The 57,113-nt window shown below is 60.0% G+C and carries 48 protein-coding genes, 1 tRNA gene, 2 rRNA genes and 4 pseudogenes (2 of these 55 only partly in view); 19 read left to right on the top strand and 36 right to left on the bottom strand.

Going from position 1 to position 57,113, the window contains the following annotated elements:
- The 7 genes from ACTG2B_RS02005 to ACTG2B_RS01975 form a co-directional block, all read right to left on the bottom strand.
- Positions 1 to 873, bottom strand: partial view of a tetratricopeptide repeat protein gene (locus ACTG2B_RS02005; protein ID WP_416245523.1) — the 5' portion only. The gene continues 222 nt to the left of window position 1, outside the view; the window shows 873 of its 1,095 coding nt (coding positions 1-873); the start codon lies at positions 871 to 873; the stop codon falls past the left edge of the window.
- Entirely contained in the window at positions 870 to 1,760 is an 891-nt protein-coding gene (gene mshM, locus ACTG2B_RS02000; RefSeq protein WP_120416286.1) for an MSHA fimbrial biogenesis protein MshM, read from the bottom strand. Before mshM ends, ACTG2B_RS02005 begins: the two co-directional genes overlap by 4 nt.
- A 92-nt stretch (positions 1,761 to 1,852) precedes the next feature.
- Positions 1,853 to 3,526, bottom strand: a complete 1,674-nt coding sequence (gene mshL, locus ACTG2B_RS01995) for a pilus (MSHA type) biogenesis protein MshL (RefSeq protein ID WP_110304182.1) — start codon at positions 3,524 to 3,526, stop codon at positions 1,853 to 1,855.
- Between the two features lie 70 nt (positions 3,527 to 3,596).
- Positions 3,597 to 3,926 carry a SctD/MshK family protein gene (locus ACTG2B_RS01990; protein ID WP_108540866.1) on the bottom strand — a complete coding sequence of 110 codons (330 nt, stop codon included), beginning with the start codon at positions 3,924 to 3,926 and terminating at the stop codon, positions 3,597 to 3,599.
- A complete protein-coding gene (locus tag ACTG2B_RS01985; RefSeq protein ID WP_111900321.1) occupies positions 3,919 to 4,566 on the bottom strand; it encodes an MSHA biogenesis protein MshJ in 648 nt (215 codons plus the stop codon). Before ACTG2B_RS01985 ends, ACTG2B_RS01990 begins: the two co-directional genes overlap by 8 nt.
- Complete coding sequence (locus ACTG2B_RS01980) at positions 4,566 to 5,159, bottom strand: PilN domain-containing protein (protein WP_069528443.1); 594 nt, start codon at positions 5,157 to 5,159, stop codon at positions 4,566 to 4,568. Before ACTG2B_RS01980 ends, ACTG2B_RS01985 begins: the two co-directional genes overlap by 1 nt.
- Positions 5,159 to 6,022, bottom strand: coding sequence for a hypothetical protein (locus tag ACTG2B_RS01975; protein ID WP_026035092.1), 864 nt, complete (start codon positions 6,020 to 6,022; stop codon positions 5,159 to 5,161). Before ACTG2B_RS01975 ends, ACTG2B_RS01980 begins: the two co-directional genes overlap by 1 nt.
- An 86-nt stretch (positions 6,023 to 6,108) precedes the next feature.
- On the opposite strand from ACTG2B_RS01975, the gene ACTG2B_RS01970 reads away from it, so the two are divergent.
- Positions 6,109 to 7,032 carry a 1-aminocyclopropane-1-carboxylate deaminase/D-cysteine desulfhydrase gene (locus tag ACTG2B_RS01970; protein ID WP_439996899.1) on the top strand — a complete coding sequence of 308 codons (924 nt, stop codon included), beginning with the start codon at positions 6,109 to 6,111 and terminating at the stop codon, positions 7,030 to 7,032.
- A 76-nt stretch (positions 7,033 to 7,108) separates the two neighbouring features.
- Here ACTG2B_RS01970 and ACTG2B_RS01965 read toward each other — a convergent pair whose 3' ends face one another.
- Positions 7,109 to 9,037 carry an EAL domain-containing protein gene (locus ACTG2B_RS01965; RefSeq protein ID WP_439995108.1) on the bottom strand — a complete coding sequence of 643 codons (1,929 nt, stop codon included), beginning with the start codon at positions 9,035 to 9,037 and terminating at the stop codon, positions 7,109 to 7,111.
- Between the two features lie 504 nt (positions 9,038 to 9,541).
- On the opposite strand from ACTG2B_RS01965, the gene ACTG2B_RS01960 reads away from it, so the two are divergent.
- A complete protein-coding gene (locus tag ACTG2B_RS01960; protein WP_439995107.1) occupies positions 9,542 to 11,068 on the top strand; it encodes an EAL domain-containing protein in 1,527 nt (508 codons plus the stop codon).
- 310 nt (positions 11,069 to 11,378) lie between these two features.
- On the top strand, positions 11,379 to 12,476 hold the full coding sequence (locus ACTG2B_RS01955; protein WP_005357691.1) for a calcium:proton antiporter: 1,098 nt from the start codon (positions 11,379 to 11,381) through the stop codon (positions 12,474 to 12,476).
- A 144-nt stretch (positions 12,477 to 12,620) separates the two neighbouring features.
- On the opposite strand, the gene hutH is transcribed toward ACTG2B_RS01955, so the two are convergent.
- The 10 genes and pseudogenes from hutH to ftsY all read right to left on the bottom strand — a co-directional run bounded on the left by hutH (position 12,621) and on the right by ftsY (position 24,605).
- Positions 12,621 to 14,153 carry a histidine ammonia-lyase gene (gene hutH, locus ACTG2B_RS01950; protein ID WP_439995106.1) on the bottom strand — a complete coding sequence of 511 codons (1,533 nt, stop codon included), beginning with the start codon at positions 14,151 to 14,153 and terminating at the stop codon, positions 12,621 to 12,623.
- A gap of 4 nt (positions 14,154 to 14,157) precedes the next feature.
- Entirely contained in the window at positions 14,158 to 15,867 is a 1,710-nt protein-coding gene (hutU, locus tag ACTG2B_RS01945) for a urocanate hydratase (protein ID WP_439995105.1), read from the bottom strand.
- 53 nt (positions 15,868 to 15,920) lie between these two features.
- Positions 15,921 to 16,865 carry a formimidoylglutamase gene (gene hutG, locus ACTG2B_RS01940; protein ID WP_439995104.1) on the bottom strand — a complete coding sequence of 315 codons (945 nt, stop codon included), beginning with the start codon at positions 16,863 to 16,865 and terminating at the stop codon, positions 15,921 to 15,923.
- Positions 16,858 to 18,092, bottom strand: a pseudogene (hutI, locus tag ACTG2B_RS01935) (imidazolonepropionase). The gene hutG and the pseudogene hutI overlap by 8 nt, the downstream one beginning before the upstream one ends.
- Positions 18,093 to 18,246: 154 nt before the next feature.
- Positions 18,247 to 18,951, bottom strand: coding sequence for a histidine utilization repressor (gene hutC, locus ACTG2B_RS01930; RefSeq protein ID WP_041202733.1), 705 nt, complete (start codon positions 18,949 to 18,951; stop codon positions 18,247 to 18,249).
- An 11-nt stretch (positions 18,952 to 18,962) separates the two neighbouring features.
- Entirely contained in the window at positions 18,963 to 19,622 is a 660-nt protein-coding gene (gene can, locus ACTG2B_RS01925) for a carbonate dehydratase (RefSeq protein WP_042076162.1), read from the bottom strand.
- Between the two features lie 125 nt (positions 19,623 to 19,747).
- Positions 19,748 to 20,602 (bottom strand): RNA polymerase sigma factor RpoH, encoded by an 855-nt coding sequence (rpoH, locus tag ACTG2B_RS01920; RefSeq protein ID WP_005339997.1) that lies wholly within the window; start codon positions 20,600 to 20,602, stop codon positions 19,748 to 19,750.
- A 451-nt stretch (positions 20,603 to 21,053) separates the two neighbouring features.
- On the bottom strand, positions 21,054 to 22,007 hold the full coding sequence (gene ftsX / locus ACTG2B_RS01915) for a permease-like cell division protein FtsX (RefSeq protein WP_005339996.1): 954 nt from the start codon (positions 22,005 to 22,007) through the stop codon (positions 21,054 to 21,056).
- A pseudogene (gene ftsE / locus ACTG2B_RS01910) lies at positions 22,007 to 22,674 on the bottom strand (cell division ATP-binding protein FtsE). The gene ftsX and the pseudogene ftsE overlap by 1 nt, the downstream one beginning before the upstream one ends.
- An 89-nt stretch (positions 22,675 to 22,763) precedes the next feature.
- The gene (ftsY, locus tag ACTG2B_RS01905; RefSeq protein ID WP_439995103.1) at positions 22,764 to 24,605 is read right to left on the bottom strand and encodes a signal recognition particle-docking protein FtsY; all 1,842 of its coding nucleotides are present in this window, start codon (positions 24,603 to 24,605) and stop codon (positions 22,764 to 22,766) included.
- A 110-nt stretch (positions 24,606 to 24,715) separates the two neighbouring features.
- On the opposite strand from ftsY, the gene rsmD reads away from it, so the two are divergent.
- Both rsmD and ACTG2B_RS01895 read left to right on the top strand, forming a co-directional pair.
- Positions 24,716 to 25,345: a 16S rRNA (guanine(966)-N(2))-methyltransferase RsmD gene (gene rsmD / locus ACTG2B_RS01900; RefSeq protein ID WP_115522214.1), complete on the top strand. Its 630-nt coding sequence runs from the start codon at positions 24,716 to 24,718 to the stop codon at positions 25,343 to 25,345.
- Between the two features lie 102 nt (positions 25,346 to 25,447).
- Positions 25,448 to 25,759 (top strand): DUF1145 domain-containing protein, encoded by a 312-nt coding sequence (locus tag ACTG2B_RS01895; protein WP_005342853.1) that lies wholly within the window; start codon positions 25,448 to 25,450, stop codon positions 25,757 to 25,759.
- A gap of 855 nt (positions 25,760 to 26,614) precedes the next feature.
- Here the strand turns inward: ACTG2B_RS01895 and ACTG2B_RS01890 are convergent.
- The 5 genes from ACTG2B_RS01890 to ACTG2B_RS01870 form a co-directional block, all read right to left on the bottom strand.
- Positions 26,615 to 27,601 carry a helix-turn-helix transcriptional regulator gene (locus tag ACTG2B_RS01890; RefSeq protein WP_005339987.1) on the bottom strand — a complete coding sequence of 329 codons (987 nt, stop codon included), beginning with the start codon at positions 27,599 to 27,601 and terminating at the stop codon, positions 26,615 to 26,617.
- 287 nt (positions 27,602 to 27,888) lie between these two features.
- The gene (locus ACTG2B_RS01885) at positions 27,889 to 28,275 is read right to left on the bottom strand and encodes a SirB2 family protein (RefSeq protein ID WP_042081419.1); all 387 of its coding nucleotides are present in this window, start codon (positions 28,273 to 28,275) and stop codon (positions 27,889 to 27,891) included.
- Positions 28,272 to 30,128 carry a monovalent cation:proton antiporter-2 (CPA2) family protein gene (locus ACTG2B_RS01880; RefSeq protein ID WP_005357666.1) on the bottom strand — a complete coding sequence of 619 codons (1,857 nt, stop codon included), beginning with the start codon at positions 30,126 to 30,128 and terminating at the stop codon, positions 28,272 to 28,274. The genes ACTG2B_RS01885 and ACTG2B_RS01880 overlap by 4 nt, the downstream gene beginning before the upstream one ends.
- Before the next feature lie 67 nt (positions 30,129 to 30,195).
- Positions 30,196 to 30,792, bottom strand: a complete 597-nt coding sequence (gene kefF, locus ACTG2B_RS01875) for a glutathione-regulated potassium-efflux system oxidoreductase KefF (protein ID WP_005339958.1) — start codon at positions 30,790 to 30,792, stop codon at positions 30,196 to 30,198.
- A 101-nt stretch (positions 30,793 to 30,893) separates the two neighbouring features.
- Positions 30,894 to 31,736, bottom strand: coding sequence for a LysR family transcriptional regulator (locus ACTG2B_RS01870; protein WP_439995102.1), 843 nt, complete (start codon positions 31,734 to 31,736; stop codon positions 30,894 to 30,896).
- Positions 31,737 to 31,878: 142 nt separating this feature from the next.
- On the opposite strand from ACTG2B_RS01870, the gene ACTG2B_RS01865 reads away from it, so the two are divergent.
- From ACTG2B_RS01865 to ACTG2B_RS01840, 6 genes are all read left to right on the top strand, one after another.
- The gene (locus tag ACTG2B_RS01865) at positions 31,879 to 32,601 is read left to right on the top strand and encodes an SDR family oxidoreductase (RefSeq protein ID WP_005348556.1); all 723 of its coding nucleotides are present in this window, start codon (positions 31,879 to 31,881) and stop codon (positions 32,599 to 32,601) included.
- Between the two features lie 88 nt (positions 32,602 to 32,689).
- Entirely contained in the window at positions 32,690 to 33,013 is a 324-nt protein-coding gene (locus ACTG2B_RS01860; RefSeq protein ID WP_439995101.1) for a hypothetical protein, read from the top strand.
- Positions 33,014 to 33,059: 46 nt separating this feature from the next.
- Entirely contained in the window at positions 33,060 to 33,491 is a 432-nt protein-coding gene (locus ACTG2B_RS01855; protein WP_005339953.1) for a DUF411 domain-containing protein, read from the top strand.
- 234 nt (positions 33,492 to 33,725) lie between these two features.
- Positions 33,726 to 35,879: a S9 family peptidase gene (locus tag ACTG2B_RS01850; RefSeq protein WP_439995100.1), complete on the top strand. Its 2,154-nt coding sequence runs from the start codon at positions 33,726 to 33,728 to the stop codon at positions 35,877 to 35,879.
- A gap of 413 nt (positions 35,880 to 36,292) precedes the next feature.
- Entirely contained in the window at positions 36,293 to 37,264 is a 972-nt protein-coding gene (locus tag ACTG2B_RS01845) for a TAXI family TRAP transporter solute-binding subunit (RefSeq protein ID WP_005339950.1), read from the top strand.
- A 103-nt stretch (positions 37,265 to 37,367) separates the two neighbouring features.
- On the top strand, positions 37,368 to 39,923 hold the full coding sequence (locus tag ACTG2B_RS01840; protein ID WP_150997948.1) for a TRAP transporter permease: 2,556 nt from the start codon (positions 37,368 to 37,370) through the stop codon (positions 39,921 to 39,923).
- A gap of 521 nt (positions 39,924 to 40,444) precedes the next feature.
- Here ACTG2B_RS01840 and ACTG2B_RS01835 read toward each other — a convergent pair.
- On the bottom strand, positions 40,445 to 41,698 hold the full coding sequence (locus tag ACTG2B_RS01835) for a phospholipase D-like domain-containing protein (protein ID WP_439995099.1): 1,254 nt from the start codon (positions 41,696 to 41,698) through the stop codon (positions 40,445 to 40,447).
- Positions 41,699 to 41,771: 73 nt separating this feature from the next.
- Here ACTG2B_RS01835 and ACTG2B_RS01830 point away from each other — a divergent pair, with 73 nt between their 5' ends.
- Positions 41,772 to 41,948 (top strand): hypothetical protein, encoded by a 177-nt coding sequence (locus ACTG2B_RS01830; RefSeq protein ID WP_005339947.1) that lies wholly within the window; start codon positions 41,772 to 41,774, stop codon positions 41,946 to 41,948.
- On the opposite strand, the pseudogene ACTG2B_RS01825 reads toward ACTG2B_RS01830, so the two are convergent.
- From ACTG2B_RS01825 to tatA, 3 genes and pseudogenes are all read right to left on the bottom strand, one after another.
- A pseudogene (locus ACTG2B_RS01825) lies at positions 41,926 to 43,346 on the bottom strand (transglycosylase SLT domain-containing protein). The gene ACTG2B_RS01830 and the pseudogene ACTG2B_RS01825 overlap by 23 nt on opposite strands.
- Before the next feature lie 229 nt (positions 43,347 to 43,575).
- Complete coding sequence (locus tag ACTG2B_RS01820; RefSeq protein ID WP_005339945.1) at positions 43,576 to 43,878, bottom strand: YfcZ/YiiS family protein; 303 nt, start codon at positions 43,876 to 43,878, stop codon at positions 43,576 to 43,578.
- Between the two features lie 16 nt (positions 43,879 to 43,894).
- On the bottom strand, positions 43,895 to 44,056 hold the full coding sequence (tatA, locus tag ACTG2B_RS01815) for a twin-arginine translocase TatA/TatE family subunit (protein WP_005339944.1): 162 nt from the start codon (positions 44,054 to 44,056) through the stop codon (positions 43,895 to 43,897).
- A gap of 276 nt (positions 44,057 to 44,332) precedes the next feature.
- On the opposite strand from tatA, the gene ACTG2B_RS01810 reads away from it, so the two are divergent.
- Positions 44,333 to 45,301: a LysR family transcriptional regulator gene (locus ACTG2B_RS01810; protein ID WP_005348538.1), complete on the top strand. Its 969-nt coding sequence runs from the start codon at positions 44,333 to 44,335 to the stop codon at positions 45,299 to 45,301.
- A gap of 77 nt (positions 45,302 to 45,378) precedes the next feature.
- Here ACTG2B_RS01810 and ACTG2B_RS01805 read toward each other — a convergent pair whose 3' ends face one another.
- Together ACTG2B_RS01805 and ACTG2B_RS01800 are read right to left on the bottom strand one after the other, a co-directional pair.
- Positions 45,379 to 45,978: a YhgN family NAAT transporter gene (locus tag ACTG2B_RS01805; RefSeq protein WP_040069536.1), complete on the bottom strand. Its 600-nt coding sequence runs from the start codon at positions 45,976 to 45,978 to the stop codon at positions 45,379 to 45,381.
- 99 nt (positions 45,979 to 46,077) lie between these two features.
- A complete protein-coding gene (locus ACTG2B_RS01800; RefSeq protein ID WP_005357633.1) occupies positions 46,078 to 46,323 on the bottom strand; it encodes a YecH family metal-binding protein in 246 nt (81 codons plus the stop codon).
- A gap of 209 nt (positions 46,324 to 46,532) precedes the next feature.
- On the opposite strand from ACTG2B_RS01800, the gene ACTG2B_RS01795 reads away from it, so the two are divergent.
- A complete protein-coding gene (locus tag ACTG2B_RS01795; protein ID WP_106844114.1) occupies positions 46,533 to 47,816 on the top strand; it encodes a dicarboxylate/amino acid:cation symporter in 1,284 nt (427 codons plus the stop codon).
- 11 nt (positions 47,817 to 47,827) lie between these two features.
- Here ACTG2B_RS01795 and ACTG2B_RS01790 read toward each other — a convergent pair whose 3' ends face one another.
- A complete protein-coding gene (locus tag ACTG2B_RS01790) occupies positions 47,828 to 48,142 on the bottom strand; it encodes a putative signal transducing protein (protein WP_005339933.1) in 315 nt (104 codons plus the stop codon).
- A 9-nt stretch (positions 48,143 to 48,151) separates the two neighbouring features.
- A complete protein-coding gene (locus ACTG2B_RS01785) occupies positions 48,152 to 49,054 on the bottom strand; it encodes a LysR family transcriptional regulator (RefSeq protein ID WP_019444678.1) in 903 nt (300 codons plus the stop codon).
- A 96-nt stretch (positions 49,055 to 49,150) separates the two neighbouring features.
- On the opposite strand from ACTG2B_RS01785, the pseudogene ACTG2B_RS01780 reads away from it, so the two are divergent.
- A pseudogene (locus ACTG2B_RS01780) lies at positions 49,151 to 50,202 on the top strand (HlyD family secretion protein).
- Entirely contained in the window at positions 50,202 to 51,755 is a 1,554-nt protein-coding gene (locus tag ACTG2B_RS01775) for a DHA2 family efflux MFS transporter permease subunit (RefSeq protein WP_429201902.1), read from the top strand. Before ACTG2B_RS01780 ends, ACTG2B_RS01775 begins: the two are co-directional and overlap by 1 nt.
- Positions 51,756 to 51,830: 75 nt before the next feature.
- On the opposite strand, the gene ACTG2B_RS01770 is transcribed toward ACTG2B_RS01775, so the two are convergent.
- Entirely contained in the window at positions 51,831 to 52,457 is a 627-nt protein-coding gene (locus ACTG2B_RS01770) for a lysoplasmalogenase (protein WP_005348507.1), read from the bottom strand.
- 175 nt (positions 52,458 to 52,632) lie between these two features.
- Here ACTG2B_RS01770 and ACTG2B_RS01765 point away from each other — a divergent pair, with 175 nt between their 5' ends.
- Positions 52,633 to 52,788, top strand: coding sequence for a hypothetical protein (locus ACTG2B_RS01765; protein WP_155397466.1), 156 nt, complete (start codon positions 52,633 to 52,635; stop codon positions 52,786 to 52,788).
- 210 nt (positions 52,789 to 52,998) lie between these two features.
- Here the strand turns inward: ACTG2B_RS01765 and ACTG2B_RS01760 are convergent, their stop codons facing one another.
- On the bottom strand, positions 52,999 to 54,117 hold the full coding sequence (locus ACTG2B_RS01760; protein ID WP_111900340.1) for a fatty acid desaturase: 1,119 nt from the start codon (positions 54,115 to 54,117) through the stop codon (positions 52,999 to 53,001).
- A 147-nt stretch (positions 54,118 to 54,264) separates the two neighbouring features.
- On the opposite strand from ACTG2B_RS01760, the gene fabR reads away from it, so the two are divergent.
- Positions 54,265 to 54,885 (top strand): HTH-type transcriptional repressor FabR, encoded by a 621-nt coding sequence (gene fabR / locus ACTG2B_RS01755; RefSeq protein WP_005339921.1) that lies wholly within the window; start codon positions 54,265 to 54,267, stop codon positions 54,883 to 54,885.
- 19 nt (positions 54,886 to 54,904) lie between these two features.
- The gene (locus tag ACTG2B_RS01750; protein ID WP_139732161.1) at positions 54,905 to 55,264 is read left to right on the top strand and encodes a YijD family membrane protein; all 360 of its coding nucleotides are present in this window, start codon (positions 54,905 to 54,907) and stop codon (positions 55,262 to 55,264) included.
- A 461-nt stretch (positions 55,265 to 55,725) separates the two neighbouring features.
- On the opposite strand, the gene ACTG2B_RS01745 is transcribed toward ACTG2B_RS01750, so the two are convergent.
- The 3 genes from ACTG2B_RS01745 to ACTG2B_RS01735 form a co-directional block, all read right to left on the bottom strand.
- Positions 55,726 to 55,802: transfer RNA gene (locus ACTG2B_RS01745), tRNA-Asp, on the bottom strand.
- A gap of 95 nt (positions 55,803 to 55,897) precedes the next feature.
- A 5S ribosomal RNA gene (rrf, locus tag ACTG2B_RS01740) occupies positions 55,898 to 56,012 on the bottom strand.
- Between the two features lie 122 nt (positions 56,013 to 56,134).
- Positions 56,135 to 57,113: ribosomal RNA gene (locus ACTG2B_RS01735) — 23S ribosomal RNA — on the bottom strand; it runs 1,910 nt beyond the window's last position.

Raw genomic sequence — 57,113 nt, 5'->3', positions numbered from 1 at the left:
AGTCAGTCCTGCCCAGGTGGCGTAGTAGTCCATGTTGCTGGCGAGATCCGGCTGATAGCCGGACAGCCAGCCAAGCGCTTGCTGTTGCTGCCCCTCGCTGATGGCAAGGCGGGCCAGTAGCAGACGAAAATCGGCCTGTTGGGGATCGAGCCGGATCCCCTCTTCCAGCAGCTGACGCGCCTCGGTCAGGCGGCCCTCGCCGTAGAGCAGCCCCGCCAGCTGCTCGCGCGCCCCCTGGTTGTAGGGATCGTGGGCCAGCACCTGATAGTAGTTGTCCTGCGCATCCCGCAGGCTTCCCTTGGCCATGGCGGTGGTCGCCTTGCGCTCCGCCAGTGCCGCCAGCTCCTTGGCCGACAGCTCCACCGTCTCGATCTTCAATACGCTCGGTTTGCGCGGCGCGCTGGCGACTGCCTGCTGCTCTGCCGCCAGTTCGGCGTAAAGCTCGGGCTGCAGCTCTTCATCGGTCGGCTCCGTCTCGTCAACATCGCTGGAGGCATCAAAGGGCGCACCGTCGGCCATGCCATCCGAGTCACTCTCGCCTGCCTCATCATTCACCTCATCCTGACTTGGCAACGGCAGGGCGGCTGCCACCTCGACCGGCTCGGGCTGGCTGACGGGCGCGGCGACCCTTGCCACCACATCGGGAGTCACCGCATCGGGAGCTAGCACTTCACTGGCAGCCGTCACGGTATGGGTCTGCTGCCAGTAGATCCAGGTTCGCCAACCGAGGATCCCCAGTGCCAGGCCGCAGATCAGGGTCAGCAGCAACATCCACCATCCCTGCTGACGCGCAGGGGCAATATAGACGGCAGCGCCATCGGATCCTTGCTGACGCTGATCCAGATCTTTCAGCATCTGGTTGATAACGCTCATGGCCAGACTCCATAAGCCAGGGCGCACCCCAGCAACAGTAACAGGGGCCACCAGCGCCGTGGCGCAAAGCGGCTCGCATCGTCGGTATCGCGAATGGCAAGCCGGACCAGACGACTGTCGATCTGACGCACACCCTGACCATAGGCCAGCATCAGACACTTCTGCGCCAGAATATTGATCAGTCTCGGGATCCCTCGCGATGCCCGCCACAACAGACGCATGGCTCGACCTGCAAACAGCGGTGCCCCGCGGTAACCGGAGACCTGCAATCTGTGCTCCAGATAGGCGCGGGTCTCGTCAAAACGCAGCGGCCGCAGGCAGTAGGAGAAGCCAATCCGCTGGCGCAGTTGGCGCAGATGCGGCTTGGCCAGTCTGGCATCAAGCTCCGGCTGGCCGAACAGCACGATCTGCAGCAACTTGCTCGATTCGGTCTCGAGATTGCCGAACAGGCGGATCGCCTCCAGCGTCTCGTCCGGCAGCGCTTGCGCCTCGTCGATCAGCACCACCACCCTGCTGCCCTGCTGGTGCAGGCTGATCAGGTGACGATGGATACGATCGGTCAGATCCAGCTCGCTCTGATCCCGTACCGCCAACCCCAGCTCCAGCGCCAGCGCGATGCGCAGCTCGGCCGGAGTGAGGTGGGGATTGGGCAACCAGGCAAGCCGCACCGGACGCGCTTCCGAGCCCAGCTCGCTGAGCAACTTGCGGCAGAGCAGGGTCTTGCCGGTACCCACCTCGCCGGTCACCTTGATAAAGCCCTCCCCCTGCGCCAGCGCCCAGTTGAGCACCTGCAGCGCCTCTTCGTGAGGCGGCAGGCCGTAGTAGAAGCCGGTGTTGGGAGTGAGGCTGAACGGTGCCTCCTGCAGGCCGAAGTGGGTCAGGTACATGAGACCTCACCTGCCACGGCAAGCAAGCAGCCTGTGCTGGCAAGGCAGCACAGGCCGTTCGGGATAAGGGTGACCGTATCTGGTGTCATGGATCAGCCCTTGGCCGGATACCACTTGTCGAGCAGCTCGGAGGAGCGTTGCAGCTCGTTTTGCCAGGTATCTTTCTCCACCACGGTCGGTTTGAGCATGATCACCAGCTCCACCTTCTTGGTGCTCTCGCGGCGGTTGGTAAAGGCTTCACCCACCCAGGGAATATCCCCCAGCAGCGGCACCTTGCTGACGATCTCCTGCTTGTCGGTCTTCATCAGGCCGCCGATAACGATGATGTCACCGTTATTGGCCTGCACCACGGTATCGGATTCGCGGATCGAGCTCTTGGCGAGCGGCAGTTGCAACTTGCCACCCGAGGTACCCATGTCGATCACCTTGTTTTGCTCTTCGGTATCGATAACCGAGGGATGGATATGCAGCAGCACCTTGCCCTCTTCATCGATCTGCGGCGTTACGTCCAGCGCAATACCGGAGAAGAAGGGGGTCAGCTCCACGTTAGGCGTCTTGTCTGTGCCCGTCGAGGTAGTAGTAATGGTGGTGGACGCATTGGTGACGTAATACTCGTCCGTCCCCACCTTGATCACCGCCTTCTGGTTGTTGGTTGCGGTGACACGGGGACTGGAGAGGGTATTCACATCGCCCTGGGTCTTGAGCAGGTTGACCGCCACATTGAAGTTGCCATCAGAGATCTTGAAGCCTGCACCGCCCCCCAGCGCACTGAAGATCTGGTTGGGGGTGCTGGGCAGCTGAGTATTGGCAAGCGACTGCCCACCGGTAATCCCCTTGTTGCCATCCCAGCTGGCGGAGAGACCGCTCCAGTCCACCCCCTGTTCATACCCTTCGTTGAGGGCAACTTCGATGATCCGCGCCTCCAGCACCACCTGCCGCTTGAGGTGACTCTCGGACTGGGTCAGGAATTCACGCACCGCCTTGAGCTCTTTCGGATAGGCGCGAATGGTGACCAGACCCGCCTGCGGGCTGGTGATCACGGCGCGACCGTCACCCGTGCCAATCAGGGTCTGCAGGGAGTCGCGCAGATCAGTCCAGTAGTCGCTGTTGGTGTCGGTTTCGATACGGGTGCCGTTGTTGTTGTCACCGCTCGAGTTGCTGCTGGTTGAGCTGTTGCTGCCGCTGTTGTTGTTCGATGCACTGTCAAAACTGCTGTCGCTGCTGTTATTGCTGTCATTGGCCGTCACCCCGCCGGTGCTGACCGAGGTGCGCGAGAGGCCACGGCGGGACATCATCAGATAGTTGACCGGGATGGTTTCGGTACGCAGACCCGCCGGATAGATATGGAAGACATTGCCCTTGCGCTGCACGTCGAAGCCGTACATGTCGCCCACCACCGCCAGCACCTCCGGCAGAGTCACATCCTTGAGCTCGACGGAAACCAGCCCGGCCACCCCGGGGTGAACCGCCACGCTGTAGCGGGAGCCCTTGAACAGGGAACCGAAAAACTCCACCGCCTCCACATCGTGAGCCGCGATACGCAGCCGCTTCTCCGGCATGCCGACCGGCATCTGCGGCCGGTTCAGCTGCAGCAATTCACTTTGCACCGATTTGGGCAAAGCGGTCAGAGGGGCAGCCTGTTTCTGCTGTTCGTTCATGGCCTGTTTGAGGGCATCCTTCGCCTGGGTCGGCTCGGGGTGCTGATACGTGGTACAGCCTGCAGCCATCATGGCCACGGTGATCAGACAGAGACGGTGTTTTTTCATGTAATTAGGGCACCCTGACTTGCAATTAAACTCGATAAAGCCGATTCACCTCTCGAGAGGCAAGCACGACTCAAACCCGGATCTTGCTGGCAAACAGTGTTACCGCATGGCGTTTTCCCGCCTTTTCCAGCACCACGGCATCGGCATTGATGGCCACCAGCGTATAGCCGTCCACCTGTTGCCCGACCCGATAACTCTTGCCATTGAGTACCGCCAGTGCCGGGCCATTGCCCAGCACCACACTCTGCAGCTTCGGCAAACCGGCGCTGCTCTCGCCGGTCGCACGGGCGCCAACCGCCACATCCGCCAGCGGCGCGGTGGGATCCTGCAATACCTCGACCTGCTCCGCCTGCACCAGCAAGCTGCACAGGCAACAGCACAACGCAAACACTCTAGCCACGGATAAACTCCTTGCTGGTACTCAGGGTGTAGATCTCCATCTCCACCACCGCGCCGGGATAGGCTTTGACCTGATAGTCGAACTGCTTCCAGTAAAAGTGTCGCGGCAAGGCTTCCAGCGCTTTAAGATATTGATACACATCGAAATAGCCGCCTTCAAGCTGAAGCCGGATACCATGCTTGTAGAGATTGACCTTCTGCTCCCCCGCCATCAGCGGGGTCGGCTCCAGCGAACTGAGGGCCAGCATGTGAAGGTTGGCGGAGCGGGAGAGCAGCGCCTCCAGCACCAGCGGCATCTCGTGCGCCGGGATCAGATCGACGGTCTGTGCCTTCAGCTCATCGTCGATCCGGACCAGATCCGCTTCGACCTGCGCCAGCTGGTCGCGAACTCCCTGATTGGGATCCCGCTTGAGCCGGGCCTGTTTGCCGAGGTTTTCCAGCTCCATGATTTCGAGGTCGCGCTCGGCGGCGCTCAGGGCCATGCGATCCTGCTGCAGGCGGGTATCAGCGCCATCGAGCCAGCCGTAGAGTCCGGCCGCGCCCAGCAGCACCAGACCAGTCAGCAGGATCAACACCCGCTCCCGCTGGCTCAACACGGCGATACGCTGGCCCCATGCCTGCCATTGTGCTTTCAGGTTCATCAGGGTTTCTCCCGCGCAATGCCGCTCAACTGGAAGGTCAAACGACCCTCCTTGTCACGGCCGAGGGTCAATTCACCAAACTCCTTGCCCACCAGACTCGGGGTCTGCTTGAAGCGGTTGACCCAAGCCGGCACATCCTGACTGCGTCCGGCAAAGCCGGAGAGGTTGATCCGCCCTTCGTTGATCTCGATGCGCTGCAACGACAGGTTGCTGCTGCGAATGCGGGAGAGATCCGCCATCACGCTGGCATAGCCCTGGGATTTTTGCAGGGTCAGGCTGCCCAATTGGCGCATCAGCCCCTGCTTGGCCGTCAGCTCATCCTGCTTGTTGACCAGTTGCTGTTGCAGCCGGGGATCTGCCTGATGGCGCGCCAGCTCGGCATCGAGCCGCTGCGCCTCGCTGCGCTTGAGTTCCAGCTCGGCAGAGCGCTGCGCCAGCGCCCGGCTGACCTGCTGCTGCTGCCAGCTGTAACCAACACCCGTCAACAGGATCAGCAGCAGCGCAAAGCCCCATACCAGCGCCATCTGGTTGAGGCTGGCCCACTGCCGCTTGGGGCGAAACTCGGCGCCATAGAGGTTTATCTGACGTTTCATCACGCATCCTCCCCGATGGCGGCGGCATAGGCCGACAGGTACTCAACGCCAGCCAGGACCGCCTTGTTGGCCATGGCGGAGACGGCAAAGCCGAAGGTCTGCTCCATGTGGCGCACCAGGGTACCGATAAAGGGCGAGGCGACGGCGAACTGCATCTGCCCCAGCTCGGGCAATTTCAGCTGGCCCGCCAGATAGTCGAGGGAGCGCTGGATCTCCAGCGCCAGTGAATCGAGCAGCATGCTGTCCGGCTCATGTTCGCCAGTCAGGCTGGTAAAACCGCGCAGCTGGCGGGAGAAGCAGAGCCCGCCCTGATGGAAGACCAGCAGTTGCAGATCCTGCCCCTTGGGCTGCCACAGCAGCATGCGCACCGTGTCATCCGCGTCATAGAGAGAGGTCAGCGCCAATTCGTCGCTGATGATGGATTGCAGGGTCGCGATGCCGTTGATGGCATCGGCCAGCTGTTGCACCCGGCTCTTGGGCAGGCAGATCACATTGATGCGCGGGCGACCGGCAGGCGGGGTGGGCAAGTCCACATAATCCATCGCCAGTTGCAGCACGGGTTCGCTGACATAATCCTTGATAGCCCAGGGGAGCGCCCCCGCCATCTCGGCGTCAGGCACGGCAGGCTTGTCGATCTGGATCTGTTGATAAAGGCTGGCGGCGAGGGCCACCCGCACCGTAGACTTGGCCAGCCCATGACGGCTGAACAGCTCGTTCATGGCCACTGCCCATTCCTGTGGGCCGTTGATGGTGCGCGTCGCGAAGACGGGGGGATTGCCCACCGCTGCCAGCATGATCCTGTCATTGGCCAGCAAGAGCCCGACCTGGCGGCTTGGCGTCGACCGTCTGAACAGTTGTTTCATGTAAGCCCGCCCATCAATAGTGATTAAATGTATGAAATATTAACATAAACAGCAGATTAGCCTCCAGATTAAAAGACGGACTCACCATTGCAAGCCAACCTTTCCGCCGAGTCAGAGGGTCAAGTCATCCTCCCTTCCCCCTGCAACGCCTCCACCATCCGTTGCTGACCCGCTATGGCGTCGAGCTGTGGTGCAAGCGGGATGATCTGATCCATCCGGCCATCTCCGGCAACAAGTGGCGCAAGCTCAAGTACCACCTGCTGCATGCCAAAGAGCACGAAAAACGGCATCTGCTCTCGTTTGGCGGCGCCTACTCCAATCATATCCATGCGCTGGCGGCAGCGGGGTGCCAATCTGGTCTTCGTACTACCGGTATCATACGGGGCGAATATGACGCCGTCAGTAACTCTACCCTGCGGGATGCCCGGCGCTGGGGCATGGATCTCGTTTTTGTCGACCGCCAGAGTTACCGGCGACGGCAGGATCCCGACTGGCTGGCCCAATTCGATGCCCCCGATACCCTAATCGTGCCGGAAGGGGGTAGCAGCCCGCTGGCCATCCCCGGGGTGGCGGAACTGGTCGGCGAAGTGCCCTTCTCGCCGGATCTCTGGGTACTGCCCTGCGCCAGCGGCGGCACTCTGGCGGGCCTGATCGCTGGGAAACAGGATCGGGAGCAGATCCTCGCCATTGCGGTACTGAAAGGAGGCGGCTTTATCGCTGACGAGGTGTGTCGCCTCCATCCCGCGGCGGCCCATATCCCCGGCTGGCGCATCGCGCTCGATCACCACGACGGTGGCTACGCCAAATTCAGCCCGGCCCTCTGGCAGTGGGTGCAGGATTTCAGCGCCACGACCGATCTGCCCCTTGAGCCCATCTACAGCGGCAAGGCGATGTGGGGGCTGTTTCGCGAGCTGGCGGCAGGCCGTATCGCCCCCGGCAGCAAAATCGTCTTTATCCACACCGGCGGCATGCAAGGACTCGCCGGGCTGCGGGAGCAGGGGCGATTGTGACCCCCGCCTGAAGGCAACCGCAAACAGCACCGCAAACAACAGAGGGTTGCCCCAAGGCGACCCTCTGTTGTTTATCTCAATCACCAGCCGGTTCCAGCACCAGCCGCTGGGGCTCGGCAAACCAGGGCCCCTGCCCGGCATGCACCCCGAGGTGGCGCAGCATCTTCCACTCGTCGCCACTCTCCACCCCCACTGCCAGCACCCGGGTGCGGGTATTGGCGCAGCCGCCGACCAGACTGCGTACCGCCATCTGGTTGACCTGACGGGCATGGATCTCCCGCACCAGACTGGGGTGCAGCTTGAGGAAGTTGATCTCGAACTCCTTGATGTACTGGGTGCTCACCACATCCTGACCGGCATGATCGATGGCCAGCTGGCAACCCAGCATCCGCAAGGAGCGCAGCGGCCGCTTGAGCGCCTCGAAGTGGCGGGTCACTTGGGATTCGGAGAGTTGCAGGATCAGCCGCTCGTTGGTGCTGCGCGGCAGCTGGAACAGGGCGAAGAAGAGCCAGCGCTGGAACTCGCGGTTGAGCAGGCTCTGGGCACTGAGGGTCAGGCTGATGGGGCAGCTCTGCTCGGAGCGCTGGCGCAGCAGGGTGAGGGTCTGCTCCGCCACCAGCCGATCCAGTTGCAGCAACAAGCCCACCTTCTCCGCCATCGGCATGAAGATCCCCGCCTGCAGGGCACGCCCCTGCTCATCGTGCAGATAGGTGAGCAGCTCCTGCTGCAGCACCACCTGCCCCCGATCCTGCTGGATCGGCTGGGTGTAAAATTCGATGCCGTGCTCTTCGAGACGGCGGCTGATCAGGGTGCGCCAGCGTACCGTGCCCTTGCTGCTCTGCTCCTCATCCAACTGCTTCTCGTAGAGGAACCAGCCGTTGTGCCCTTGCAGACGGGCGCTCTTGAGGGCCAGCTCCGCCTCCTCCTGCACCTTGAGCAGGCTGTCTTCTGCCTGATAACAGACGGCGCCGAGATAGACCGCAGTCTCCGGATTGACCTCCTGCGGCCAGTGCAGCCGTTGCAGGCTCTTGAGCAGCTGGCTGGCGCTATCCACCATCTCGCTCTCGGACATATTGGGCAGCAACACCGCAAAAACCTGACCGGCGTAGCGGGCCTGCAGGGCGCCGTTATGCTTGCGCACGAAGGCACCTATGGTAGCGCTCGCCTCCATCATCAAATCGTGCCCCAGCAGCTCGAACTGATCGGCCTCCAGCTCCTCCAGACAGGCGAGATCGATCAGCAGCACGCCGCCGCTCATCACGCTCGCCTCCATGATGGCGCTCTCCAGCCGGTTGTCGAAAAACAGCCGGTTGCCGATGCCGGTCATCTTGTCGACGAAAGCGTTGCTGCGAATGAAGTTGTCGAAGCGGCTGCGCTCCTTGCGGGCATCCGCCAACTCGGCGAGCAGATGATCGAGGGCCTGACTGGCGGCCACCGGCCACTCTTCGGCGGAGTCATGGCTCAGTTTGGAGAGCTTGTCATCGAGGATCAGCTGGGCACGAATGCCCAGCAGCTCGGCCCCGCGCAACTGCTGGCGCAGCCAGCGGATGGAGTACCAGAGACCGAACACCACGATAAAGATCCCCAGCGAGATGCCGGACATCGCCTTGATGGAGTATTCCGCTTCCTTGAAGGGGCGCTCCAGTTTGAAGTTGGCCTGCATGCCGGCCTGATGAGGCAGCGGGTGGCTGTATGGCACCAGCAGCTGCTCGTCGACCGGATTGCGCACATCGCGGAACCAGTAGACCCGCTGGTTATTCTGGCGCACCTCCAGCTCGACCACATGGGCAGCCCGCAGCAGGGTGGGCAGCCAGTGGCTCATATCTTCCATGTCGTGAGCAACATCGAGCTGCTTGTCGATCACTTCGACCAGCGCATCGACCTTCTTTTGCTGCAACTCGATGCCCAGCTCGCGAAAGCTGAACACCCCACCAATCAGCACGGTCGCCATGGCTGCGATCACGCAAAGGGTGATAAATGAGACAAGCTGTGTAGTGAGTTTCATGCGCCTTTCCGTATGCCCAGCATCATCCATGTCGCCTCATGGTAGCAGCGGCGATCGGGCCACAGCTATGGATGAAGATCCCGCTTCTGCAATTTAAGCGGGCAAGCATAACCCAAAGCAGAGGGAGAATACCAAGGATGACGGGCTGCAGACGCGGGAAAGGGCGGGATGACAGGCAGAAAAATGGTCCCTCAAAGGGGACCAAAAGGAACACTCATATCAAAACTAACACTCTGTGCTACTGACAAAAAACAGATACAGGAGTATTGAACACACGGTGAGTCAAACCGCAGGGCTACTCTAATGCAGTTCGGATAAGCTGAGCAATTGTCATTTATGACAGGTCAGCGATTGAATCTAGCCAAAGTTAATAATAAACACATTTAAAATCATGCAGTTAAAAAATCAATCAACAAGTGTGACAACTCGGACTCAAATTGATTGCACTAATGCTCTATGATGGCAAAGTCCATTTGTGTCTCATGAAACTGGCAGGTACTTCCTTTGCGTAAATCACCCGTCTGGATCGCTCTGTTGCTGTTCGTCCTGCCTGTCGTGGGCAGCCAGTTTCTCGGCCTGTGGTTTGCCAAGCCGATGGCCTTTCATCTGCTGGAAGAGAAGGTTTCCGAGCTCAAGGGAGCCATGGCAGTACGCCACCGGGAGCTGGATGCCGCCATCAACAAACAACTGGCACAATTTGAGTTTAACTGTGGCGCCAAAGACATGGAGCTGCTGCGCGATCCGCGCTTCTACAGCGCTCATATCCGCCTGCAAGGGTTGGAGCTCGCCTCTGGCAACAGCTGCTCCAGCCTGGGGGTGGAGATCCCGCTGATCAAAGAGCTCCAGAACAGCGGGCAGAAGTTTGGCAAGTTGGGGATCACCGCCACCGTGGCCAAATACAATACCGAGCAGGAGCTGATGGCCTTTTACCGATCCGGCGACAACCTCGCCTACTGGGTGCTGGATAACAGCTGGAGCCACGACCTGCTGCAACACCCCTGCAGCCACTGCTTCTATCTGGAGTTCAGCCGACAGGATACCGATGCAAGCACAGTCCACTTTCCCCGTGGCGACAAGGAGATCAAACAGGAAGAGAGCAATATCAGCCTGAGTTTCTTCGATCCCAATGAACTCACCAAACAGACGGTCTGGGCGGGAAAAGCGCTGGAGCAATATGCCCATGACCAACTCAATCACTACGGTCTCTGGTTCGGTATCGCGCTCGGTGCCCTGTTAAGCGTCACATACTGGCTGCTGCGCAGCTATCGGCGCTCCCTCAAGGGACTGCTGCAAACAGGATTGATACGCAGGGAATTTATTCCCCTCTACCAACCGATAGTGGATGCCCGTACCCACCAAGTGGTGGGATTCGAGGCGCTGCTGCGCTGGCAGCGGGGAAGCGAGCTGATCCCCCCGGGCACCTTTATCGAATATGCAGAGGAGCAGGGACTGATCCTGCCGATGACCGAACAGTTGCTGGAGCAGGTGATCACTGACCTGCCGCAGCTGGCACCGGAGCAGTGGGTCAGCGTCAATCTGGTGGCGGCCCATATCGAGCAGCCCCTGCTGCGCACCCTGCTCGCTCACAGCCAAAACCCCTCACCCACCCGGCTCACCTTCGAGCTGACGGAGCGCAAGCCGATCCTTGACATCAAGGCGGCCACCGAGGAGATCACCCTGCTGCAACAGATGGGGTATCACTTCAAGCTGGATGATTTCGGTACCGGCTACGGCGGCTTTGCCTACCTGCAGAGCCTGGGGATCCGCCAGATCAAGATCGACAAGATGTTCGTCGATACCATAGGCACCAACGACCTCAAGCGCAGCGTGCTGGATGCCATCATCGTATTCGGTCGTGAATCGGGCATGGAGATGATCGCCGAAGGGGTCGAGAGCCAGCTGCAGGTCGACTATCTGAGCCAGCATGGCGTCTATCTGATCCAGGGCTACTTCTTCGGCAAACCCATGCCGCTGAAGATACTGACCCACTGGCAACGAGAGTGGCAGTTGCAACACCAGAAGGCCAGCTAACACAGAGATGGCAGGATTTGGCCGTGAAACGGTTTGGCCAGCAGCTCGACATCATCAGGTTGATGCTGGCGGTAGCGCCGTAACCCAGCCCGGCCATCAGGCGGGTAAATCCCCCTGCAGACCCGGGCCCGGCTCCATGGTGAAATCGAACCGCCTCCTGCCACCCCTTATTTACATTCAGCAACAAAATGATCTGCCCTGACGGGGATAACAACCTTTATCATAAGGAGCCGGTTATTGCGCAACCGATAACCGTGCAGCCTGTTTATGTCATCCGGTCGTCAAGACCCCCAATAGAGAACCATTGCCTATGAAGACAGTTATCCGGCAAGAGATTGCCCTGCCCGTTGGCCTGCTGACCCTGCTCTTTTTCAAGACCCTGGGCAGTGACCTGCTGACAGAGACAACTCCGCTCGGGATCTATCTTCCGGTTTCGGCGGCACTACTGGCCATCGTCACCTGGGCCATCTTCTCGGTGGTGCGCCACTCCGATGCCCTCGCCATCAAGCTGGGCGAGCCCTTCGGCACCCTGATCCTCACCCTGTCGGTCATCTCGCTGGAGGTGGTGATGATCTCCTCGGTGATGCTGACCGGTGAACCCAACCCCACCATGGCCCGCGATACCATGTTTGCGGTAGTGATGCTGGTGAGTACCGGTCTGGTGGGCTTCACCCTGCTGTTTGGCGGCTGGCGCTACCACACCCAGAGCTTCAATCTGGACGGGGTCAAATCCTATCTGGTGGCCATCATCCCGCTGGCCCTGCTCTGTCTGGTGCTGCCCAACTTCACCGAGGGCGGTGCAATCGGCAGTATGTCGCGCGCCATGTCGTGGATGCTGATCATCATCTCGATCCTGCTCTACGGGGTCTTTCTGCTGATCCAGACCCGCAGCCACAGCCACTTCTTCGTCGACAGCGATCACGAGGATTATGAGGAGCACCACGGCCCGCTGCAGAGCAACGTCTATCACACCATCCTGCTGCTCGCCTACCTGCTGGTGGTAATCCTGCTGGCCAAGACCCTGGCCATCCCCATCAACTACGGGGTGCATGTGATGGACGCGCCCGCCGCACTGGGCGGCTTTATCGTCGCCTGCATCGTGCTGGCCCCCGAAGCAGTCGGCGCCATCAAGGCCGCTTTCAACAACCAGCTGCAACGGGCAATGAACCTCTACTTCGGCTCGGTGCTGGCCACCATCGCCCTCACCGTGCCTGCCGTGCTCTTTATCGGCTCCATGCTGGGTCAGGAGGTGCGCCTCGGCCTCTCCCCCGCCGATATGGTGCTGCTGGTCACGACCCTGATGGTCTGTAAAGTGACCTTCAGCAGCGGCCGCACCAATGTGCTCCATGGAGCGACCCATCTGGTGTTGTTTGTGGTCTATCTGTTCCTGATGTTCGAACACGAATAACCGCGTTCAACCAACGTCAGAAACGCCAAGACCGCCCGATTGGGCGGTCTTTTGTTATCTGCTCCCGGCTGTCACCGGCGCCTGTGAAGCGGCGTCCCCCTCATCCCCAACCCTTCTCCCGCCGGGAGGAAGGGTGACCAAGGCTTACAGACTGGGCAGCACCCCGGTCGGGATCAGGTCGTTGTAGCTGGCACGGCCCAGCAGGGCGGCGGCCGCTTCGATATCCGGCGCGAAGTACCTGTCCTTGTCGTAGAAGCTCACCTCTGCCCGCAGTCGCCCCTTGGCCAGCTCGATCAGCTCGGTACTGCGCAGCGGCGCGCGGAAATCGAGCCCTTGCGCCGCCGCCAGCAGTTCAACAGCCAGAATGCCGCGGGTGTTCTCCGCCATGTCTGCCAGCCGGCGGCCAGCGAAGGTCGCCATGGAGACGTGATCCTCCTGATTGGCCGACGTAGGCAGGCTATCCACCGAGGCGGGATGGGCCAGGGTCTTGTTCTCGGAGGCCAGCGCCGCCGAAGTGACCTGAGCGATCATAAAGCCGGAGTTGACCCCGCCGTTGTTGACCAGAAACGCCGGCAGACCGGACATCCGAGAGTCAATCAACAGCGCCATGCGCCGCTCTGAAAGTGAGCCGATTTCGGCGATGGCCAGCGCCAGATTGTCGGCGGCAAAAGCGACCGGCTCGGCATGGAAGTTGCCGCCGGAGAGGATATCTTCATCCTCGGCAAACACCAGCGGGTTGTCGGAGACCGCGTTGGCCTCGCACACCAGCACCTCGGCGGCCTGGCGGATCTGGGTCAGGCAGGCTCCCATCACCTGCGGCTGGCAGCGCAATGAGTAGGGATCCTGCACCTTCTCGCAGTTGTGATGGGACATGCCGATCTCGCTGCCATCCACCAGCAGGTGGCGATAGCAGGCGGCCGCATCGATCTGACCACGCTGACCGCGCACTTCGTGGATGCGGGCATCGAACGGCCGGCGGCTGCCAAGGGCGGCCTCCACACTCATGGCGCCTATGGTGATGGCACCGGCGTAGAGATCCTCGGCATGGAACAGCCCTTCCAGCGCAAAGGCGGTGCTCGCCTGAGTGCCGTTAAGCAGCGCCAATCCTTCTTTGGGTGCCAGCGCGATAGGCTCGAGCCCGGCAATTTTCAGCGCAGTAGCGGCGTCGATTAGCTCGCCCTTGTGGCGGGCCTTGCCCTCCCCGATCAGCAGGCAGCTCATATGGGCCAGTGGCGCCAGATCGCCGGAGGCACCGACGGAGCCCTTCTTCGGCACCACCGGATAGACTTCGGCATTGATGAGGGTCATCAGGGCCTCAAGCACCGTCAGGCGGATGCCGGAGAAGCCGCGTGCCAGCGAGTTGAGCTTGAGCACCATCATCAGCCGCACGGTAGCGTCATCCATGCACTCGCCAATCCCTGCTGCGTGGGAAAGCACGATGGAGCGCTGCAGCTCGTCCAGCTGCTCCACCGGAATACGGGTGTTGGCCAACAGGCCAAAGCCGGTGTTGATGCCATACACCACCCGGTTCTGTTCGATCACCTTGGTAACTACGGCAGCGGAGGCGTGGATCCCCGGCCGCGCGGCCGGATCCAGTGCAATATGTACCGGCTCGCGGCTGACGCGGCGCAGGGTGGCAAGATCCAGCTCGCCCGGAGTAATAGTCAATTCAAACATGGTGTTACACCTTTCCTTTGACACCGTTGGCGCCGTCAATCATCGGCAGATCCAGTTTCGCCTCATGGGCACAGTTGATGGCAATCTCGTAGCCGGCATCCGCGTGGCGCATCACCCCGGTGGCCGGATCGTTGCGCAGCACCCGACCGACGCGGCGGGCAGCGTCATCGGAGCCGTCACAGACGATCACCACGCCGGAGTGCTGGGAGAAGCCCATCCCCACCCCACCGCCGTGGTGCAGGGAGACCCAGGTCGCGCCGCCAGCGGTGTTGAGCAGGGCGTTGAGCAGCGGCCAGTCGGAGACGGCATCGGAGCCATCCATCATCGACTCGGTCTCGCGGTTCGGGCTCGCCACCGAGCCGGAATCCAGATGGTCGCGGCCAATGACGATGGGGGCTTTCAGCTCGCCGTTTTTCACCATCTCGTTGAAGGCCAGCCCGAGCCGTACCCGATCCTTGACCCCGACCCAGCAGATCCGCGCCGGCAGCCCCTGAAACGCGATGCGCTCGCGGGCCATGTCGAGCCAGTTATGCAGGTGAGGATCGTCGGGGATCAGCTCTTTCACCTTCTGATCTGTCTTGTAGATATCTTCCGGATCGCCGGAGAGGGCCACCCAGCGGAACGGCCCTATCCCCTCGCAGAACAGCGGGCGAATGTAGGCGGGGACGAAGCCGGGGAAGTCGAAGGCATTTTTCACCCCCTCCTCAAGCGCCATCTGACGGATGTTGTTGCCGTAATCCAAAGTCGCCGCGCCGCGCTCTTGCAGGGTCAGCATCGCCTCCACCTGACGGGCCATGGAGCGACGAGCGGCCAGATTCACCTCCTGCGGGGCACTCTGTTGCAGCTCGCGCCACTTGGCCACACTCCAACCCTGCGGCAGGTAACCGTGGATCGGATCATGGGCGGAGGTCTGGTCGGTCACCACATCCGGTGTGATGCCCCGGGCCACCAGCTCGGCGAAGACGTCGGCGGCGTTGCCGAGCAGGCCGACGGATACGGCGGTGCCGCTCTGCTTGGCCTCTTCGATCATGGCCAGCGCCTCATCCAGACTGTGAGCCTTCTTGTCCACATAACGGGTGCGCAGACGAAAATCGATACGGGTCTCGTCGCACTCTACGGCGATCATCGAGAAGCCGGCCATGGTGGCGGCCAGCGGCTGGGCGCCACCCATGCCGCCGAGCCCGCCGGTCAGGATCCAGCGCCCCGCAGGCGACCCGTTGAAGTGCTGGTTGGCCACCGCGAAAAAGGTTTCGTAGGTGCCCTGCACGATCCCCTGAGTGCCGATGTAGATCCAGGAACCTGCGGTCATCTGGCCATACATCATCAAGCCCTTCTTATCGAGCTCGTTGAAGTGCTCCCAGTTGGCCCAGTGGGGCACCAGATTGGAGTTGGCGATCAGCACCCGCGGCGCATCCTTGTGGGTCTGGAACACCCCGACCGGCTTGCCGGATTGCACCAGCAGGGTCTGATCCTCCTCCAGCCGGGTCAGCACATCGACAATCTTGTCAAAGCAGGCCCAGTTGCGGGCAGCGCGACCGATGCCACCATAGACCACCAGCGACTGGGGATGCTCGGCCACCTCGGGATCCAGGTTGTTCATCAGCATCCGCAGCGGCGCTTCGGTGAGCCAGCTCTTGGCGGTCAGTTCAGTGCCGCGCGGGGCACGGATCACGCGGTTCGGATCATGACGGGGATCCTGCTGTTGCACAGACATACACACTCCTTGTTGTATCAATAGGGTGCCTTCGGCGATATGCGGCCAAAGGGTTAACGGGTCAACAGATGAACCAGTCGCGCGGCCACGCGGGCACTGCGATTGTCCTGATCCAGCTTCGGGTTGTACTCGGCCAGATCGGCAAGCCTGAGCTTGCCGCTGGCCCGGATATGGGCGATCAGCGGTTCGATCACCGCCAGCTCCACGCCGCGGGCGGCGGGGGCGCTCACTCCCGGCATCAGGTTGCCGGGCAGCACGTCGAGATCGATGGTCAGATAGAGGTGATCACAATCGGCGATAAAGGCGTCCAACCCGCTTAGCAAGGCTGGCAATTCGGCTTGGGTCATCGCCTCGTCCAGCACATGCCACACACCCAGCGCCTTGGCACGGGCAAACAGGGCTTGGGTATTGGCGGTCTCGGCTACCCCGAGGCAGGCGTAGTGAAACGGTGTGCCCTGAGCGGCGCACTGCTCGGCAATCTGGAAAAAGGGGGTGCCGGAGCTTGCCAATTCCTGCTTCATGCGCAGGTCAAAATGAGCATCGAGGTTGATAATGCCGACCTTGCCACTGCCACCCAGATGACGGTTAAGGCCGCTCCAGCTGCCGAAGGCCACCTCGTGACCGCCCCCCAGCACCAGCGGGAAGTGGCCCAGATCAAGCGCAGCGGCGACCCGCTCGGCCAGATGGCCGTGGGCGGCATCGAGATCCCCATCGGTACAGCTCACATCCCCGCCATCGTAGACGGGGCGATTCAGGTGCCAGGCAGTGTTGGCCAGCAGCTTGCGCACAGCCAGCGGCGCCTCGGCGGCGCCGACACGCCCCTTGTTGCGGCGCACCCCTTCATCGCAGGCAAAACCGAGCAGCACTACACCTGCAGCCTCTTGTGCCCCGGCAGCCCAGGGCAGCACCTTGTCGTGCCAGCGCAGGGCCAGTTCACCATCTTCCGGATCCTGTCGTCCCTGCCAGAGCGACATGTCGACCGGGTTGAATTTATCCATGGAGGGTCTCCTCGCCGTTGAAGATGCGGCCTGCCAGCTGATCGACGCCGACCATGTAGCTCAGCTCGGCCGGATGGGCGCAGTGCCAGATCAGGAAATCGGCCGCCATCCCCACCCTGAGCTGGCCAAGGCGCTCCTGCTCGCCGAGCGCTTTGGCGGCGTGACGGGTCACCCCGACCATGGCCTCCACCGGCGTCAGACCAAACAGGGTACAAGCCATGTTCATCGCCATCCGCAGGAGATGATGGGCGCGGTACCCGGGTTGATATCGGAGGAGACCGCCATCGCCACCCCCGCCTTGCGCAGCGCGGCAACCGGCGGCAACTTGGTCTCTTTGAGGAAGTAGAAGGCGGTGGGCAGCAGGGTGGCGACCACGCCACGGTGGGCCAGCGCCAGGATCCCTTCCGGATCCAGATACTCCAGATGATCCACCGAGAGGGCGCCGAAGTTGGCGGCCAGCGTGCTGCCGCCGAGATTGGAGAGCTGATCCATATGCCCCTTCACCGGCAGGCCGTATTGAGCCGCCGCCAGATAGACCTGCTCGGTCTGGGCCAGCGAGAAGCCGATATGCTCGCAGAAGACATCCACCGCATCGGCCAGGCCCGCCTCGGCGGCGGCCGGGATAATCTCCTGACAGATGGTCTCGACCCAGCTGTCGGGGTCGTCGCGATACTCCGGCGGCACCGCATGGGCCGCCAGCAGAGTGGTTTTGACCCGGATCGGCAACGCCTCACCCAGCCTGCGGGCCACCCGCAGCATCTTGAGTTCATCATCCAGCGTCAGGCCATAGCCGGACTTGATCTCCACAGTGGTGACCCCTTCGCGGATCAGGGATTTCACCCTCGGCTGCGCCAGCTCAAAGAGCTGCTCTTCGCTGGCGGTGCGGGTGGCACACACCGTGCTGATGATGCCGCCGCCCTTGCGGGCGATCTCCGCATAGGGCACCCCTTTCTGGCGCAGTTCGAACTCTTCGGCACGGCTGCCGGCGAAGATGAGGTGTGTATGGCAATCGATAAGGCCGGGGGTAGCCAGCTTGCCCTGCATATCCTGCCAGTGAGCAGGATGGGGCCCCTTCAGTTCGGCCATCGGCACCAGCGCGTGGATCTTGCCATCCTTCACGCCGATGGCGTGGAGCGGCAGCAGGCCGTAGTCGGCAAGCTCATCATTCAGGGTAGCGGGCGTCACGTTGAGCCAGACCCGCTCGCAGTTCAACAGTTCCTTGTTCATAGCGACCTCAAATGTATATACATATTCTTATAGTCGATCTCTATGACGAAAGAAAGAGCGAAGTTCACATCCTGATAACAGCATCAAACTTAGAGTTTAAGCACAAAAAAGCCCACCAGGAGGTGGGCTTTGCAAAATCTAGTTGTATATACATTCACTCCAACTGAGTCTTGGAGCTTAGCTTGTAGCGGGAACCGGGGGAGAGCAAACGGGCGTAGGAGACCAGATGCCCCTCCGACCAGGTACGCCGGTGCAACAACAGGCAGGGGGAATCTACGCGGATCTGCAACAATCCCGCCTCACCGGCGCTGGGTAACACGGCTTCCACTACGTGCTCCATCTCGGAGAGGGGGCAGACATCCATCAGATAGCGGTTGGGAGTTTGCAGGGTGAAATCCTGCTCGCCGTAGCCAGGCAGGCGCCCGGCATCGACAAAGCGCTCCTCCAGCTGCAACGGCTCCCCATCGGCCTGATGGACGATCAGGCTGTGAAAGATGGGGGCGCCCACCCGCAGCCCCAGTTGCACCGCCACCTTCTCGTCGGCGGCCAGCCGCTGCAGCCGGATCACCCGGGCGCTGTACTCGCCGCCACGCTCGGCGATCTCGTCGGCAATATTGCGAATAGCCAGCAGCGGCGATTCGGTGCGCCGGTCCGCCACGAAGCTGCCGGAACCGGCGGTACGCACCAACCAACCTTCCGCCACCAGCTCCCGCAGCGCCCGGTTGACCGTCATCCGGCTCACGGTGAACTGCTCGCACAGGGCCGCTTCGGTCGGGATCCTGTCCCCCGCCTGGTAATGGCGTTCGCGGATCCCGTCCAGAATGTGCTGCTTGATCTGCAGATAGAGAGCTGGCGCCACCATGAAGCTCCCTAGCGCCGACGGTGGGGCGGACGCATGTCCGGCCAGGCACGATAGACATCGGGGATCTGATCCGGGCCGCTGATGCAGAGATCGAGATCATGCAGCAAGCCATCCTTGATCCCGTAGATCCAGCCGTGGACGGCCAGCTCCTGCCCCTTGCGCCAGGCGTTCTGGATAATGGTGGTGTGGCAGACGTTGGCGACCTGCTCGGCGACGTTCAGCTCGCACAGGTAGTCGAAGCGCTCGTGCTCATCCTCGATGGCCTCAAGCTCTTCACCATATTTGAAGTAGACATCCTTGATGTTGCGCAGCCAGTTGTCGATGAGACCCAACTCCTGGTTCTGCATCGCGGCCTTGACGCCGCCGCAACCATAGTGACCGCAGACGATGATGTGCTTCACCTTGAGCACTTCTACCGCGTATTGCAGCACGGAGAGGCAGTTGAAATCGGTATGCACCACCAGATTGGCGACGTTGCGGTGGACGAAGACATCCCCCGGCAGCAAGCCCATCAGCTGGTTGGCGGGGACCCGGCTGTCGGAACAACCAATCCAGAGGTATTCGGGGGCCTGCTGGGCAGAAAGAGTGGCAAAGAAATTGGGATCTTCGGCTTTGATCCGTTCGGCCCACTCACGGTTGTTGGTAAACAGGTCGTTCAACAGTTTCACTTCTGCTCTCCCTAATGTGGCAGTGGCGGCAACATAACACACTCAAGGGTAACCAAAGCAAGGCCGACCAGATCCTTGCGAAACAAAAACAGGGCCATCAGGCCCTGTTTTTATGAGAGGAAGCATCAGGCTTCCATGGCATCTTTCAGCTTCTTGAGTGCGTTTTTCTCAAGCTGACGCACACGCTCGGCAGAGACGCCGTAGGTATCGGCCAGCTCCTGCAGAGTGGTCTTGCTGTCATCATCGAGCCAGCGGGCGCGGATGATGTGCTGGCTGCGCTCATCCAGGGTGGCGAGGGCCGAGCTCAGGCGACGGGTCGCGTGATCGTCCCAGTTGTCGTTCTCGATGGTCGCGGCCAGATCGGAGGATTTGTCCTCCAGATAGTGAACCGGAGCGAAACCGCCCTCTTCCTCATCGTCACCAACCAGATCGAACGCCTGATCGTAGTTGGCCATCCGCGCTTCCATCTCGGTCACGTCAGCGGCAGAAACGCCGAGATCAGCCGCCACGGCCTGAACCTCTTCGTGGTTCAGCCAGCCCAGACGCTTTTTGGATTTGCGCAGGTTGAAGAAGAGCTTGCGCTGGGCCTTGGTGGTCGCCACCTTGACCATGCGCCAGTTGCGCAGGACATATTCGTGGATTTCGGCCTTGATCCAGTGCACGGCAAAGGAGACCAGACGCACGCCGACCGTCGGGTCGAAGCGCTTGACCGCCTTCATCAGGCCGATGTTGCCTTCCTGAACCAGATCGGCCTGAGGCAGACCGTAACCGGCATAACTCTTGGCGACATGAACGACAAAGCGCAGGTGCGACATAACCAGCTGACGGGCAGCCTCGAGATCGCCATCCTGCTGCAAACGCTCAGCCAGTTCACGCTCTTCCTCTGCGCTCAGCACAGGAATAGAGTTTACTGCCTGGATATAGCCTTCCAGACTACCTTGCGGAATCAGAGCCATAGTGCGCTGCAATGAAGTTCCCATCTGTTACCTCTTACTTTTCAATCGAATCAGTCTAACACCCTGAGAGGGTCTGTCTACTGACCGGATGCCATTCTGCGGCGTGTATCAAAGAACATGCCCAGTTTTAGACCGGCTTATCTTAAGCCTGCAGGATGAATCATGAATGAACAGTCAAAAAAAGGGGGTCACAATGAAGGACCCCCGAAAAGTAGCATGCTAAGTCCATTGTTGCGGAGCTCGCAACCTTCACATGCTTGCCAAGTCTGACGAGCAAGGCAGAGGGGCCACACCCGTATAAATGCTTCAGCTTTAATAGACTGCTTATAAATCAGAAGGTTCACTGGATCTAGCGAAGATCCGGAAGATCATTGTTATTCAGAATACTCTGACTATGGGGGCCAAGCCAGAAACGGCCCCTCTTTTACTTGATCCGCCTCTCAAAATCCAGCGATTTACTTTGATGACAAAATAATCAGGATGGTTCGATGTCGCGAATGTGGCGATGGACCGAGAACCAGGAGGCAATCAGCCCCAGCAGGGCGCCCAGCAAGATCAGATTGATCCCGTCTACCGCTCCCATGCCAACCAGCCGGAAGTTACTGTTATACAAGCCCGCCAGCTCCTTCACCACCCCTTCGCTCCAGATCACCATCACTTCGGTCAGCCACCAGGCCAGCATGCCGCCGATCACCCCGAACCAGATGCCGGTATAGAGGAAAGGACGATGAATAAAGGAATCGGTCGCCCCCACCAGCTTGAGCACTTCAATCTCGGAACGCTGGTTGAGGATGTTGAGACGCAGGGTATTGCCGACGATCAGCAACACGGCGGAAAGCAGCAGCACCGCGATACCGGTAATGGTGTGGCGCAGCAGGTTCATGATCCCCTGCAACCGGGTCAACCACTGCAGATCCAGCTTGCCCTGTTCGACCCCCACCTCGTTATTGAGCTTGCTGAGCAGCTCGGCGGCCCCTTCCGGGTTCTGCCAGCGCGGATCCGGGATCACGCTCAGCACAGGCGGTAACGGGTTGCTGTCCAGATAATCGAGGGCATCGCCGAAGCCGGAGATCTCGCGAAACTCCCGCAACGCATCGTCACGGCTCAGGTAGGTGACCGAATCCACCTCGGGATAGAGCAGGATCCTGTGCTGCAGATCGAGAATGCTCTGCTCCGGCAGATCCTTGCGCAGGTAAAGGGAGATCTGGGAACTGCTCTGCCAGCTCCCCTCCACCACCTCGGCGTTTTTCAGCAGCACATGGAAACAGGAAGGCAGTGCCAAGCTGACGCCGAGCACCGCCAGCGTCATCAGGGAGGCGAGCGGATTGCGCCACAGCTCCCCGAGACTGGCAAACGCCTGCCGCACATGATCAACCCCGTACATCATCAGACGGCGCAGCGGCGGTTGTTTATGACGAACGATAGCCATCAGAGCTCCTCCCCGGCCGAATACATGCGACCCGCCTTGAGGGTCAGGGTGCGATAGCGCATGCGAGCAATCAGCCCCAGATCGTGGGTGGCAATCGTACCGAGACCCCAAAATTGTTGAACTCCTGAAATAACCGCATGATGTCCATGGAGAGCTGGGGGTCCAGGTTGCCGGTCGGTTCATCCGCCAGCAGCAACGGCGGCTTGTTGACGATGGCGCGGGCGATACCGACCCGCTGCTGTTCACCACCGGAGAGCATGCGCGGCTGGTAACGCTCCTTGCCAAGCAGCCCCACCTTGTCCAGCGCCGCCGCCACCCGCTTGTTGATGTCCGCATGGCTATAACCATCGATCACCAGCGGCAGCGCCACGTTGTCGAACACGGTTCTGTCCATCAGCAGGCGGTGATCCTGAAAGATCATCCCGATCTGGCGGCGAACATAGGGGATCTGGCTGCGCTGGATATGGCTGACATCATCACCATGAAAGAAGACGCGACCATCGGTCGGACGCTCCATCACGCTGATCAGTTTGAGGAGGGTACTCTTGCCCGCCCCCGAGTGCCCGGTCAGAAAGGCCATCTCTCCCTTGCGCAGGTGAAAGCTGACCTTTTGCAGCGCCTGATGGCCGCCGCTGTATACCTTGCTGACCTTGTCAAAACGAATCATAACGGTTCCCTGAAATTGACAAACCCCGACCGGAGTCGGGGCATGGAACACTTACTCATCACGGCTGAGCTGACTCATCACGGCCGGACTTATTCATCGCGGCTGAAGAGCGCCTCGATGAAGTCGTTGGCAACGAAGGGACGCAGATCGTCGATCCCCTCGCCCACCCCGATATAGCGGATCGGGATCTGGAACTTGTCGGCCACCGCGAAGATGACGCCGCCCTTGGCCGTGCCATCCAGCTTGGTGAGGGTGATGCCGGTCAGGCCAACCGCCTCGCTGAACAGCTTGGCCTGGCTCAGGGCGTTCTGGCCGGTGCCTGCATCCAGAGTCAGCATGATCTCGTGGGGCGCCTCTTCATCCAGCTTCTTCATCACCCGCACCACCTTCTTGAGCTCTTCCATCAGGTTGCTCTTGTTCTGCAGGCGACCGGCGGTGTCGGCGATCAGCACGTCAGCCCCGCGGGAGCGGGCGGCCTCGATGGCGTCATAAATGACAGAAGCGGAATCGGCGCCGGTGTGCTGGGCAATCACCGGAATATTGTTGCGCTGACCCCAAACCTGCAGCTGTTCGACCGCTGCGGCACGGAAGGTGTCACCCGCCGCCAGCATCACGCTCTTGCCCTCGGCCTGGAACTGCTTGGCCAGCTTGCCGATGGTGGTGGTTTTGCCGACGCCGTTTACGCCGACCATCAGGATCACATAAGGCTTCTTGCTGGTGTCGATCACCAGCGGCTGTTCGACCTTGGCCAGCATCTCGCCCATGTCCTGCTTGAGCAGGCCGTAGAGCGCCTCGGCATCCTTGAGCTGCTTGCGATCCGCGTGCTGCACCAGCCCTTCGATGATACGAGTAGTGGTATCCACACCGAGATCGGCGGTCAGCAGCTGGGTTTCCAGCTCTTCAAACAGCTCATCGTCGATCTTCTTGCCACGAAACAGGCCGAAGAAACCGGAACCGATATTCTCCTTGGTGCGCACCAGACTGCGCTTGAGGCGAGCAAAGAAGCCCTCCCGCTGCGGTTTGTCCTGGGTGTCGTCGTCCACCTTGGCGGCCAACGGCAGAGCAGCCAGTGCAGCGGCCTCAGCCTCCATCGCGGCGACCAGGCGCATATCTTCCGCTCGCTGGGCCTCTTTGGCGATACGGGCTTCTTCCGCAGCCTGAGCTTCGGCGGCAATGCGAGCCTCTTCCGCGGCGCGAGCCTCGGCAGCAATACGAGCTTCTTCCGCAGCACGGGCTTCGGCAGCAATACGGGCCTCTTCCGCGGCGCGGACTTCGGCAGCAATACGAGCCTCTTCCGCGGCGCGAGCCTCGGCAGCAATGCGAGCCTCTTCCGCAGCACGAGCTTCGGCGGCGATACGGGCCTCTTCCGCGGCGCGAGCTTCAGCGGCAATGCGAGCCTCTTCCGCGGCGCGGGCTTCGGCAGCAATGCGAGCCTCTTCCGCAGCGCGAGCTTCGGCGGCAATGCGAGATTCTTCCGCGGCGCGAGCCTCGGCAGCAATACGAGCCTCTTCCGCAGCACGAGCTTCGGCAGCAATACGAGCCTCTTCGGCTGCCTTGACCTCAGCGGCTTGCGCCTCTGCGGCAGTGCGAGCGGCTTCAGCGGCACGCTCCTCTTCGGCGATCAGCGTTTCGTTGACGATCACCGGCTCCAGATCGGAGGCGCACTCCTCCACCACCAGCGGGCCGTGATCGTCCAGCTCGGTCGGCAGGCAGCAATCATCTTGCAAAACGGAATTCTGTGCGCTGGCAGGCACTTCGGGGGCAACGGCCGGCGTACTATCGGAAACAGTGGTATCAGAAACGGGAGCGGGGGTAGCAGTGACCTCGGGCTCAACGGTAACGGGGGTGGCTTGGGGTGTCTGTGGTTGGACAGCCTCAGCCTCTTCTTTCTTGCGGCCGAAACCCAGCCAGGAAAACAAACCTTTTGCCATCTAAAAATACTCACATCAAAGGCTGACTGCTAAGATAGCCGTCCCTTGGCGGGTCGGCATAAAAATGAACCGCCTTATACTACCACTTTATTTTCTGACGATGAAACGCGATGCCCAGAGTGAAATCCAGCCGTAGCAACCCGAGCAAGAGTCCCGCCCCGCAAGGAAAATCGGGCTTTGTAAGAATCATCAGCGGCCAGTGGCGAGGCCGCAAATTGCCGGTCAAGGATGTGGAGGGGCTCAGACCCACCACGGATCGCGTCAAGGAGACCATCTTCAACTGGCTGGCCCCCCACATTCGCGGCACCCGCTGCCTGGATCTGTTTGCCGGCAGCGGCGGACTCGGACTGGAGGCACTGTCGCGCTATGCCGAGCAGGTGACCCTGATCGAGATGGACAAAGGGGCCGCAGACCAGATCAAGAAGAACCTGACCGCCCTCGGCAGCAGTCAGGGTCAGGTGATCCAGTCTGATGCGGTGAGCTGGCTGCAAGGCCCTGCCACCCCGTTCGATCTGGTGTTCCTCGATCCGCCGTTTCGCCGCGAGCTGCTACCGCAAGTGTGCGAACTGCTGGAGCTGCGCGGCTGGCTGGCACCGGACGCCCTCATCTATCTGGAGCGGGAGAAGGAGATGGCCGATCTGGCGCTGCCTGCCAGCTGGCAACTACTCAAGGACAAACAGGCAGGTCAGGTCTGCTACCAGCTCTATCTGCGGGACACCAAGAATGACGCTGCAGTTTAAAGGGGGAGATGGCCGATCTGGCGCTGCCCGCCAACTGGCAGTTACTCAAGGACAAACAAGCAGGTCAGGTCTGCTATCAACTCTATCTAAGAGAGGTAAACAATGAAGCGAGTCTTTAATCTGTTGGCGATGGGGCTGATATTGTTCTTCTGGTTTGGCGTGCTGGTGAGCCTGATTGCCCCGCTGCCCGGCAAACTCAACGGCTTTCTGCCGGTCTGCGGCGTGATCGTCGCCCTGCTGCACTGGCTGCAGGCCAGCATGATCAAGGCAGCTTGCAAACGCTACTTCGCTGTCACCAAGGCCGAGTTTGTCACTGTGCTGATCTTTGGTGTGTTTGGCATGGTCGACATTCGTCAGCGCCTGCAAGAGATCGTCAACGCCGCCCAGCGCGGCAATCTCTCGGACAAACCATAAAAGAAAAGGGGACGGCGGTAGCCGTCCCCTAGAGTCGTGTCGTCCTGTCCGTAGAACTGCAATGCTCCCTGCAATCCCTGACGTTATCCTAATCCTTTGGAATATCCCCTTTCCAATCCGTTGGCGTGTCCTGCGGCGTTCCTGGCCTGGCAATTCATCCTGAACTGCTTCCCTGTCTCCATCCTGGAGGTGTCCATTACCACGTCCTGTGGGGTTCCTTGCGTCTTCCTGACAGATAACCATCCGGGTTATCTCACTTCATCCTGAAGTATTCCTCTCGCATCCGGCGAGGTCCTGTTCATCCTGAAGAACGAGGTTCCATTCGTTCTGCTCTCATCCCGAGAGTGTCCTGCCGCATCCCGCGGTGTTCCTTTATTCATCCGTGACGATAATCATCCTGATTATCGAGCTCATCCTGAGGTATCCCTTGTCCACATCCTGCGGACTATTCCATCTTTATGCGCTGCCCTGCATCCTGCCGGACCAGCTCCGTCCTTGTGAGACCCATACTAAGGAAATGCGCCCCCCGAACAAGGGCCATCCGATGATAAAGATCCGATGCAGCTCCCATCTCAAAAAACAAACTTAAAAACTAACCCTTTAATATCAGTTATTTATTTAGTTTCACGGGAAAGCTCGATCATTCTGGCATGGCTTCGCGTACGGCTCAAAGCGCCAGCCTCTTACAGTCGCTATGGCAGATCTCTTACAAGGGTTTCACCCCCAAAAACGGGGCAGGAAAACGGTTCAATCCTGACGTTAAGACTTAAAAATTAGTTGAATAAATATGCTTAAAAAAACCGCAAAAAAAAGAGCCGAGACCAGGCTCGACTCTTCAACATTCCAATTTTTTAATCAGCTCAAGCGGTTGGCCGGATTGAGATAGGCCTTGCGCAGCGATTCCGGTGCCAGCACCTCCAGTTCACCGCCGATGTTGTTCAACCAGCTGCGAAACTCCGGGGTGTCCTGCACTTCTGTCTCCACCACCACGCTGCGCTTGTCATAGCGGGTCATGCGTGGATTGTTGCCGGGGATCTGGTTATCCACCAGCGACTGGCTGTTGGCATCGATCCGGCCGACGAAGCGGATCGGGCCGCTCACATCCTGATAGCCCTGATCGCGGATCAGTTTCTGGATATTGAAATCCTTCGGCTGGGTGGCGCTGAAGTTGGTCAGCTCCACGTTCTTGATATGGTCGAACGGAATGCCGTAGACCTTGGGATCCAGCTCGGACAGAGTGCAGAGCAGGATCGGACCGTCCGGCTGATTAAGAATGCCGAGCGGGTTGATACGGTCGTAGCAGAGCCATACGGTGCGCTCTTTGATCACGCGCTGGATCTCGGCACTAAACTTGCGACCACGCCAGAGCGCATCGCGGATCAGGGTGCTGCGGCGGATCTCCGGGTTGCCGGCAAACGGACGCGGTGACTGGTGGACACTCTCCAGCCAGCGCTCGGCCAGTTCACTCTGGCTGTCGCGGATCACCTGGCTCGCCTTGTCGACCAGCGGATTCAATTCGGTCAGTACGCTCGCTGGCAACAGTTGGCTCGCCTGATCACTCCAGGTTTTCAGGGCCACCGCCAGCGAGAGCGGCATGATATTGGCAAAGTCGTTGAGGCCGTGGCGCTCGAAGCACCAGCCATGGGGTTTGCTGCGCTCGTCCGAGGTGAGGTCGAACAGTCCCATGCCGGACATCTCCTCCAGGTCCCGTTGCACGGTACGCAGACTGACGTGGATGCCTTCCTCTTCCAGTTTTACCTGGAGTTGGCTGGCGGTCAGCTTGTAAGGGCGGTGCGGGATGCAACGCGCCAAGGTCAGTTGTCGTAACAGCTTCTTGCTCATGGTGCTTGCCTTCACTGGTTTAGCGTTGACTGTATGCTAGTCGTGACTTGCGACAGTCTATGTCGCAAGTTTTGCTGCGACAACTGTCGCCATTTTCATACAAAACACACTAAGCAATTGATTTACAAAGACAATACACTAAAAAAAGGAGCCGCTAGAGGCTAAAATTAGCCAAAAATCCCTCAAATGAAAGTTCTATGTTGCGATTTATTGCTAGCATAAAATTCCGATTAATTAATTCATCTCAGAATATGATTTCAGGGGAGAGCATGACTCTCCCCTTTTGCTCACATCAGCCACGACCAGGCTGACTTGGTGATGGCCGCACCGACCATGTAGCCAAACACCGCCAGTGCCGCCACACCGGCCACCAGCTTCTGACCGCGGGCCGGGCGCTTGAGCGCCATGACACCCAGACCGATATAGAGCACCAGTGCAATCAGCTTGGCCATCAGCCAGGGTTGTTGACCCGGGCTCAACTGCAAGGCCACCGCCAGCAACACCCCAAACAGCAGCAGGAAGGTGTCGTTGATATGCGGCAGGATCTTCAGCCACTTCTGCTGCAACCGATCGCTGCCGGCCAGCGCCAGACTCCAGCGATAGATAAAGAGCAGCAGACTGACCAGCGCCAGCGTCATATGCAGGTGTTTAAACATGGGGTAATAGGCAATCATTTTGCTTCCTTGTCGTCGTCGGGTAACCCGCTGTTCCAGTTATGGGCATGGATACGCTCCTGCCCCTCCTCGTCGTCTTGCAACAGATCGGAGAGGATCTCCCGGTATTGCAGGCTCTTGTTGATATAAGTGTGCTCGTCGTCCAGATAGTTGACCTGCTCGCGCAACAGCCAGTTATCGTGCTGCTTGAAGGTCTGCCCCGCCCGCCAGGCCTGGTTGGCACGAAAACCGAGCTGGGTCAGGGCTTCCACCCCCAGATCGACCGCCGAGCCCAGGGTTTCCCGGTGAACGCTCTCGACCCCGTGGCGCAGGATCTCGTGGGCGTGGGGCCGATCTAGCGCTCGCGCCAGGATCTTCAGGTGCGGGAAGTGCTTCTGCACCATCTCGATCACCGCCAGCGAGGTAGCCGGATCGTTGATGGAGAGCACCAGCAGCTTCGCCTTGTGCGCCCCGGCAGCATGGAGCAGATCGATCCGGCTGGCATCGCCATAGAAGACCTGATAGCCATACTTGCGCAGGGTCTCTATCTGGCTGGCATCCTGCTCGAGGATGGTGGTACCGATGCCGTGACCGTGCAGCAGACGCCCCACGATCTGGCCGAAGCGGCCGAAGCCCGCGATGATCACCGGATGCTCCACCAGCTCAGGTTGCTCATGCTGCGGCGCGTCGCTCTGGTTACGGTAATCGAACCAGGGCTGGATCACCCGATCGTTGAGGATCAGCAGCAGCGGGGTGAGCGCCATGGAGAGCGCTACCACCAGCGTCAGCAGCGAGATGGTCTCACCGGGCAGCACCCGGTTCTGGGCGGCAAACGAGAAGAGCACGAAGGCAAACTCACCGCCCTGTGCGAGCGCCAGCGCGAAGGTCCAGCGTTGACTCGGCGAGATGCGGATGATGAAGCCGAGCGCCATCAGCACCAGCCATTTGAGCACCATCAGGCCAACCACCAGCGTCGGGATGAGAAAAGGGTGTTCGGCAAACAGCCCGAAGTCGATCCCCGCCCCCACCGACATAAAGAACAGGCCGAGCAGCAAGCCCTTGAACGGCTCTATGTCGGCCTCCAGCTCATGGCGATATTCGCTGTCGGCCAGCACCACACCGGCGAGGAAGGAGCCGAGAGCGGGCGAGAGCCCCACCGACTCCATCAACACGGCGATAGCGATCACCAGCAGCAGGGCGGCGGCGACGAAGATCTCCCGCATGTGGGACTGGGCGATGGCACGAAACACCGGCCGCATCAGGTAGTGGCCACCCAGCACTATGCCTGAGATGGCCGCGACTACCAGCAGGCCGTGCTGCCACCCCGCCAGCTCGGAGCCACCATTGCTGGCGACCGGCGCCATGGCCAGCAGTGGCAACAGCGCCAGGATCGGAATGACCGCAATATCCTGAAACAGCAGCACCGCAAAGGCGGAGCGACCGCTCTCGCTCTGCATCAGCTTGCGCTCCTGCAGGCTCTGCAACACGATGGCGGTCGAGGAGAGCGCCAGAATCAGGCCGATGGCCAGCCCCTGTTGCAGCGGCAAACCGATCAGGTGCGCCACGCCGGTCAGCGCCGCCGTAGTGAGCAGCACCTGCAGGCCGCCGGTGCCGAGGATCGGCCCCTTCAGCTGCCACAAGAGGGCCGGACGCAATTCAAGGCCGACCAGAAACAGCATCAGCACCACGCCAAACTCGGCGAAGTGCATCACATCCTTCTGCTCCCCCACCAGCCCCAGCAGAAAGGGGCCTATGATGATCCCCGCCAGCAGGTAGCCGAGCACCGAGCCCAGCCCCCAGCGCTTAGCCAGCGGCACCGCGATAACGGCGGCGGAGAGGTAGATAAAGGCATCAAACAGGATCCCGTGGCCCATCAGTCAGCCCTCCGTGTGAACATCTGGTCCGGCTCATAAGCTCGGCCAACAAGCAGCCCATGTTTCATCAGAGCACCTCCAGCAAGTCGCGCAGATAAGGACGCCCGGCCAGTTGCTCCGGGGTCAGCTGATCATCACGCAGGGCGCAAAGCAGCTGGCGGTAATCCTGTCCACAGCGGCGCAGGGCGGCGGGATCCTTGATCTTGTGAAAGGAGTGCAGCACGAAAGGGGGCAGCCAGTTCATGCCGCACAAGGTGGCCGCCTGCTGAAATGGCAGCAGAAAGTCGAGCAGCGGTCGGCTGTTATACCCCTCGCTGCAGTAGGACTCCGGCGCCCCGCCCGTGGTGATGGCGCTCAGCCACTGCTTGCCCTTGAGGGCATGAGCCTCGGGGCCGTAGGCATAGCCATACTCCAGCACCAGATCCATCCACTCTTTCATGATGGCCGGGCAGGAGTACCAGTAAAACGGGTGCTGGAAGACGATGATGTCGTGCTCACAGAGCAGCGCCTGCTCCCGCTTCACATCGATAAACATGTCGGGATAGTGCTGATAGAGGTCGTGAACAGTGACCCCCTCCAGCCCCTCAATCGCCTGCAACAGCTGCTTGTTGGCCCGCGAGCTCTGCAGCGCGGGATGGGAAAAAATAACCAGAATGCGTTTCATGACCACATCACCCGAACAAAGCCTTGCTGTGCAAGGCGCGGTAAACAGAAAAGGGGAGTCTGGGGAACTGCATCGTAAAGGTGCACAGGAGAGCGACCTTATCAGGAAGCGCCATAGCCTGCCAACTCGGGGATCAGCTCCCGCAGCGCCGGATTGAGGGTCTGGTGGGCGGGATAGCAGAGCCCGATCCGGCGAAACATCCGCGGTCCGCTCACCGGCAGGGTACAGAGCCCCGCCTCATCCTCGACCAGCCCGTCCGGCAGAAAACTGATGCCGACCCCCGCCAGCACCAGCGCCATCACCAGCCCCTTGCTCCCGGCCTTGGCCACCAGATTGAGGGTAAGGCGGTCACAGGCCAGCAGGCCGATAGTCTGCTGATGGGCTTCGCAGGGCGGGCACTCAATAAAATCATAATGTTGCAGCTCGGCCAGCTCGATCCTTTCGCGACTGGCCAGGGGGTGATCGACCGGCACGCAGAGCACGTAATCCTCCTCCCACAGCGGCAGGAAGATCTCGTCCTCCCGGCGCAAGGCATCCAGCGTCAAACGGCAGTCGGCGGGTGTGGTGTAGTCGGAGAGGGTGAGATCCAGTTGCGGCAACACGCGCTGTACTTGCTGCAACAGCCCGGCCACCCGGCGGCGACTCAAGTCCGGCATGATGGCGATATTGAGCCTCGCACGCGTCGCTTTCTGGCGAAACAGCTCTGGCAAACGGCGCGCCTCCTCCACCAGCTTGACCGCGTGAGGATAGAGATAGTGGGCCGGATCTTTCGCCACCACCCCCTTTTTGCCCCGGACAAACAGGCTGTCACCGAGCGCCTCTTCCAGCTGGCGTAGCCCCGCCGAGAGGGAGGGCTGGCTGACGTGGCAGCGCTCGGCTGCCGCCGTGATGTTCTTCTCTTCATAGATGGCAATGAAGAAACGCAGCAATCTCAAGTCCAGCATAAACCAACCATAGTTTTTTCAGATGATAACCAGCGGAAAACAATATTTATCACTTATAGATGCAGTGACTATAGTGATTGGGTTCCGTGCTGGCCAGCCACCTGTTTGCTCAAACCGACTCTTGAATCAGAAGGAAAGACCCATGTCCAAATCTCTCGTCGTGATCACCGGTGCCTCCGCCGGGATCGGTGCCGCCATCGCCCGTGCCTTCTCTGCCGCCGGTCATCCGCTGCTACTGCTGGCCCGCCGGGTCGAGCCGATGCAGGCACTGAACCTGCCCGATACCCTCTGCATCGGGGTCGATGTGACCGACACCGCCGCCATGAAGGCCGCCGTCCAGCAGGCAGAAGCCAAATTTGGCCCGGTCGGCTGCATGGTCAACAACGCCGGTGTCATGCTGCTGGGTCAGGCCGATGTGCAGGATCCCGCCGAATGGCAGCAGATGCTCAACATCAACGTGATGGGGGTGCTGAACGGCGTCCACGCTGTGCTGGCAGGCATGAAGGAGCGCCGCAGCGGCACCATCATCAACATCAGCTCCATCGCCGGTCGCAAGACCTTCCCGAACCATGCTGCCTACTGCGCCACCAAGTTCGCCGTGCACGCCCTGACCGAGAACATCCGGGAAGAGGTGGCCGATGTCGGCGTGCGTATGGTGACCATTGCCCCGGGTGCGGTCGAGACCGAGCTGCTCAGCCACACCACTGACGAGAGCATCAAGGCCGGTTACCACGACTGGAAAGATCAGATGGGCGGCGTCATTGCACCGGAAGTGATCGCCGATGCCGTGCTCTACGCCTGGAATCAGCCTGCCAACGTCTGCGTGCGCGAGATCGTGCTGGCGGCGACCCGTCAGCAACCTTAATCCTGGCTGACTGACACCATGGGGAGGGCTTGACCCTCCCCCGGGGCACAGGGTTACCATGTGCCCCTTGTTATTTTCGAGTCATTCCATGGTTCTCACCCGTCGCCAACTCGCTCACGCCCGTCGCTGGCTCCCCTTGTGGAGTCTGGTGCTGGTGTTGATGTCGTTTGGCAGCCGGGCCGCAACCGACCTCTGTACCCTGACCACCCACTGCAGCCAGAGCGAGCGTACCCTGGAAAAAGCGATGCCCTGCGGCAGCTTTACCACCGCTCTCTCGATGACGCTGGTAGGCAGCGACAGCCTGACGGTCGCCGTACTGGAACCGGATACCCCCGACTTCGTCTCCCCCTCTCTCTTTATGCCGGACGCCCCGTGCGAGCGGCTCGAACGTCCCCCACGCACCCGGACCTGAAACGCATCCCGTATCGGGCATCTTTTCTTTCAATCTGAGGTGAGTGATGTACAAACCCCTGTTACTGGCCATGCTGGCCGGTACCGTCAGCTTTTCGGCCCTCGCGGCCGAGAAGATGACCGTCTACAAATCCAAATATTGTGGCTGCTGCCAAAGCTGGAACGAGCACATGGAGCAGAATGGCTTCGAACTGGAGGTCATCGAAACCGAACAGCTCGGCGCAGTGAAGCAGCAATACGGTATCGCGCCGGAGCTGGCTTCTTGCCATACCGGTATCGTAAATGGCTATGTGATCGAGGGGCATGTACCGGCCGCCGATGTGCAGAAGCTGCTCAGGGAAAAACCGGCGATCCGTGGCCTGACCATTCCGGGCATGCCCCAGAGTGCGCCGGGCATGGATATTCCGGGCCATCCCTATGAGGTACTGAGTATCAGCAACGAGGGCGCGACCAACCGCTGGTCGAGCTACCCAGGCTGACGAAAACTGGTCATGAGAGGGCACTCCCATATCATGTGAGGCACACCTGAGCGGACTCTTGCCGCTCATGGCCAGAAAGAGGGCCGCTATCGCGAGATAGCGGCTTTTTTTGATTACATTTCCTGCAATAACAAGGGATTGCTTGCAACCACCGGCAACAAGGGGCAGATTTAACGCCAATTCATGGAGCCGATGCTCAGGTCCACCAACCCTTTCCAGCGCCAAGGATGCGACATGTTTACCTTTTCCCGAGGAGTTCTGCTGCTAGCCTTTCTGACAGTTCTCCCCCCCACTTATGCCAATGAAGAGCCCGCCATGCTGACAAGCGAACATCCAATCCAGCCGCCCGTGGCCGCCAAACATCCCCGCACTCTGAAAAAACACGGGGATACCCGCATCGACAACTACTACTGGCTGCGTGACGACGAGCGGCAGAAGCCCGAGGTGTTGGACTATCTCAAGGCCGAGAACGCCTATACCGAGGCCATGCTCAAGCCGACCCAACCCCTGCGCGAACAGCTTTACAAAGAGATGGTCGCCCGCATCCCCCAGCAGGATGAATCGGTGCCCTATGTGAAGAATGGCTACCGCTACCAGACCCGCTATGAGCCGGGCAAGGAGTACGGGATCTATTCGCGCACCAAGCTCGGTGAAGAGCAGGCGAGTCTGCTGCTCGACAGCAACCTGCGGGCGGAAGGGCACGAGTTCTATGCCCTCGGCGCCCTTGAGGTGAGCCGCAACAATCGCTGGCTGGCGGTGGCGGAAGATTTCCTCTCCCGCCGTCAGTACCAGATCCAGTTCCTCGATCTGGAGAGCGGCCAGTGGGCCACCGACAAACTGGAAAATACCTCCGGCAATCTGGTGTGGGCCAACGACAACAAGACCGTCTTCTATGTGCGCAAGCACCCGCAGACCCTGCTTCCGTATCAGGTCTATCGCCACACGCTCGGGACGGATCCGGCCACGGACAAGCTGGTTTACGAGGAGAAGGATGACTCCTTCTACATCAGCCTCTACGCCACCACCTCGGAAGATTTCATCGTCATCGCCCTCTCCAGCACCACCACCGGCGAAGCGCGGCTGATCGATGCCAACCAGCCGGAGCACGCCCCACGCCTGTTCCTGCCCCGTCAGGTGGATCACGAATACAGCCTGGATCACTACCGCGGCCGCTTCTATGTGCGCTCCAACAAGGACGGCAAGAACTTCGGCCTCTACGAGACCAAGGAGAGCCCGGTCGATCGCTGGAAGGCGGTGATCGCCCCCAATCCGGACGTGCTGCTGGAGAGCTACGCCCTGTTCAAGGATTGGCTGGTACTGGAAGAGCGCAACAAGGGGCTGACCCGACTGCGCCAGATCAACTGGCAGAGCGGTGACGAGAAGGAGATCGCCTTCGACGATCCTGCCTATGTCACCTGGCTCGCCTACAACCCGGAGCCGGATACCAGCGCCCTGCGCTATGGCTACTCCTCCATGACCACCCCCGCCTCCACCTATGAGCTGGACATGGCGAGCGGCAAGCGCACCCTGCTCAAGCAGCAACCGGTGGCCGGCTTCAAGGCCGACCAGTACGCCAGCGAGCGGCTCTGGGTGACCGCCCGCGACGGTGTATCGGTGCCGGTGTCGCTGGTCTATCGCAAGGACAAGTTCAAGAAAGAGCAGGCCGATGCGCCCAAGAATCCGCTGCTGGTCTATGGCTATGGATCCTACGGCGCCAGCATGGATCCCGACTTCAGCAGCTCGCGCCTGAGCCTGCTAGATCGCGGCTTCGTCTACGCCATCGCCCATATCCGGGGTGGTGAAGAGCTGGGCCGTCACTGGTACGAAGATGGCAAGTTGCTGAAAAAACAGAATACCTTCAATGACTTTATCGATGTCACCAAGGCGCTGGTTGAGCAAGGCTACGGTGCCAAAGATCAGGTCTACGCCATGGGCGGCAGCGCCGGTGGTCTGTTGATGGGGGCCGTCATCAATCAGGCGCCCGAACTCTATCGCGGCGTGGTGGCGCAGGTGCCGTTCGTCGATGTGGTTACCACCATGCTGGACGAGTCCATTCCCCTCACCACCGGGGAGTATGACGAGTGGGGCAACCCGAACCAGAAGCGCTACTACCACTACATGAAGAGCTACAGCCCCTACGATCAGGTGAAGGCTCAAGCCTACCCCAACCTGCTGGTCACCACCGGGCTGCACGACTCGCAAGTGCAGTATTGGGAGCCCGCCAAGTGGGTCGCCAAGCTGCGCGAACTGAAGACAGATGATAACAAGTTGTTACTGAACACCGACATGGACGCCGGCCACGGCGGCAAGTCGGGCCGCTTCAAAGCCTACGAGGATATCGCGCTGGAATACGCCTTTATCCTGGATCTGGCCACCCCGGCCAACTGATCCCTCATGACTCCGGCCCTTGTCATTCAAGGGCCGCATAAGAATCCTCTCGTAGTTTTTCCCTCTTCCATTTCCCTCCATATCAAATTAATCTTCGGCAAGAAAATGAATGATCGAGGTCATGTTTCTCAAGATTTAACTCCGCTATTTTGCCATTTCGTTTGATTTATGTTGGGTGAATGTGCTTAATCGGAGTGCTTGCAACTTTTTATTTGGCCCCTCAGGGGCCAATTTATCTTCGACCGACAGGAGGTCGGTAGCCTCACCACAGGATGAGGGTGACTGCCGGAAAGGGGGTGATCAACTCCCCCGCTTTCGCGCAACGAGAAGAGCGGGCAAGCTCGGCGCAGAACGGGATTGCCATCAATTTATCCGGGGATCGGATAAACAAAATCAAAGAAAAGGGAGAAAAAATGAAAGGATTAACTTTGGCATGCGCCCTGTCGGCGGCTCTGGTCGGTGTCTCATTCGGTGGTCCGGTACAAGCGCAGGAGCGCTTCGTGACCATAGGCACCGGCGGTCAGACCGGCGTCTACTATGTCGCTGGCCAGTCCATCTGCCGCTTCCTCAATCGCGGCGCCGCCGATCACCAGATCAAGTGCAACGCCCCGGCCAGTGGCGGTGGTGTGGCCAACGTCAACGGCATCCGCAGCGGTGAATTCAACTTCGGCATCATGCAATCCGACCACCAGTTCAAGGCGATGAAGGGGCTGCCACCGTTCCAGGCCGAAGGGGCTATGGACGATATGCGCGCCGTCTTCTCCCTGCAGAGCGAGGTATTCACCATCCTGGCTCGCCGCGATGCCAAGATCGCCAGCTTCGACGATCTGAAGGGCAAGCGCGTCAACATCGGCAACCCGGGCTCCGGCCAGCGTGACACCATGGAAGAGATCATGGCGGTCAAAGGCTGGAAGAAGGGTGACTTCGGTCTGGTCTCCGAGCTGAAACCGGCCGAACAGGCCTCCGCCCTCGGTGACAACAACATCGACGCCATGAGCTACTTCGTCGGTCACCCGAACGGTGCCATTCAGGAAGCCTCCACCACCACAGATGCAGTACTGGTACCTGTGACCGGCGCCGACATCGACAAGCTGCTGGCCGAGAAGAGCTACTACAGCAAGGCCGAGATCCCGGGCGGCATCTACAAGGGCAGCGATAAACCGACCCCCTCCATCGGTGGCAAAGCGGTGCTCTCCACCAGCGCCAAAACCGATCCGGAAGTGGTCTATCAGCTGGTCAAGTCGGTGTTCGACAACCTGGATCGCTTCAAGCGCCTGCACCCTGCCTTTGCCGACCTGAAAGAGGCCGACATGATCAAGGTGGGTCTCTCTGCACCGCTGCATGAAGGGGCTGCCCGCTACTACAAAGAGCGCGGCTGGCTCTGATTGAAGGCCCCGGGGCCTTTGTCACTCTCTTCGACACCCGTCCGCCGCCTGATTGCGGGGGCGGGTGTCGCTCTTGTTGTACTCGTTGGCACAAGTTAACCCTATGCAAGATAAACAACTCTCTACCGAGGAACTGATCGCCCAGGATGTGGGCGCTCGCCTGCCGCTGGGCCCGCTGGGCTGGATCATCACCACGCTGGCGCTGGCCTGGTCCCTGTTCCAGCTCTGGATCGCCTCGCCACTCCCCTTCATGGTGGGGTTTGGCGTACTCAATGACACCGAAACCCGCTCCATTCACCTCACCTTTGCCCTGTTGCTCGCTTTTCTGGTGTTCCCGGCGTTTCGCTCCTCGCCGCGGGATCGGGTCCCCCTCGGTGATATCGCCCTCGGTCTGATCGCCGCTGGCGCCGCGTCTTACCTGTTCGTGATGTATGAAGCGCTGGCGCTGCGCCCCGGCACCCTCACCACCGCCGATCTGGTGACCGCCTGCATCGGCATTCCGCTGCTGCTGGAAGCGGCGCGCCGCGCCCTGGGGCCAGCACTGGCGGTCATCGCCATCGTCTTTCTGATCTACAGCCTGGCGGGCCCCTGGATGCCGGGACTGCTGGCACATCGCGGGGTAGGCTTTACCGCGCTGGCCAACCACCAGTGGATCACCACCGAAGGGGTGTTCGGCATTGCCCTTGGCGTCTCCACCAGCTTCGTGTTCCTGTTCGTGCTGTTTGGCGCCCTGCTGGAGCGGGCCGGTGCCGGTCACTACTTTATCCAGCTCGCCTTCAGCCTGCTCGGTCACCTGCGCGGCGGCCCCGCCAAGGCGGCAGTGGTCGCCTCCGGCCTGACCGGTCTGATTTCCGGCTCGTCGATTGCCAACGTGGTGACCACCGGTACCTTCACCATCCCGATGATGAAGAAGGTGGGCTTCAGTTCAGAGAAAGCGGGGGCGGTGGAAGTAGCCTCCTCGGTAAACGGCCAGATCATGCCACCTGTGATGGGGGCTGCGGCTTTCCTGATGGTCGAATACGTGGGCATCCCCTATGTGGAGATCATCAAGCACGCCTTCCTGCCTGCCACCATCTCCTACATAGCGCTGCTCTACATCGTCCATCTGGAGGCGTTGAAACTGGGCATGCAGCCCATCGGCAACCATCAACCCAAGCCCTGGCTGCGCCGCCTGACCGGTTTTGCCTTTGGCGCGGCCCTCATCAGCGGCCTGTCACTGGCGGTCTACTATGGCCTCGGCTGGCTCAAACCTGCTTTGGGTGACTACGCCCTGCCGGGGATCTCGGTACTGCTGGCTGCCACCTATGTGGCCCTGTTGAAGATCGCCGCCAGCAATGAACCGCTGCCTGCCGAAGATCCCGACAAGCCGCTCACCGAGTTGCCCAACACCCGCGCCGTGCTGCTCTCCGGCCTGCACTTCCTGCTGCCGGTGGTAGTACTGGTATGGTGCCTGATGGTGGAACGCCTCTCGCCGGGGCTGTCGGCCTTCTGGGGTACCGTGATGCTGGTGATCATCCTGCTGACTCAGCGCCCGCTGCTCAACTGGCTGCGCAAGGACGGCAAGCACGACTACGGAACCGTCGCTGACGGCGTGGTGGATCTGCGGGAAGGGCTGGTCGCAGGTGCCCGCAACATGATCGGTATCGGCATTGCCACCGCCACCGCGGGGATTATCGTGGGTGCGGTCTCCCAGACCGGGGTTGGTCTGGTGCTGGCTGATCTGGTGGAGTTCCTCTCCATGGGCAACCTGCTGCTGATGCTGCTGCTGACCGCCCTGCTGAGCCTGATCCTTGGCATGGGGCTGCCCACCACCGCCAACTACATCGTGGTGTCCAGCCTGCTGGCACCGGTGGTGGTGACGCTGGGGCAGCAAAACGGGCTGATCGTGCCGCTGATCGCGGTGCACCTGTTCGTCTTCTACTTCGGCATCATGGCGGATGTGACGCCGCCGGTGGGACTGGCTTCCTTCGCGGCAGCCGCTGTCTCCAAGGGCGACCCCATCAAGACCGGGATCACGGCGTTTTACTACAGCCTGCGTACCGCAGCGCTGCCGTTCCTGTTTATCTTCAACACCGATCTGCTGCTGATCGACGTGGACTTCGCCCACGGTGTGCTGATCTTCATCGTGGCGACCATCGCCATGCTGATCTTCGCCGCCGCCACTCAGGGCTGGTTCCTGGTGAAGAGCCGCTGGTACGAGAGCGTGCTGCTGTTGCTTGTCGCCTTTACCCTGTTCCGCCCGGGTTTCTGGATGGACATGGTGCACGACCCCTATCGCGAAACCCCGCCTGCCCAGCTGGCCCAAACCATGGGTGAAGTGGAGGCGGAGAGCACCCTGCGGCTGCGGATCCTCGGTGAAGATGCCGTGGGCAAGCCACGCAAGTTCACCCTGCTGGTCGCCGTACCGGATGGGGCAAATGGCGAGGAGCGGCTGGCCAATCTGGGGCTGAGCCTCTATGAGCAGGATGGCAAGACGCTGATCGACAACGTCGCCTTTGGCAGCCCGGCCGCCACCATGGGACTGGAGTTCGATCAGGAGATCCTCACCGTCAAGGCGCCGACCGAGCGCTGGACCAAGGAGTGGATGTGGATCCCGGGCTTCCTGCTGTTCGGGGCGATCGTCTGGCTGCAGCGTCGCCGCAGCGTCAAGGCCGGATAATCCACCGGGCAGATGAGACAGAGGGCCGCTATTGCGGCCCTCTTTTTATTGCCTTGCCCTCTGCGGCTCTTGCGATGAGCAACAGTCATGGAAAAAGGTAAACGGTGGCGAGCGGCCAAAAAAGTGGGGTGACATGTCCATGTCACCCCCTCGCAAATAGCATGTTCCATATTGGAGTCCGGCCACACCGGGTCTCTGTTTCACTTTACGATAGTTCGCGACCCATCTGAAGTGAGCGCCAATTGCAGCGATGCAACTGGCCAGCTACCCGTTACAACCTTCGTCCACACGGCAGACAAGCCGCCGTGTTTGTCCTTGCAACTGAAATATTACGCATAAAAACAAAATAAAAAACGTTTTTATGCTAATTCCATTCACATCAGAATACAAAAAACAGCCTTATCATCACCACTAAATTGTTATAAAACAGTAAGATAAATTCATGCATGGTTATTCACCCGCAAAGGGCATCAGCAATGGCTTACAAGGCTTTGCGACATCTCGCACAAAAAATGGCCACCTCACAGCCAACGGCGCAGTGGCAACCAGTCGCTCAGGCGGGATATCAGTCGCCTTGACCACCCCTCGGGTTTGCGCGGCAATCCACCCGCCTGCTCCTGCCAGCGAGCCAGCCACGTTCGCAGCGCCTCGCAGATCGGCGGGCAGTGCAGATGCAGCATCAGCTCGGTATTGAGAAAGAGCGAGCGGGGATCGAGGTTGAGGCTGCCAAACAGCGCCCGCTCCCCCCCCAGCAGGATCAGCTTGGCGTGCAGGCTGCCGTGGCCGTGGTCAAACTCGGTGACCCGGATCCCGCTGCGCAGCAACCAGCCGAGATAGCGTTGGTAGGCGCCATAGACCAGCGGCACATCGGTGCTGGCCAGCGAGTTGGTGAGAATGTCGATGGCGACCCCCTGCTGGCGCAGCCGCGCCAGACGGTGCCGGAACCCGCGAGTAAGGACGAGGTAAGGGGTCACCAACCCCAGCGAGCCGGGATTGTCATCCAGCTGGCGCCAGAGCTGACGGGCGGTGGTGGGACGGGAGATCAGCCCCTTGCCGGGACGGTCGAACCACACCTCGGCCCGCCCTTCATGCCACTGCAGCGGCAAATCGCGCTCGTCAAACAGCGCCGCAGGCAGATCGTAGACCGTGGCCACCGCCGGATCCGTCATGGTGAACAAGAAGTCGTTGACCACCTCTATTTCGGCGGGCAGCAGCTCGCGGCGCAGCAGATGGCGGATGGGGTGACTCCAGCGGCTGTGCCAGAACTGCTCGAACCCCTGCGCCATCTGCTGGCACAGCCCCCCCTGACAGGCGAGATCGAGATCCACGAAGGGCGCTTGCGGATCCAGACCGAAGTAGCGATCGCCTATGTTGCGCCCGCCGATCAGCGCCTGCTTGCCATCCACCAGCAGCAGCTTGTTATGCATCCGGTGGTTGATGCGGCGAAAGCTGAGCAGCCCTTCCAGCAGCAGTGCCAGCGGGCGCCAGCCACGCAGCCAGAAGGGGTTGAACAGCCGCACCTCGATCCTCGGGTAGTGAGCCACCATCTCCAGAAAGCGGTTGTCACCGGCATAGAGATCATCCACCAGCAGCTGCACCTTGACGCCGCGCCGGGCGGCGTGGAGCAGCTCGCTCAGCAGCAGCTTGCCGCTGCTGTCCTCCTCCCAGCTGTAGTACTGCGCCTGGATCCGCTCGCGGGCATGGCGGATCCAGTGGCAACGCACCTTGAGCGCCAGCAGGGGATCGTCGATCAGGGCAAAGGATCCGGGGATCATGGTGTCATCCTGCTGTCATGGCCGGGTGTCATAACGCTGGCGAGCCTCTTCACATATTCAAAAGGAGTTGCTGATGGAACTGCATGATACCCCGATGTTGCGCTATCTGGGCCAGCTCAGCCAGCCAGATCTCATCCCGGCCACCGGCCCCGCCCACTGGTTTTTGCAACACAGGGACGGTGGCTGGCAATTGCCGACCGTGCAGGCGACCCTGCCGGTCAACCGGCTCAGGGCTGAGCCGCTTCGATAGCGGCAGCCTTGCCCTCGATCTGGGGCAGGCTGAAACGATAGGCTACGTAGTACTTGTAGATGGTGCCGACATAGTTGATCGGCCCCTGTCCGACTTCGTTGGCTACCAGCTGATCCACGTTGCCGAACCAGACGTTGGGATCGAGCCCCAGCTTCTCCGCCTTGCCTCGCAGCGCCTGCACCCGGTTCGGCCCGGCGTTGTAGGCTGCGAGGGCAAACAGGTGGCGGTTGAGCCGATCCAGCTTGGGATCATTGAAGTAGGTATCGAGGATCAACCGCATGTAGCGGCAGGCGGCCTCCACATTTCCCTCCAGCGTGGTGAGTCTGGCACCGTTGATGCCGACTTCCCGCCCCGTACTGGGCAGCAGCTGCATGAGGCCCACGGCCCCCTTGGGCGAGCGCGCCTTGGGATTGAGGCCGGACTCCTTGTAGCCAAGCGCCGCCAGCATCAGCCAGTCGAGATCGTATTGATTGGCGTACTTCTCCAGCACTTTGCGAATGGTCGCGAGGCGCCCCATGGGATCCGGCGCCAGGATATTGCTCATCTGATCGCTGCGAACCAGCAACCGGCGCAGGGTCATGTCGCTGTAAAGGCTGTTGCGGCTGACGCTCGCCAGATAGCCATTGACCGCCTTGAGCAGCTCGGGGCTGTTCTTGCGCAGCGCCCAGGCACTGGTGCCGTTGCTGCGCAGAGGGATCAACTTGTGGGCCTTGAGGCCGGAGATCATCCCACCCAGCCAGATCCTCCCCTTGTAGCTGTCGGTCACCGTCAGGGGAATAATGCCAGCGGCCACCATCTCCAGCAGATCGCCATCCTGTAGATATTCGGGCACCGTTTCGATATATACGGGGGGCAGCCCCAGCTCGCGAAACAGCCAGTTGAGCTGGCGCAGACTCTCGTAGTAGCTGGAGCTGGCACGTACCCAGACCCGCCTGCCGGAGAGCTGGGTAATGCGGCTGAAGGCGGGCAGGCTCTGCTGGCTCACCACCCACTCCTCTATGGATGAAATGAGCGGCCGGGAGAAGGCCACCTGTTCACGCCGGGTCGGGGTCACCGTCATGGTTGCCGCAACCAGATCGCCGCGCCCCTCGGTCAGATAGTCCAGCAGCTTGTCCTGCCGCACCGGGATGTAGACCACCTTGAGTTTGACCTTCCTTTGGCGAGATAGGTCTTGTTCAGCCAGCGCTCGAACCCTTGCAGCTGATTGACCAGAATGCCGTACTGGGCGCCGCGATCGAGAAAGTAGAAGCCGCGCTCATAGACCACCAGCGCCCTGAGTTCGCGCTTTTGCAGAATGCTTTCGAGATCCCCGGGTTGGGGCAGACGCTGTGGCTTGAGTTCAGCCGCCAGCAGGGGAAAACAGCAGAGGGCCAGCAGAGCCCAGATCCAGCGTCGCATCACGATGGCAGCCCTTGTGCTGAGGTCACATCTGCTGCCTGTTGGCAGCACGGATCACGATAGAGGGTGGGATTGGGGGCAGAGATCCATCGCTGCGTCATGATGCTTGCGCCTTCTGTTGGCCGACTCGCGCCGGGCAAAAACGTCTGTGGGATAGAGTAACTATAGAACGCCGACCCACAGCAGAAGGGTCAACACGGCAGGCAAACCTGCCGCGTTATCAGACAACTCAGATAGAGCGGGCCCGCATTTCGAAAATCAGTTTTTCAGCAGTGCAGGTGAATTGCAGGCGGGCTTTCAGGATCACGCCGTTGGCGCCCTGGGTCAGTTCGCTGCTCACTTGAGCTTCAGCAGTGACCTGTTTGGCCAGTGCTTCATAGGCAGCCAGCTTGGCGCGGGCATCAGCCTCGGCAGCTGCTTCAATCACCAGATCCATCACATCGTCGCCTTCGCCGATGATGGTGCCGATCTCGGCAAAACAGCCGCAGCTGTCACAGGTTTCGTTCAGTTCAACTTTCTCGTCTACAGACATTTTCTACTCCTACTGCTTATTTCGGATGATTTGCGTCGTCACGCATCGCCTTGCGAAAATCTTTGATGGCGGTACCCAGATCCTCACCTGCACTGGCAAGACGCTTGCTGCCGAAGACCAGCACAACGACCAGCAAGAGGATCAGCATATGCCAGATATGAATTCCACCGAGTCCCATAGGGATACTCCCTCACAAAGAGATATCTGTTACTTGTATCAAAATAGAGCGCAGGGATTGTTGGGCAAAATCAAGGCAGGTGCAAGTGAGCAAATAAATCATAGCCAAAAAATAGGGCGACCCAAAGGTCGCCATATTGATTGTGCTACATGTCCCCTCAACCGCTACATCCTGTACCAGTGGTTCATGCGAACCTGAGACCATTTGAGGATAAGATCGCCAAGATATGAAAACAAATGGTATAAATTCATCTTAGAATTGAAGAGGATTCATATCATGCTGCTGGAACAACTGGGTCGCATCGACCTCAATTTGCTGATTATCCTGCAGGTACTGCTGGAAGAGCGCAACGGCAGCAAGGCGGCACGCCGCCTTCATCTGAGCCAGTCCGCCGTCAGCAAAGCCCTCGGCCGTCTGCGCGATACCTTCAATGATCCCCTCTTCATCCGCTCTGCCTACGGGCTGGAACCCACCGGCCGCGCCCTTGCGCTGCAACAGCAGTTGCAACCCATCCTGTTGTCGCTGGACAACCTGATCCAGCCGCCCGAGTTCGACCCCGCCAGCTCGGAGCGGGAGTTCGTCATCGCCAGCATGGACAGCGCCTTCACCCTGTTTGCCCCGCTCTACCTGAGCGAGCTGAAGCGGCAGGCACCACGGATCCGCTTGCGCTACGAGGAGTGGACCGAGAACAGCCTGACCGAGATGAGTCAGGGACAGGTGGACATCGCCTTCGCGGTGCGGGAGAACTGCATCAGCTCCGATTATCGGCTCGATACCCTACCCGACAGCATCTGTCAGCGAGTGCTGGCGGTCGATGATCTCACCTGTCTGGTGCAGCAGCACCACCCCGCGCTGCGGGAGCCCAACTGGAATCTGGAGCACTACCTCAGCTATCCCCATGTGCAGACTTACTGCGAGGGGCGGGACCGCTGGATGCTGGATCACAAGCTGGCAGAGCAGGATCTCTACCGACGTATCGAGGCAACCGTGCCCTCCTTCGAGGCGGCGCTGCGGATGGGGATGCACTCCGACATGATAGTGACACTCTCCAGGCTCTACGCTCGCCACGCCACCCAGGTCTATCCGCTGTTGCAGTTGCCGCTGCCCATCGGGTTGGACAGCATCTCCCATCTGCTCATCTGGCATCAGCGTCACAGCGAGGATCCGGGCCACCGCTGGCTGCGGGAATTGCTGCTCTCCCTCATCATGAGCAAACTGGAACCCGCAGCGACCACTCACGAGTGACGACACGCCCTCTCGGCAGGAAGAAAAGAACGGGGCTCTGCGTAGCCCCGTTTCATTCACTTCAAGATGTAAACCGCTCAGCCCTGGCCGGTCACTGCCAGATAGTGATGTACCCCGTCCAGCAGCATCTGGACCGAGATCATCACCAACAGCATGCCCATCAACCGCTCCACCGCAGTGAGTCCCCGCTCACCCAGCAGCTTGTTGAATACCTCGTAGAACATCAGGATCACCGCGCTGGCGGCCCAGGCCATAAAGAGCGCCAGCGACCAGTCCACCATCCGGCTGGGCTCCTGATTGGCCAGCAGCATCAAGGAGGCGAGGATCGACGGACCGGCGATCATCGGGATCGCCATCGGCACCAGGAAGGGCTCCTCGCCCGCCGCCAGCCCGGTCACGCCCCCCTCACTCGGGAAGATCATCTTGATGGCGATCAGGAACAGGATGATACCCCCCGCAATGCTGACCGCCTCCTGCCGCAGGTTGAGGAAACCGAGGATCTGCTGACCGACGAACAGGAACAGCATCATGATGGCCAGCGAGAAGAGCAGCTCGCGCACCATCACCTTGCGACGTCGCTTGGGATCGATATGACGCAGGATAGAGAGGAAGACCGGCAGGTTGCCCAGCGGGTCCATGATCAGAAACAGCATGACTGCGGCAGAAAAAGTATCCATACAACGCCCGGGCTACGCCCTGAATAGGGAAAATAGAGGGGGCGAAATATAGCAAAGGGCGAAGAATTGAGCGAGCGCCATGATGCGCTCGCAGCGGGATTAACCGTGGTTGCAGATCTTGTCGGCGCGGGTCTGGAAACCTTCGGCCGAGTCGATGAATTTGCCTCGGGCGGCCAGAAAGTCGATCAGCGCTTCCGCATCCATCTCGCTGGCGCTGCAGGTATGAAAACGGGCTTCGGCACCGAACCGTTCGGCCATCGCCTGTTTCAGGCTGGCACGGGTAAATTGCCCCCCTTGCGCCAGCATCATCTCCATCACTTCGTGACCATGAACCGATTGCGACATCTCTCACCTCAATAATGAACATATTTAATGCCAATTAAATATCTCCCCGCCCGGAGGGATCTTGATATAGGCCAATAAATTGCGCATTTCCTGGTCAGGGGAGTGGTCACCGCCACTGCTTTGTCGATAATGTGGCAACCCGCGTCAGGGATCGCTACACTGGCGCCCCTTTTTGGCCATCGCAGACAATGTATAAGGATATTGGCGTCATGCTGTTCCATGGAGAGGCTCTCAAGCCCTGGCAGATCTGGACCCGCCGACCACTCTGGCTCAAGACTCTGATCGGCATGCTGACAGGGGTGGGTCTGGGCGTCGGCTTTGAAGAGCAAGCCCTGCTGCTCAAGCCCCTTGGCGTCCTGTTCGTCAACACCATCCAGATGCTGATGGTGCCCCTCATTTTCTGTTCGGTCATCGCCGGTCTCACCTCGCTGCTCAAGGGCAAGGCCCTCGATCGCATCGGCAGCAAGGCGATCTGCCTCTACTTCTGCTCGACCGCCATCGCCATCTGCATCGGCCTGATGATGGGCTGGCTGCTGGAGCCCGGCATGGGTGCCGACATGGGCCCCTATGAGCGGATCGGTATGTCGGAACCACCCACCCTGGCCAGCGTGCTGAGCCATCTGGTGCCGAGCAACCCGGTACAGGCGATGGTGGATGGCAAGATCCTGCAAGTGATCGTCTTTGCGGTGGCGCTGGCGGTCGCCCTCAATGCCAGCGGTCGCCGTGGCCGCCCCGCCATCCTCTTCTTCACCTCGCTGGCCGAGGGGATGTTCAAGCTGACCCAGATGGTGATGGCGCTCGCCCCTTATGGTGTCTGCGCCCTGATGGCCTGGATGACCGGCAAGTACGGCCTCGACCTGCTACTACCGCTGCTCAAGGTGATCGGCGCCGTCTACCTCGGCTGCCTGCTGCACGTGCTCGGGGTCTACAGCACCCTGCTGCTCCTGTTGGCACGGCTCAATCCGCTGCACTACTTCAAGAGTATCGTTGACGCTCAGGCGGTTGCGTTTACCAGCAGCTCCAGCAACTCCACCCTGCCCATCAGTCTGGCCTGCGCCGAGAAGCGGCTGGGAGTCTCCCCCGCCATCACCGCCAAGGTGCTGCCCATCGGCGCCACCATCAACATGGATGGCACCGCCCTCTATCAGGGAGTGACTGCGCTGTTCGTGGCTCAGGCATTCGGGGTGGATCTGCACATGCTCGATTACCTGACCATCATCAGCATCGCCACCCTGGCCAGTATCGGCACGGCAGGTACCCCGGGCACCGGGTTGATGCTGCTGACCCTGACCCTGACTGCGGTGGGCTTGCCGCTGGAAGGGGTGGCACTGATTGCAGGCATTGACCGGATCCTCGACATGGCGCGCACCACGGTCAATGTTTCGGGGGATATTCTGGTGTCGGTGCTGATCGCCCGCAGCGAAAACGAGCTGGATCTGGCGACCTATCACGATGCCAGCGCAGGGGAAGATATCGAGTTCCCGCCGCGCTAGCGGAAGAAAGATCAGCTGTCGTGGGGATCGTGATGACAGCGCCAGCAGACGTCGAAGTTGGCGCCGTTCTCCTCCCCGCACTGACCGCACAGCCAGCCGTTACCCTGACGCTGCTGGTAACGCTCGATGACCCGTCCTGCCTTGCTGCGATCCTCGGCCCGCACCATCAGGGTCACCTGCAACATGTCGACCGGCAGCTCGCCAAGGGCGCCAGACAGCCCCTCGCCATTGAGGCGCACCAGCACCCCTTCCGCCTCCAGCGCCCCTTTCAACGCGTGTGCCTCCAGGGTGTGTGAGGCGCGATAGAGATTGATCCAGTTATCCATAGCTCCCCCTTACAACAACTTGTCGATGCCAAACTCGGCGCCGTTCTCAATCATGAAATCGATGAATGCCCGCAACTTGCGCGGCATCAGTTGCCGCTCCGGAAACAGCAAATAAATCGGCACCCTGGGTTGCTGCCACTCTGGCAGCAGGATCACCAATTCGCCGCTGGCCAGCTCATCCTGACAGAGCATAGCGGGTAACGAGGCCAACCCCAGCCCCGCCTTCGCCGCCTCCCGGGCACAGGTAATATTATTGACCCGAAAACGGGATGGGGGGTCAACCAGCACCTCTCTGCCATCCAGCTCGAAACACCAGTGAGAGGCGAGAAACCCGCTGCTCACCGTCACCCGCTCGTGGTTGGCCAGATCTTCCGGCCGCTCGATGACCGGGCTGCGGGCCAGATAGTCCGGGCTGGCACAGAGCAGCCTTCCTGTGCTCCAGAGTCGGCGTGCCGCCAGATTGGAGTCGCTCATGTCGCCAATCCGCACCACCGCATCCAGCCCTTCGCTAATGGGATCCACCACCCGGTTGGTCAGCTCCAGCTCCACCTGCAGGGCGGGATAGGCCTGCAAAAACTTGGCGACCAAGCGCCCAACCACCAGTTGCCCCGTCTCGATGGGCACCGCCAGTTTGAGGGTACCGGTCACCTCCTGCTGGCTGGCGCTCAGCATCAGCTCGGCTTCGGTCAGGGCATCGACCGCCTTGCTGCAGTGCAGGTAGTACTTCTCCCCCTCCTCGGTCAAAGTGAGCTGACGAGTGGAGCGATAGAGCAGACGCACTCCGAGCCGCTGTTCCAGTTCGGCGATGCGGCGGCTGACCATCGCCTTGGTCATCCCCAACTCACGGGCAGCCCCCGTAAACGAGCCCTTGTCGACGATACGCACCAGAATTAACGCGGCATTGAGATCCATTGTTGCACCACTGAAACTGTATATCTCGTGAACCAATACTAATCGAAACAGTTGACCAGTGTTAGCCTGCGCCCCTTAAGTTCAGGAATCACAAAAATGAGTCAACACAAAAAAATTCCCCTGCTGGCAGCCATGATATTGGCGCTGCTCGGTCTGCTGTTCGCCGGTTACTGGTATCTTCACGGCCGCTATTTTGAAAGCACCGACAACGCCTATCTGCAAAGTGAAGTGACCGGGATCAGCTCCAAGCTGCCCGGCTATATCCGCGAAGTGCTGGTCACCGACAACCAGCCGGTCAAAGCGGGCCAACTGATCGCCCGTCTCGATGATCGCGAATACAAAACCAGGGTCGCGGAGGCCGAAGCCGACCTGCGCCTCAATCAGGCGACGGCCGAAAATCTGGCCGCCACCCGCACCCAACAACTGAGCCTGATCCAGCAAGCCGAGGCCAAGGTCGCCTCCGCCAATGCCGAACAGCTGCGCGCCAGCCAGCAGGTCAACCGGATCAGTCAGCTCAACCAGCGCCACTACAGCTCGCAAGACAGTCTGGACGAGGTACGTGCCGGCCTGCAGGTCAATCAGGCGCAAGCCCGGGAGGCCCAAGCCGCCCTGCAGGCGGCCCGTGAGCGACTGCTGGTACTGGATGCCGAGCGCAAACAGAATCTGGCCAAGCTGGCATTGAGCGAAGCACAACTGGAGCAGGCCAAGCTGGAGCTCGGCTACACCGAACTGCGGGCGCCTGCTGACGGCATCATTGGCAAGCGCAGCCTGCGGGAAGGGCTCTACGTCCAGTCCGGTATGCAGGTCGCCAGCCTGGTGCCGCTGCAGCAGGTGTGGGTCGAGGCTAACTTCAAGGAGACCCAGCTCGCCCATATGCAGCCGGGCCAGAAGGTCGAAGTTGTGCTCGATGCCTACCCGGATCAACCGGTCGAGGGGATCATCGACAGCCTGGCCCCAGCCACCGGCGCCAAATTCGCCCTGCTGCCACCGGAGAATGCCACCGGCAACTTCACCAAAATCGTGCAGCGGGTACCGGTCAAGATCCGCCCCCCGAGCCGGGCCCGCTGGCAGGCAAGCTGCTGCCGGGTCTCTCCACCGAAGTGATCGTGGATACCCGCACTCCTGAGCCCGTGGTGGCTGCCAACTGATGGAACCCATTCCACGTCGCAACTGGATCGCGGTCATGGGGGGGCTTATCGGCGCCTTCATGGCCATCCTCGATATCCAGATCACCAATGCCTCCCTGAAGGATATTCAGGGGGCCCTGTCGGCCACCCTGAGCGAAAGCTCCTGGATCTCCACCTCCTATCTGGTGGCGGAGATGATCGCCATCCCCCTGAGCGGCTGGTTGAGCCGGGGGCTGAGCGTGCGCCGCTACCTGCTCTGGACCACCGGCGCGTTTATCGCTGCCTCCGTGCTCTGCTCGTTCAGCTGGAACCTCACCAGCATGATCGTCTTCCGGGCGCTGCAAGGCTTCACTGGCGGGGCGCTGATCCCGATGGCCTTTTCCCTCATCGTCACCCTGTTGCCGTTACAGAAGCGGGCCACCGGCATGGCGCTGTTTGGCCTCTGCGCCACCTTCGCCCCCGCCATCGGCCCAACCCTCGGCGGCTGGCTCACCGAGCAGATGTCGTGGCACTACATCTTCTATCTCAACGTGCCGCCAGGATTGCTGGTGATGGCCATGCTGGCCCACGGGCTTGATAAAAAACCGGTGGACTGGGAGGTGATCAAGCGGGTGGATCTCATCGGGATTGTCACCATGGCGCTTGGCCTCGGCTTGCTGGAGGTAGTACTGGAAGAGGGCAACCGGGAGGACTGGTTCGGTTCAAGCTTCATCGTGCGACTGGCGGTCATCTCGGCGGTGGCGCTGGTGTTCTTTGTCATCAGCCAGCTGATCCGCCGCCACCCGCTGGTCAATCTGCGGCTGCTGCACAACCCGCGCTTCGCGCTGGCCTGCTTCGCCTATCTGATCCTCGGCATGGCGCTGATGGGCTCCATCTATGTGCTGCCGCTCTACATGACCCAGATCCACAACTACAACGCGCTGGAGATCGGCGAAGTCCTGATGTGGATGGGTCTGCCGCAACTGCTGGTGCTACCGCTGGTGCCCAAACTGACACACAAGATAGATCCGCGCTATCTGGTGAGCTTCGGCTTCCTGATCTTCGCCGTCAGCTGCTTTATGAACGTCAACATGAGTGCCGACTACGCCGGGCCGCAGCTGATCCATTCGCTCATCGTGCGGGCGCTGGGGCAGCCCTTCATCATGGTGCCGCTCTCCCTGGTCGCTACCGCCAGCCTGAACCACGACGAGATCCCCTCCTCCTCGACCCTGCTCAACGTGCTGCGCAACCTCGGTGGTGCGTTCGGTATCGCCATCATCGCGACCCTGCTCGACAACGATACCCGCACCCATGTGTTGCAGATTGGTAGCACTCTGGCCGCCAGCAGTATCGAGGGGCAGAACTATCTGCTGCAGCTGGCCCAGAGCATGATGGCGCAGGGTTCAGGCCCCGAGATAGCCCAGCAGCAAGCCCACGCCATGCTGGCCAATACCATCAACCGGGAAGCGGCCATCATGGCCTACAACCAGGTGTTCTACATCATGGGGATCTTCTTGCTGATCGCCAGCGGCCTGATGTTGTTGCTCAAATCCCCCGCCCCACGGGCAGCGGATGCCGAACCGCTAGAGGCGTGAAAAACGCCGGGCATAAAACGAAAACGGGCCAATGCCCGTTTTCGTTATCTGTTACCTGCACTCAACCAGAAAGCGTTATCCCGCCAGCGACCCTGCAATCAGGAATTGTGCTGCGAAGTAGCTACTCATCACCCAGGCGCGGGCGTGGGGAAAGGGGCGGCGGAAGCGATCGAGCGCCAGCATGCTGTCGGAGAAGAGGAACATCAGCGCCCCCACCAGAGCGGCGGCAGAACCGGCAGTGAGAGAGGCGTGCCAGGCACCGGCAGCCACCCAGGCCATGCCGATGATCACCAGCATGTAGCAGAAGACCGGGATCCGCATCTCCCCCAGCTTGCCCCAGAGCAGGCCGAATACCATGCCGGCGATCAGCAACAGCAGCAAACCATCCACCAGATTGAGCAGCAATGGTCCTTGGGCAAAACCGACGATATAGCAGAGATGCGCGACAAGAAATGCCGCCAACCCCTGAATGAAGCGATCACTTGGCAGCATCAGCAGCACATCGCCCGCCAGCGAGAGACAAAGGCCGAGCAGGATCCAGGCGTGGGAACCGTCGTGGTCATAACTCTGGTAGCCGAACGCCAACGCGATGATAAGCAACATGGTCAGCGGCTTGCTGATATAGAACTGGCGGCTGTCTGAACCGTAGGCAGCGCGGATATGCCACCAACCTGAAGCGATGATCAAGAAACTCAATAACATGCCCTGCTCCTCACCTGTTGCTCGCAGTCATACGGCAACCGTTTTTATCATGGTGCAGGGTAACAAATTCCCTCCCCCAGTGGCAGGGGTGCTTATCAAATGGACAGACTAAGCCTAAAGTCTAATTGCCGCCCCGAGTGGTTCAGGGCATAAGTGACGGGTCTGGAGGATCACCATGGAAGAAGCTATGAAGAACTATCTGCCCGCCATCGATATCATGATGTGCCATCTGGGGATCAGCTTTGAGCAGGCCTGTGAACAACTGGGTCTTAGCCAGCAGGAGCAACAGGCACTGGATCTGCTGCAGCAACAGCAGAGCCAAGCCAACTAAGCCCTCCCGTTATTGGATATCATGATGCGCCATCTGGGGATCAGCTTTGAGCAGGCCTGTGAACAACTGGGTCTTAGCCAGCAGGAGCAACAGGCACTGGATCAGTTGCAGCAACAGCAGAGCCAAGCCAACTAGCTTGAGTTGAATCATAAAAGAGAAGACCGCCAGCAGGCGGTCTTCTCTTTTAGTCTCTGTGATAACCGGGCGGCATCATGCAATACCTGCCAGCAGGCGACTCCAGTTGCGTTTACCTGCGATAAAGCCGTCCCGCAGGGCCCGATACTCCAGTTGCAGCTTGAGGCGGTCATAGCGCGCCAGCGCCTTGCGCTTGCGCAGCTCCAGCAGCCGCTTGCGACTAGCGTAATAGTGTTGCAACTGCTGGCTCAGCTTGTCGTACTCCTCCTGCAGCAGCGCCTGCCACAGTTCGCGATCTTCCTGCTTGCGCAACTTGGCTTGTGCCCGTTTCAGCTGCATCTGCAGCCGGGCTTGTTCGATACGCTCCTCCGGCGAGGATCTGAGATCCCCCGCCAGACCACACCAGGAGGCGAGCCGGATCAACCACTTGGTCGGATCGAACTGCCACCAGTGAATGCCGTTGCGGTAATCATTCTCGAACAGGTGGTGAAAGTTGTGATATCCCTCGCCAAAGGTGAAAAAGGCCAGGATGCCGTTATCGCGAGCGGTATTGCGGTCGGTATAGGGCTGACTGCCCCAGATATGGGCCAGCGAGTTGATGAAGAAGGTGGTGTGGTGAGTCATCACCATCCGCAGCACGCCCGCCAACAGCAACATGCCGAGCAAGTCCCCATGCCACAGGCCGAGCAGCAGCGGCAACCCCAGATTGGCCGCCAGCGCCAACGTCAGATAGTGACGGTGCTGAAACGCGACCACCGGGTTGTTCTGCAGGTCACGCACATTGCTGTAATCACCATAGCGATCCCCCTGATGTTCCCGCAGCATCCAGCCTATGTGGGAATACCAGAAGCCACGCCCCGCGCTGTAGGGGTCTTTATCGTTGTCATCCACATGACGATGGTGACGGCGGTGATCGGCCGACCAGTGCAGGGCCGAATTCTGCAGCGCCAACGCACCGCCGATGGCAAACAACCACTGCAAAGCGGGGTGCGCCTTGTAGGCCTTGTGCGACCAGAGCCGGTGATAGCCTGCGGTGATGGAGAGACCACTCAGGCAAAACAACAACAGGAAACTGGCCCACTGCCAGAGATCGTAACCGTGGCTCACGCCGTACCAGGGTACGACAATCAACGCCACTATCCCGGAGAGGGAGAACAGCAGGGTATTGGTGAAAATAATGGGGGGTCTGGCCATCTCATTGCATCCTTTCAGCGAACAGCTGTTAGCCATTTTCTATGGTGATTTCCTCACGGTCAATGGTAAAAAAGTAGGATACAAACCTGATCCTGAGGCGCCTTCGGGTTATCATTTGTCCTCGTTAAGCTGAAGGTGACTGATTTCGTGGGTATTCGCGCTCAACAAAAAGAAAAAACCCGGCGTACATTGATCGATGCTGCATTCAGCCAACTGTGCGCCAATCGGAGTTTCTCCAATCTCAGCCTGCGGGAAGTCGCTCGTGAAGCGGGTATCGCTCCTACCTCTTTCTATCGCCACTTTCGCGATATGGAGGAGCTGGGCCTGACCCTGGTTGACGAAGGAGGTCTTACCCTGCGCCAACTGATGCGACAGGCACGCCAGCGCATTGCCGGTGGTGGCAGTGTCATCAGCACCTCGGTGCAGACCTTTATGGAGTTCGTCGAGAACAACCCCAACATCTTCCGGCTGCTGCTGCGGGAACGCTCCGGCACCTCTGCCGCCTTTCGTCAGGCGGTGGCTCGCGAAATCCAGCACTTTATCGCAGAGCTGACCGATTATCTGGAAGCCACTACAGAAGCACCACGGGAAGATGCCTACATCCAGGCAGAAGCCATGGTCACCATCGTCTTCAGTGCCGGTGCCGATGCACTCGACATGACCAGCGAAGAGTGCCGGGCACTCTCCGATCGCACTATTCGCCAACTGCGGATGATCGCCATGGGCGCCGAGGTACAAAACCAGAAGCGCCGTGAACCTCACCCATGACCACAGGATGGAGAACGACATGCCTGAACAGCTTATGATCCCGAAAAAACCGCTTGCCATGGCCATGCTGATTGGTATCTGTGGCGATGCTTCTCTGGCCGTGCTGACCAACTCGGTCGTGCCTTTCTCCTTCTTCCCGCTGATTGCCCTCTGGCTGGCGGCCTATCAGCTGTTCCAGCACTATCGCCATGAACCCATGGTGGGCAACACCCCCATCTGTACCCTGCTCTGCTTCTTTATCGGTGTCTTCGGTCACTCCGCGCTGCTCAAAGTGCAATACCCGGAGCTTGGCAGCAACTTCTTCTCCCTGATCATGATGCTGCTGTTACTGGCAGCCCTCTCCATCAAGCTCGGCCTGAGCATTGGCAACAAAGAGTAAGCCCTGATAAATCGACCGAGTGATGGTAATCAGCTGATAGATAAAACAAAGAGGCCTTCCCGTCGGGAAGGCCTCTTTGCTTGAACGGTACCTGATTAATCCGGCAATCTCGGTATTCCCAACCTAGCCAAGCTGCTGGGCTTCAAGATCGACGTGCAGATGGAAGCGGAGGTGGTCAATATGGGACTGTCCTGTAGTCAGCAAGCGACAGAAGCCTGATTTGACCCCTTGTAGACTCGTTCAAATGGCTGATAAGGCCCGGATATAGCCAGAAAATGGCGGGAATAACCGGCTATCTGGCCCTCTCTTGGCAGGTAAAAACCAAACGTTGGCTGTTTAACACGCTAAAAACAGCAGAGCCCAGTCTCACGACTGGGCTCTGCTGTGCAAATCTGTGGTTCTTATGGACAAAACCGCCCATAGCAAAAAGGCCTTCCCATTCGGGAAGGCCTTCAAATTAGTGGCGGAGCGGACGGGACTCGAACCCGCGACCCCCGGCGTGACAGGCCGGTATTCTAACCGACTGAACTACCGCTCCGCATTCGGTTAGCTTTCGCTAAATCTTTTGCTGCTTCTTCTGAGGTGTCATCCTCGCAGCCGGCTATGTGTTTTCACATCACCGTTTAATTGGGTGCCTGGCAGTGTCCTACTCTCGCATGGCGAATGCCACACTACCATCGGCGCTACCGCGTTTCACTTCTGAGTTCGGCATGGGATCAGGTGGTTCCACGGCGCTATGGCCGCCAGGCAAATTCTTAATCTAGAAAGCTGATGTGAATAACGATTTGCCTGTTGGCTTCGCTATCACTGAATTAGTTGGTAGTTCGCTTGGTATTTGCTACAAGGCTCGAAACACTTCTTGGGTGTTGTATGGTTAAGCCTCACGGGTAATTAGTATGGGTTAGCTCAACACGTCACTGCGCTTACACACCCCACCTATCAACGTTGTGGTCTCCAACGGCCCTTTAGGACCCTCAAGGGGTCAGGGATGACTCATCTCAGGGCTCGCTTCCCGCTTAGATGCTTTCAGCGGTTATCGATTCCGAACTTAGCTACCGGGCAGTGCCACTGGCGTGACAACCCGAACACCAGAGGTTCGTTCACTCCGGTCCTCTCGTACTAGGAGCAACTCCCTTCAATCATCCAACGCCCACGGCAGATAGGGACCGAACTGTCTCACGACGTTCTGAACCCAGCTCGCGTACCACTTTAAATGGCGAACAGCCATACCCTTGGGACCGACTTCAGCCCCAGGATGTGATGAGCCGACATCGAGGTGCCAAACACCGCCGTCGATATGAACTCTTGGGCGGTATCAGCCTGTTATCCCCGGAGTACCTTTTATCCGTTGAGCGATGGCCCTTCCATTCAGAACCACCGGATCACTATGACCTACTTTCGTACCTGCTCGACCTGTCCGTCTCGCAGTTAAGCTGGCTTATGCCATTGCACTAACCTCCTGATGTCCGACCAGGATTAGCCAACCTTCGTGCTCCTCCGTTACTCTTTGGGAGGAGACCGCCCCAGTCAAACTACCCACCAGGCACTGTCCGCGAGCCCGATTCAGGGCCCTGCGTTAGAACATCAAACATACAAGGGTGGTATTTCAAGGACGGCTCCAGCGCAACTGGCGTCACGCCTTCAAAGCCTCCCACCTATCCTACACATGTAGGTTCAATGTTCAGTGCCAAGCTGTAGTAAAGGTTCACGGGGTCTTTCCGTCTAGCCGCGGGTACACCGCATCTTCACGGCGAATTCGATTTCACTGAGTCTCGGGTGGAGACAGCATGGCCATGGTTACACCATTCGTGCAGGTCGGAACTTACCCGACAAGGAATTTCGCTACCTT

The organism is Aeromonas sp. 30P, from assembly GCF_051919805.1.
Classification (GTDB): Bacteria; Pseudomonadota; Gammaproteobacteria; order Enterobacterales; family Aeromonadaceae; genus Aeromonas; species Aeromonas veronii.
Note: the sequence above shows the minus strand (reverse complement) of the source record. Positions and strands in the feature narration are given on the sequence as shown.

Coding starts and splice junctions, on each gene's coding strand:
- ACTG2B_RS01790 (WP_005339933.1), bottom strand. CDS start 48,142: ATGGATAACTGGATCAATCTCTATCGCGCCTCACACACCCTGGAGGCA.
- ACTG2B_RS01805 (WP_040069536.1), bottom strand. CDS start 45,978: ATGGATACTTTTTCTGCCGCAGTCATGCTGTTTCTGATCATGGACCCG.
- ACTG2B_RS01890 (WP_005339987.1), bottom strand. CDS start 27,601: ATGAGCAAGAAGCTGTTACGACAACTGACCTTGGCGCGTTGCATCCCG.
- ACTG2B_RS01850 (WP_439995100.1), top strand. CDS start 33,726: ATGTTTACCTTTTCCCGAGGAGTTCTGCTGCTAGCCTTTCTGACAGTT.
- ACTG2B_RS01795 (WP_106844114.1), top strand. CDS start 46,533: ATGCTGTTCCATGGAGAGGCTCTCAAGCCCTGGCAGATCTGGACCCGC.
- ACTG2B_RS01810 (WP_005348538.1), top strand. CDS start 44,333: ATGCTGCTGGAACAACTGGGTCGCATCGACCTCAATTTGCTGATTATC.
- ACTG2B_RS01750 (WP_139732161.1), top strand. CDS start 54,905: ATGCCTGAACAGCTTATGATCCCGAAAAAACCGCTTGCCATGGCCATG.
- ftsX (WP_005339996.1), bottom strand. CDS start 22,007: ATGGCTATCGTTCGTCATAAACAACCGCCGCTGCGCCGTCTGATGATG.
- ACTG2B_RS01870 (WP_439995102.1), bottom strand. CDS start 31,736: ATGCTGGACTTGAGATTGCTGCGTTTCTTCATTGCCATCTATGAAGAG.
- ACTG2B_RS01785 (WP_019444678.1), bottom strand. CDS start 49,054: ATGGATCTCAATGCCGCGTTAATTCTGGTGCGTATCGTCGACAAGGGC.
- ACTG2B_RS01895 (WP_005342853.1), top strand. CDS start 25,448: ATGAAGCGAGTCTTTAATCTGTTGGCGATGGGGCTGATATTGTTCTTC.
- ACTG2B_RS01765 (WP_155397466.1), top strand. CDS start 52,633: ATGGAAGAAGCTATGAAGAACTATCTGCCCGCCATCGATATCATGATG.
- tatA (WP_005339944.1), bottom strand. CDS start 44,056: ATGGGACTCGGTGGAATTCATATCTGGCATATGCTGATCCTCTTGCTG.
- mshL (WP_110304182.1), bottom strand. CDS start 3,526: ATGAAAAAACACCGTCTCTGTCTGATCACCGTGGCCATGATGGCTGCA.
- ACTG2B_RS01840 (WP_150997948.1), top strand. CDS start 37,368: ATGCAAGATAAACAACTCTCTACCGAGGAACTGATCGCCCAGGATGTG.
- ftsY (WP_439995103.1), bottom strand. CDS start 24,605: ATGGCAAAAGGTTTGTTTTCCTGGCTGGGTTTCGGCCGCAAGAAAGAA.
- rsmD (WP_115522214.1), top strand. CDS start 24,716: ATGCCCAGAGTGAAATCCAGCCGTAGCAACCCGAGCAAGAGTCCCGCC.
- ACTG2B_RS01855 (WP_005339953.1), top strand. CDS start 33,060: ATGTACAAACCCCTGTTACTGGCCATGCTGGCCGGTACCGTCAGCTTT.
- ACTG2B_RS01975 (WP_026035092.1), bottom strand. CDS start 6,022: ATGAAACAACTGTTCAGACGGTCGACGCCAAGCCGCCAGGTCGGGCTC.
- ACTG2B_RS01775 (WP_429201902.1), top strand. CDS start 50,202: ATGGAACCCATTCCACGTCGCAACTGGATCGCGGTCATGGGGGGGCTT.
- ACTG2B_RS01830 (WP_005339947.1), top strand. CDS start 41,772: ATGGAACTGCATGATACCCCGATGTTGCGCTATCTGGGCCAGCTCAGC.
- ACTG2B_RS01955 (WP_005357691.1), top strand. CDS start 11,379: ATGAAGACAGTTATCCGGCAAGAGATTGCCCTGCCCGTTGGCCTGCTG.
- hutU (WP_439995105.1), bottom strand. CDS start 15,867: ATGTCTGTGCAACAGCAGGATCCCCGTCATGATCCGAACCGCGTGATC.
- ACTG2B_RS01860 (WP_439995101.1), top strand. CDS start 32,690: ATGGTTCTCACCCGTCGCCAACTCGCTCACGCCCGTCGCTGGCTCCCC.
- kefF (WP_005339958.1), bottom strand. CDS start 30,792: ATGAAACGCATTCTGGTTATTTTTTCCCATCCCGCGCTGCAGAGCTCG.
- ACTG2B_RS01760 (WP_111900340.1), bottom strand. CDS start 54,117: ATGGCCAGACCCCCCATTATTTTCACCAATACCCTGCTGTTCTCCCTC.
- ACTG2B_RS01835 (WP_439995099.1), bottom strand. CDS start 41,698: ATGATCCCCGGATCCTTTGCCCTGATCGACGATCCCCTGCTGGCGCTC.
- ACTG2B_RS01885 (WP_042081419.1), bottom strand. CDS start 28,275: ATGATTGCCTATTACCCCATGTTTAAACACCTGCATATGACGCTGGCG.
- hutH (WP_439995106.1), bottom strand. CDS start 14,153: ATGTTTGAATTGACTATTACTCCGGGCGAGCTGGATCTTGCCACCCTG.
- ACTG2B_RS01845 (WP_005339950.1), top strand. CDS start 36,293: ATGAAAGGATTAACTTTGGCATGCGCCCTGTCGGCGGCTCTGGTCGGT.
- ACTG2B_RS01880 (WP_005357666.1), bottom strand. CDS start 30,128: ATGGGCCACGGGATCCTGTTTGATGCCTTTATCTACCTCTCCGCCGCC.
- ACTG2B_RS01865 (WP_005348556.1), top strand. CDS start 31,879: ATGTCCAAATCTCTCGTCGTGATCACCGGTGCCTCCGCCGGGATCGGT.
- hutG (WP_439995104.1), bottom strand. CDS start 16,865: ATGGATAAATTCAACCCGGTCGACATGTCGCTCTGGCAGGGACGACAG.
- ACTG2B_RS01985 (WP_111900321.1), bottom strand. CDS start 4,566: ATGAACCTGAAAGCACAATGGCAGGCATGGGGCCAGCGTATCGCCGTG.
- ACTG2B_RS01820 (WP_005339945.1), bottom strand. CDS start 43,878: ATGTCTGTAGACGAGAAAGTTGAACTGAACGAAACCTGTGACAGCTGC.
- ACTG2B_RS01980 (WP_069528443.1), bottom strand. CDS start 5,159: ATGAAACGTCAGATAAACCTCTATGGCGCCGAGTTTCGCCCCAAGCGG.
- ACTG2B_RS01965 (WP_439995108.1), bottom strand. CDS start 9,037: ATGAAACTCACTACACAGCTTGTCTCATTTATCACCCTTTGCGTGATC.
- ACTG2B_RS01800 (WP_005357633.1), bottom strand. CDS start 46,323: ATGTCGCAATCGGTTCATGGTCACGAAGTGATGGAGATGATGCTGGCG.
- mshM (WP_120416286.1), bottom strand. CDS start 1,760: ATGTACCTGACCCACTTCGGCCTGCAGGAGGCACCGTTCAGCCTCACT.
- rpoH (WP_005339997.1), bottom strand. CDS start 20,602: ATGGGAACTTCATTGCAGCGCACTATGGCTCTGATTCCGCAAGGTAGT.
- ACTG2B_RS01770 (WP_005348507.1), bottom strand. CDS start 52,457: ATGTTATTGAGTTTCTTGATCATCGCTTCAGGTTGGTGGCATATCCGC.